Source organism: Campylobacter concisus, from assembly GCF_002913745.1.
Classification (GTDB): domain Bacteria; phylum Campylobacterota; class Campylobacteria; order Campylobacterales; family Campylobacteraceae; genus Campylobacter_A; species Campylobacter_A concisus_R.
This window is the reverse complement of record NZ_PPCG01000019.1, coordinates 1-57046: the sequence shown is the minus strand read 5'-3', so window position 1 is coordinate 57046 and position 57046 is coordinate 1. Positions and strand designations below refer to the sequence as shown.

Below are 57046 nucleotides of genomic sequence, written 5' to 3'. Positions count from 1 at the left end.
CTTAATAACGTTGATTTTCTTATCACCAGAATCAACAAGAACGATATTAAATTCTGTTTTTTCTTCAGCAGCAGCTGCACCACCACCAGCAACTGCACCACCAGCTACCATTACAGGAGCTGCGCTAACACCAAATTTCTCTTCAAACTCTTTTACAAGTTCGCTAAGTTCAAGTACAGAAAGATTAGATATGAACTCTAATACGTCTTCTTTTGTGATTGCCATTTTTAATCCTTATTATTTTTTAATTTAATTAAGCTGATTGTTCTTTTTTCTCTTTAAGCGCATTCAAACCAATTGTAAAATTTTGAATTGGCGCATTCCAAACTTGCAAAAGCATCGCAATAAGCTCATCACGGCTAGGCATTTTAGATAGAGCTTTAACTTTATTAACGCTTGCAACTTCGCCATCAATATAAGCTGTTTTAATTTTGAAAAGATCAGAATTTGACTCTTCAAATTTTGCGGCTACTTTAGTTACTGCTAATTGATCTTCACTCCAAAGATAGATATTCGTATCTTTGAGTTCCATTCCGACTTTATCAGAATTTTTAAGAGCAATATTTGCAAGAGTATTTTTAATAACTTGAACTTTTACATTTTGTTCTTTTGCAGAATTTCTTAAAACTTCAAGTTTTTTAACTGAAAGACCACGATAGTCACAAACTACAATAGCTTCAGCAGTTTTAAATTCACTCTCTAATTTTGCAACAACTTCAGTTTTTTCGTTACGTGTCACTTTTTCTCCTTTCCGACCGGTAATTTCAAGCAGAGCGGGTCGAATCAATTAAGCCCAATGGCCTCGGCTATCTCCAATCTAAGATATAAATTTGTCTAAATTCTTATTTTAAATCCATAACCTCTTGAGTATCAAGAGCTACAGAAGGGCTCATTGTTAAAGACAATGAAGCATTTTTTACATATCTACCTTTTGCAGTCGCAGGTTTATGTTTATTAATAGCTTTAATAAATGTTAAAATATTTTCATTTAATTGCTCTTTAGTAAAATTGACCTTACCAAGACCTGCATGTATATTTCCTTGCTTATCGACACGGAAATTTACCTGACCACTTTTTGCATTATTAACAGCTTGTGCAACATCCATTGTAACTGTTCCAGTTTTTGGATTTGGCATTAAACCTTTAGGTCCTAAAATTCTACCAACTTTACCTACAAGACCCATTAAATTTGGAGTAGCTATAAGAACATCAAAGTTCATTATACCCTTTTGGATATCCTCAACTAGATCATCAGTACCAACTATGTCAGCACCAGCAGCTTTTGCCTCATCAGCTTTAGCATCTTTTGCTATAACAGCAACTCTTACAACTTTACCTGTGCCAGCTGGTAAAACAACAGAACCACGAACCATTTGATCAGCATGTCTTGGATCAACGTTTAATTTTAACGCAATCTCAACTGTCTCATTAAATTTAGCAGAAGCTAGAGTTTTAACTGTATCGATAGCCTCGCTAAGGTTATAAATTTTATCTTGCTCTACTTTTTTGAGCAATTCTTGAAATCTCTTACTAGTTTTTCCCATAAATTTCTCCGCATATAAATTGCTTCCGTCTTTTGAAAATCAACCTGACGGTAAAGGTTTTAGTCTACTACTTCGACACCCATTGAACGAGCTGAACCAGCAATAATCTTAGCTGCTTGCTCTTTATCATTTGTATTTAAATCAACAAGTTTTTTCTCAACAATTTCTAAAACTTGAGCTTTTGTTAATTTACCTACTTTATTTTTTAAAGGATTATCTGTTCCTTTTGTTATACCTGCAGCCTTTTTAATAAGGTCTGTAGCAGGTGGTTGCTTTGTGATAAATGTAAAACTTTTATCAGCATAAACTGTTATAACGACCGGGATATTAAATCCAACCATATCTTTTGTTTTTTCATTAAAGGCTTTACAAAATTCCATAATATTAACGCCTTTTTGTCCTAATGCTGGACCAACTGGTGGGCTAGGATTTGCTTTTGTTGCGGCAATTTGTAATTTTATTTCACCTATAACTTTTTTAGCCATTTCTTGCTCCTTAAATTATCTTCTCAACTTGTGAATACAAAATATCAACAGGGGTACTTCTACCAAAAATAGAAACATTGAGTCTAAGCTTGCCATGTATCATATCGTATTCTTCAACGATACCTGTAAAGTTAGCAAAAGGACCTTCTGTTATGCGAACGCTTTCACCATCCTCAAAAAATATTTTAGGTTTTGGTGCCGCTCTTTTTTGAACTTTATCCAAGATAGTATTTATATCTTTTTCAGTCAATGGTGTAGGCTTTTTAGCCTCACCAATAAAACGTCCAACCTTTGGCAAAGACTGAATCTTATGCCAAAGAGCTGTATCAAGATCTAAACATGCAAAAGCATATCCAGGATAAAGAGTTCTTTCATTAATTTTTTGCTTACCGTTTTTTATCTCTATTACGTCTTCTGTAGGAACTATAACTTCTTTTAGTTGATCTTCGATACCGTGATCTCTAACTAAATTTTCAATTCCTCTTTTTACTGCCATTTCGCTACCAGCGTAAGTTTGTATAGCATACCATTTATGTGACATTATTTTTCCTTACTCTATATAACTTTAGAAAGAACAAAGGACATAATAACATCAACAAGAGCTAAAAAAAGTGAAACAACAGCGACCACGATAAAAACTGCAATAAAAGCATTTCTAATTTGTTCTTTAGTAGGAAAGATAACTTTCATTATTTCCAATTTAGATAGCTTTATATAATTTATAAATTTTTCCATAATCTTAACCTTAATTGTGGCAGGGCAAGAGGGATTCGAACCCCCAACCATTGGATTTGGAATCCAGCGCTCTACCGTTGGAGCTATTGCCCTAATAGCTACTTATTCTTAATTAGCTTTTTAACTTAACTTCTTTATGAACAGTATGTTTTTTTAATCTTGGGCAATATTTTTTGAGCTCAACCTTATCTGTAGTGGTTTTGCTGTTTTTTGTAGTAGTATAATTGATATCACCACATTCAGAGCATTTTAAACCGATTTTAATTCTCATATATATTCCTTATAGAAAGCCAAAGGGTTTCCCCTTTAGCATAATTTTATAAATTAACCAAGTATCTTTGAAACAACACCTGAACCAACAGTTCTACCACCTTCACGGATAGCAAAACGAGTACCTTCTTCAAGTGCAACTGGAGCTATAAGCTCAACAGAAATTCTTACGTTATCACCTGGCATAACCATCTCTGTGCCTTCTGGCAATGTAATAGAACCAGTAACGTCAGTTGTTCTTACATAGAATTGTGGTCTATAGTTGTTAAAGAAAGGAGTATGGCGACCACCCTCTTCTTTAGTTAGGATATAAACCTCACCCTCAAATTTTGTGTGAGGAGTAATTGATTTAGGTTTGCAAAGAACCATACCACGTTCAACGTCTTCTTTTTTAGTACCTCTTAAAAGAACACCAACGTTATCGCCAGCTTCACCTTGATCCATCTCTTTTCTAAACATCTCAACACCAGTAACTGTTGTTGTTTGTGTAGGTTTGATACCAACGATTTCTATTGTGTCACCAACTTTAACAACACCTTTCTCAATTCTACCTGTTACAACTGTACCACGACCTGAAATTGAGAAAACGTCTTCGATTGGCATAAGAAGATCTTTATCTGTAGCACGAACTGGAGTTGGGATATAGCTATCAACCGCATCCATTAGTTCCATAATTTTTGCTGACCATTCGCCATCTTGTCCAGCTTTTGCCTCTTCAAGAGCTTTAAGTGCTGAACCAGAAACTATCGGAGTATCATCGCCTGGGAAGTTATACTCGTTAAGTAGTTCGCGAATTTCCATTTCAACTAGTTCAAGTAACTCAGCGTCATCAACCATATCTGCTTTGTTCATGAAAACAACGATATAAGGAACACCAACTTGGCGAGATAGCAAGATGTGCTCTCTTGTTTGTGGCATTGGGCCGTCTGCTGCAGAAACAACTAGAATAGCGCCGTCCATTTGGGCAGCACCAGTAATCATGTTTTTTACATAGTCGGCGTGGCCTGGGCAGTCAACGTGAGCATAGTGACGTTTCTCTGTCTCATACTCAATGTGTGAAGTAGCAATTGTAATACCACGCTCTTTCTCTTCTGGAGCATTATCAATATTATCATAATCTTTTAGCTCAGCAAGACCTTTGCGTGAAAGAACAGCAGATATTGCAGCTGTTAAAGTAGTTTTACCATGGTCAACGTGACCGATAGTGCCTATGTTTACGTGTGGCTTGTTGCGTGAAAATTTTTCTTTAGCCATCTTTTCCTCCGTTATGATATGTGTCTTTATCTAATTCAAATTCGTATAGTAATATAAAATCATATAAACCAGTGGAGCTCATAGCGGGACTTGAACCCGCGACCTCTTCCTTACCAAGGAAGTGCTCTACCTCTGAGCCATATGAGCGAAAAACGCTTGGCTGAGATGATTTTAATCAACATACAAACAACTAAAAATTCATGAAAATAAAGATGGAATAACTGTGTTTAGTAAAATCTAGATACAGCTCCCAGTTTACTTTCCCAAATTTTGGAGCGGGAAACGGGGCTCGAACCCGCGACCCTCAGCTTGGAAGGCTGATGCTCTAGCCAACTGAGCTACTCCCGCATAACAATGGTGGTGAGACGTGGATTCGAACCACGGAAGACATAGTCAGCAGATTTACAGTCTGCCCTCGTTGGCCGCTTGAGTATCTCACCTTAAACATTAATAAGTTATTTTGGTATTTTCTGGTCAAACACTGTTACAAAAATGGAGCTGGTGAACGGACTTGAACCGCCGACCCACTGCTTACAAGGCAGTAGCTCTACCAACTGAGCTACACCAGCACCTGTTTTGTGAAGTCGCAATTATAGCCCAAAATAAAATAAAAGTCAAGGAGATTTTGAAAAATATTTTATCTAATTTTTTTGCAATAAAAAATCTATAGAATTTATAAAAATTTCAAAAACACCCGCTAGGCTAAGCTGCTTTTACCAAAAAACAAAGATAAATTTTACATATACAAAATTTCATATTTTCATAATTTTATTTTTTTTAAAAGCTAAAATTTCTATAATTACGAAAAATTACAAAGGATTTAATATGCAATTTTTACCTTGGGCGATAATTTTACTGCTAATTTACGTGATCTATTTCTTAATGATCCGCTATGAAAAAAAGATAGCGACGCTAAGCAAAATGATCGAGCAAAACAGCAATGGTATCAAAGAAAATAGAGACCTTATAGGTCAAAACAGATCACTAATCGAGAAAAATAAACACAACATTGAGAAAAATACTAAAGATATTACAACAAATGTTGAAAAAATAGACATCGACTTGGAAGATTAATTCTTCCAAAATTTCTCTTCTTTTTCCTTTTTTATCAAATTTTCGTAAGTTTGCATTCTTATATTTACTGGCTCTAAATTTATACCATCTTTTTTTATCTTAAAATATTTCCCGTCCATCAAGCAATACTCTGGCACGAGGTCATATCGCTTCGAAAGTGGCAAAACTCTAAAGCTTAAATTATCTAGTATCAAAGGCTCTTTGTGTAAATTTTCCCAAACAGCTAGCACCATATGATATTTTTTCGTATTTTTTTCCTGAACGACTAGAAGACATTTTTGATTATCTACACCAAGATCTTTTAGGCTATCACGCTTTGATATTGCATACTCTTCGCAGTCTCCGCCACCTCGCCTTAAAAACTCGCCTCTAGTGCTCCACACATCGACATTTGTATTGTAAAAATCATCATATCTTGGCATTAAGGAATTTAAGTATGAATTTATGAGCTCTAGCTTTCTTATAAAGCTTTCGTGTTCTATTTTTTTCATAAAATTTGCATAGTGATTTAGGATATTTTTGCAAATTTGATTTTTGCACTGAGATATATTTTTTGGAGAAATTTCAAAATTATTTGCAAAAAGTGAAGAGACAAAAAAGAAAAGAAGCAAAATTTTACGCATGCAGCTGCTTCATCAAAAGCACAAGACCTATTCTATCTTTCACATTTAGCTTGCTGTAAATCGACGTAGTGTGCGCCTTTACCGTCCTTAAAGTAATGCCTGTTTGCTCTGAAATTTCATTGTTTGTTAGACCTTGATATATTAAGTTTGCGATCTCTTTTTCACGTGAGCTAAGCTCGCTTAGATCAGACTTTTTCTCTAAAGTCTCACTTTCATTATTTATATATGAGCCAGTTAGCTCTCCGATCATCGCTTGGATAAATTCTGGATAAAGCCAAACTTTGCCATTTAAAATCGTCTCAAAGGCATCTTCAAAGTGTGTCTTTCTCATGTGCGAGTTTGCATATCCTTTGACACCAAGAGCCAGCAGATGTTTGCCTTCACTAAATTTTGGTTCGTTTGCAAGGATTAGACATTTTATATTTGGAAAAGTTTCATGAATGGTTTTAATATTTTCATCAAGGCTATCTTTAAAAGCGTTTGTATCGATACCGGCGATATCAACCTCGTCGTTTAAATTTACAAAAAAATCCTTTTTGTTGTGAGTAAATTTCACATCGTCATCTGAAAAATACCCTCGCCAAAGATTATTAAGCGAACCATTTTGAGTAAAAAAAACCACATTCATAACCATATTTCCTTATATCACATATAGGTTTGCTCGTAAATTTTTGACTCATTTACGAAAACGATCAAGTAGCGCTCCTTGCCACTATTTGCCTCAAATTTATAACTAAAAGTGGATAAAAATTTCTCAACCACTTCTTTGTCTTCTTTTAAAAAAATATTCATCTCAAAACAACCATTTGATATAGCGTATCTATATGGCACGCTAAGAGATAGTAAATTTAGATCAAAGTCCAAGCTATCACTGCTTTCATCGTAGCCGTTAATTGATATCTTGATGCTGCTTACTAGCTCATCTTCTATCTTTAGCCCAGCTAAGCTGATATGCTCTTCTTTTTTTAAATTTATCATCTCATCAAAGCTTTTTTCACAGTCTTTAAAGAGAAATTTGACGACCTCTCTTCCGATTAGATCGCATATTTTGCCATCATTTAAAATGACAAATTCCTCAGCTAGCTTTGCTCTTGAAATTTGATATTCGCTAAAATTTCGCTCAAAGCTAGCTGACTTTTGCATTATCGCTCCGTTAAAGCGTTTTGTTTTGCTTTTAAGATAGGCTTTAACAGATAGTCAAGTATCGTCTTTTTACCAGTGATGATATCAGCTGAAACTATCATACCAACCTTGATCCTAAGTGGCTTTTTTTCTGTTCCAAGATAGTTTTTCTCAGTTTCTATCCTGACTAGATAGTAGCTCTCGCCTGTTTTTTCATTTGTCTCAGTATCGGCACTAATCTGCGTTACTTTACCTTTTAAGCCGCCATAAATACTAAAATCATACGCCGTAAATTTAACCATTGTATCAAGTCCAGGTCTTAAGAACGCAACGTCAGCTGGCTTAACCTTTACCTCAGCGATGAGTTTATCTTCTAGTGGGACGATCTCTGCGATATTTTCACCTGGCTTGATAACGCCAGAAACTGTATGCACCATCATCTTACTAACGATACCATTTACAGGAGATCTCACATAAGTTCTTTCAACTCTATCACTTAGGCTGATTTGCGACTCGTTTATCCTTGCGATCTCAGCAGAGACTTCGTTTAGCTCTTTTTTTGCATTGTTTTTAAACGCCAGCTTTGCCTCTTCTATCTTATTTTTCGCCTCTTTTATGGTTGATTCGACCCTTGGTACAGCAAGCACAGATGCGTCAAGCTCGCCCTTTAGGTCATTTACACGTCTTTGAAGCTGGATATACTCGACCTCACTAACAAGACCTTTTTTAAAGATAGGCTCCATGATCGCTTTTTCTTTTAAAACAAGATTATAGCTATTTTGAGTTTGAGAAATTTTATTTTTAAGCTCATTTAGCTCACTTTGGCGCTGGTGAATTTGCTCTGTTAAAATTCCTATTTGCTCGTTTAGGTGATCGATGTTTGAGTTATGCAAACTTATCTCGTATCTTACAGCTTTACTATTGTTCGCATCTCTTGTTTCGTTGTAGTCAAATTCTTTATCATTTGCTTCAGCATCAAGCCTCATAAATTTAGCCTGAAGCTCATCAAGTCTTAGCTTTGACTCGCCGTAGCTACTTGTAAAATTTTTATTATCAAGCCTGATTAAAATTTGATCTTTTTTAACCTCATCGCCCTCTTTTACAAAAATTTGATCTACGATACCGCCCTCAAGGTTTTGTATCGCTTGGTTTTTACCTGATGGGATAATCTTGCCACTACCTCTTGTTATCTCGTCTATCTGTGCCCATGAAGCCCACAAAAGTAGCCAAAATACAGTTATACTAACTGCATAAAGTATCTTTTTTGAGGTTGATGGAGCCTTTGCCAAAACCGCTTCTGAGAGGCTTGACATAAATTTTAAGTCATAGGCATCGTAGTTTTTAGCTTGGATGTTTGACTTGATGCCATCTACGCTATTTAAAATTTGATCTCCAGCGCTCTCTTGCTCTTTTATGTCGCTTTTTTGAACCGGCTTTTCGTCTGGCTTTAAATTTTCATTTTGTTGATTTTTTATATCTTCTTGCATAATCACTTCCCACTAAGTCTAGCTAAAACTTCGTCTCTTGGACCATCTAGTAAAATTTTGCCGTTGTCCATCACTATGAGCCTATCAACAAGATCGAGCATCGATGTTCTGTGAGTTACTAAAATCATGGTTTTATTTACGGTATTTACCTTTAAATTTGCTTTTAGCTTGCTTTCAACTGTATTATCAAGCGAATTTGTAGGCTCGTCAAGCAAGATGATAGGACTATCAAGCAAAAATGCCCTAGCCACGGCTATACTTTGACGCTGACCGCCACTGATGCCATCGCCCCTTTCAAAGACAGGCATATCAAAACCAAGTGGGTGAGCATTGACATATTCATCAACGCCACTTACCTTAGCCGCCTTAATGATCTGCATATCATCGACATAAGGAGCTTTTTGAACGATATTTTCTCTAACCGTTCCCTTAAATAGCACAACATCTTGTGGCACGTAGCCGATATTTCTTCTAAGGTCAGCTGGGTCTATTTGATTTATATCGATACCATCAATTAGCACTGAGCCCTCAGTAGGTGCGTAAAGACCTAGGATTATCTTTTGCAAGGTTGTCTTACCAGAGCCATTTCTGCCGATGATGCCTACTTTCTCACCCGGCTGAATGACAAAATTTATCCTATCAAGTGAGCCTTTTGTGGTGTCTGGATAAGTAAAGCTAACGTTTTTAAACTCTATCTTGCCATCAAAAGAATTTCTTCTAACAAATTTCTTGCCCTCAGGTCTTTCAACTGGCATCTGCATGATCTTGCTAAGGCTTTGATAAGCTGTCTTTGTCTGCTCGAAATTTGCAGCTAGTGAGGCTACTTGACCCATAGGGGCAATCGCACGAGAACTAAGCATAACAGCAGCGATCAAACCACCCATAGTAAGGTGCGTATCTTGTATCATATAGACACCAAGAACGATGATAGCGATGGTGTTTAACTGCACCAAAAATGAAGTCACAGTTGTGATTGAAGTAGTGATTATTTTTGATTTGATGCTTCTGTTTGCTATCTCGCCAGTCGCCTCCTCCCAGTTCCACTGCACGTGACCGCTAGCACCAAGAGTTTTAATGGTCTCCAAGCTGCTAAGGCTCTCTATCAAAATTCCATTTTTCATAGCTGAAGCCTCAAATGTGCTCTTGATCGCATTTTGAAGTGGATCTTTTATAAAAAATGTATAGCACAAAATAGCTATCATGATAACGATAGGTACAAGCACAAGGTAGCTTCCTATAAAATAAGTAACTATCAAAAAGATTAACGCAAATGGTAGATCCACAATGGCAGCAAGCGAAGCAGATGAGAAGAAATTTCTAACTGTGTCAAATTCTTTTAAGTTGCTAGCAAATGAACCAACTGACTTTGGCTTATTGCTAAATTTCATATCCATTACTCGCTCAAACAAGATAGAGCTCATAATGATATCGCTCTTCTTGCCTGCAATCTCAAGAAAATATGAACGAACAAATTTTAAAAATAGATCGATGCCATAAACGACGCTCACACCAAGCGCTAGAACCCAAAGTGTCTCAACTGCGTTATTTGGCACAACGCGGTCATAGACGTTCATCGTAAAGAGTGGGCTTGCAAGGACAAATAAGTTTATGATAAAGCTTGCAACAACCACGTCTAAATAAATTTTCTTAGAGCGCTTTAAAGTGCCCCAAAACCAGTGGTCATTGCCAGCGTCGATGAGCTTTGTTGAGCTTGTATCTTCTGGGACAAATTCACGTTTTAGATAGTAAGCATAGCCTAGATACTCATCTTTTAGCTTGCTTGTTTCTATCGTACTGGTTCCAGTTGAAAGATCAGGCGTGATAATATTTGCCATCTTTTTGTCTTCGCTGAAAGATTGCAAGATGCACGCTTTTTTGCCTCTAAGTATCAAGATACAAGGCAAAACTAAAGGCGAAATTTGATCAAGGTCTTTTCTGACAAGCGTCGATGCAAAGCCAGCACGAGAAGCTGCACGAGAAAATAAAGACTTCGAGCTCTTTAGTGAAAAAAGCTCGATCTCTTCGCCATCTTTTACAGGCAAACCGATAGTTAAAGCATCGGCACTATAAGGGTTGTTATGAAGTTTGGTAAAGATCACCAAACATTGAAGCAGTTCGTCTTTTATCTTATCGCTATGCATCTATCATCCAATATTTTTGATTTCATCTATGTAAATTCCTTGCATATTTTTAATGCCAAGCTCAATTAGCTTACTCTTTTGCTCTTCACTCTCAACGCCGATCGCAATCAAAATGATATCTTTTGAGCTTAAAACAACATCTAGTGATTGTTTTGTATTTGCTCCTGATTTATCACTTAAAAAGTCGATTAAGACGCTTGACTGGATCTTTACGTAGTCTGGATTAAATTCTTTTAGCTTCTCAATGCCTTTTGCGCTGAGTTCAAAGTGGTCAAATCCAAAACCAAAGCCGAGTTCTTTTAATTTTTTAGTAAGTCTAACTATACTTTCGATACTAATATCATCTTTGTTTGGAATTTCTATATAGTTTTTAGATTTTGAAATTTGAGCGATTTTTTTAAGTGTAGCTTCAAATTTTGAGAAATTTTCATCCGAGCTTAGTATTTCTTTACCCAAATTTATCGCCAAGCTTCCTTGAGGCAAGATATTTTCAGGCAAAATTCTAGCGATTCTATTTAGGATATGAAGATCGAGCATCGCACCTAAATTTAGCTCATTTACCATTGGCATAAAGTATGATGCCATACGCCATTTGCCCTCGCTATCAACGAGTCTTAGATAAAGTTCGTACTGCTCGAAGTTTGAGTCAAAACCAACTACTTTTTGAGCTGCAAATTTAAATTTATCCTCTTTTATAGAGTCAAAGATAAGCTCTTTGTATTTCTCTTTGCCGATGACTAGGGTGTTTTGATTTACATTAAATTCTTTGCAAGTAAAGCAGCCAGCCAGTCTTGCACTAGCCAAAGTAACGTCAGCTGATGTAAGTAGCGTCCTCATATCAGTGCTTGGCGAATACTCGACAATAGCAGCATTGACTGGGCATTCGCTATCATTTATAGAGAAATTTGCATAGAGTTTTTTAAACTCAGCCATGATCTTATCGTTTAGAGCTGAGAAATTTGATGAGTTTTTACCGTAAGAAAGCAAGATAAAATCGTTGTCATTTAGCCTTGCAACGATCGCATTTTGGTCATTTTCGGTTGATTTTTCTTGTAAAATTTGGGCTATTTTTATGATGACACTTTGCCATTTTTCAAAGCCAAGAACGCCTTTTAGCCCTGCTAGATCTTTAAAGCTAACAAGCGAAGCAACACCGCTTGAATACTCTTCGCTTGCTAGATACTCACTAAATTTAGTTTGGAAAAATCTTCTATTGTAAGTGCCGCTCATAGAGTCTTTATATAAAAGCTCTTGATACTTGCTAAGTGTTGCGGCCTCTCTTTCAAATATGTCTTGAACCTTGCTAACCATCGAGTTCATGGCGAGCACCATCTTTTTAAGGTCGGTTGTGAATGGAATTCTCTTTTGGATGATAAATTTATTATCAAGTATCGCTTCAGCTTGATCTTGCACCTTAACAAGTGGTCTAAATATCGCCTTAAGAGCAAAAAACGCCACGACAAGAGCGATGATGATCATTAAAGCTAGAAAGTTAAAAATATTTTTTGAGTTTGAGTAAAGCTCGTTGTAGGCAAGTGCTGTGCTGCCTTGAACATAGAGAGTACCAAATTTAGCCCAGCCAGTCATGATCTCGCTAGTCGCAACAGGAGCTTCAAATTTAGCGATCTTGTAAAACCACTCAGGGATATCTTTAACGATAGTTTGTTGAGAATTTTCTATAAGCACCTTGCCATCGACATCTTCAAGTTTAATGAGCTTGTATCTGCCACTATCAAACATAGAATTTATCATCGTTTGTGCCAAAGACATATCCTCAGGATCAACAATCGGCTTTAAAGCAAGTCCAAGTGAGTTTGCTGTGTGTCTTGCGTTTTCACCGAGCTGGTCGTTGATGTATCCATTTAGGCTCTTAAAATTTAAGTAGCCAACAGCCATAAAAATCACGATGCCAAAAGCTATCACAGCGATCATAATCTGTTTAAATAGCGTCATAAATCCTCTTTTCCTATCCTATCTATTAGTTCCATCCACTTAGGATTTTGTTTTTTATTTCCACCTGGTATTGCCTGACCAAGACCTTCTTGTTTTGCCAAGTATAGCGAATCACCGTTGAAACTATAAACTGGCACAAGGTCTGTTCTTTGAGTTGCGATTTTTATTTTACCATTTATGTTGTCTAAAATTAATGGAATAGACTTTGGTGTATCATAATATGCCAAAACCATATGTGCTTGGTTATATCTTAAGGCTTTAACGTATGTGAAGTATAATTTTTGAGTTGGAATTCCAAGTTGCTTTAGGGTGAAATACTTTGCGATAACGTAGTCTTCGCAGTCACCAGCGCCTTTGCCTACAAATTCCATTCTGGTAGCCCAGTAATCTTTTTTGTGCCAAATTTGCATATCATCAACCCACCTAAAAGAGTTAAAAAAATCATTTACTTTTATTAATTTCTCTTGTTCGGTTGCATCTTGCAATGAAGTCATTAAAGAATTTAATGCCGATGCCCTTCTTCTTGCATCTTCTCCATAAATTTTAGCCACCTTTGCTATCGTTGTTTGTTTTATAAAATCCCCGACAGCATTTAATGCTAATAACGAAAAAAGGACGCTTAAAGTAAGCGTCCAGAATTTTGCTTTGACCCTCATGGTCATATCACTTTTTAAATTTTTATCTTAAGTCGTTTTGAATACTGCAAGCGCCTTGAATATATCTCTTAGCAAAGCCTGGCTCAAAACTATCTGAAACCATACCCATGTTATCTAGCAATCTATATTTTGCATAAGATAGTGCAGTCTCAGTTGTAGCAATCTCTTTTAAAGCTGTGTTGTACTCGTTTTCTGCATCAAGTAGATTGATAAGGTCGCGGCGACCGATTCTAAACTCATCTTGATATGCGTCGAGTGTAGCCTTAGAATACTCAACATGTTGGTTTAAATACCCCATTTTCTCTTGGCTAAGAACATAGTTTTGCCATGAGAATTCTAAAGACTCTTTAAGCTCTCTTACAAGGTTGTCCATGGTTTGTTGCTCTTGTTGGGCAGCAAGTTGGCTTTTCTCTTTGTCTAGTTTATCGTTACCTTTGTTGTAAAGGTTATAGTTTAGTCTTAAAAGAGCATCAAATGTTTGCTCTTCATAATCATCATATAAAACATTTGAGTGATCATAAGCACCTGATACAACAAGATCTAGTTTTGGCAAGAAAGGTGCATTTTTCTCTTTTACAACTGACTCAGCCATAGCGATATTTGATCTTTGAACTAGAAGCGTTGGATTACAAAGAAGAGCTTTGTCATAAACAGCCTCTTTAGTGCTTGGCAATGGCAGGTTAAACTCAGGCATTACTAGGTTTTTAGCAGCAACTTTTCTTCCATATAGTTTTTCAAATGTAGAAAGAGCGTCTTCGTAGTTGTTTTTAGCAGCTATGTAGTTTGATTGGGCCAAAGTATAGCGTGAGCCAGCTTGTCTCTCTTCAGAAGCTACGCCGTAACCTGATGCGGCTCTATCTTTGATTTGGTTATAAATTTCTTCATGGCTTTTTACATTTTCTTCTTCAATGTCAAGAATTCTCTTTGTTTGAAGAACTTGCAAGTAGGCGTTCGCAGCACTAAGCGATAGTCTATCTGCAGCTTGAGCCACTGTGTAAGCAGCTGAATCAAGCCTTGCACTTTGAGAGTTGATTCTATTTTTATCGGCACCACCATTATAAAGGTTCTCAACTAAAGTTAAAGATGCACCAGATACTCTACCATCACCTCTTCTCGTTGAAATTCCGTCATCAAGACGTTTTCTCTCATATCCCACTCTAGCAGCTGCATCAAGTGTTGGATAATAAGCATTTTTAGATATTTTTAGATCTTTACCAACTTGTAAGTAGTTAAATTCTGTAGCTTTTAAGCTTGGATTTTCATTTAAAATAGTTTTTACAACTTGTTCTAGAGTTAAAACATTATTATCAGATTGTGCTACTGGTTTAGACTCAGCCGATATAGTTTGTTCTATCTTTGATTTTTGATCTAATTGAACATTTGTTGCTGAAGTTTTCGCTACCATTACAGCATCTTTGTAATCTGGCTGATTTTTTAATGTCACTAGTAACTCATTGGCTCTATCTTCAGAGACTGGAACCGTATCAATATACAAAAATCTTCTTCCACCAACTTCATAAATACCTATAGTTAATTTTTTATCTATTTTTTTATTTTTTATATTTTCAATAGTACTATTAATTTTTGATTGACTGTCTTCTTTAGTAAAGGAAGTCAAAAAAATTCTATATGAATTATCCTGAGCAAACAATACTGTTGTAGCTAACGCACTAATTGCTAATACTTTTTTCATAAATAAATTTCCTTTTTACTTTAAATTAAAATTTTGTAATCAAGCTTAATGCTTAAACATTCTCTTACACTAATATATACTAAGAAATATTAAATGCGGCTTAAGCATATTGCAATAAAAATTATATTGTTTTAGAAAATCGCCTTAAATTTTCAGGAATTTTCTTAAGATACTCATCAAAGCACATTGCAATATTTCGTATTATCAGCGTTCCTGTCTCATTTACGCTGATTTTATCTGTCGTAACATCGACAAATTCACTTAAATTCTTTAGCTCTTCAAGCTCATTTTTGAAATGTTCAAAGAAATTTATATGAAATTCATCCTCAACTGCCTTGATATTAAGCCCAAAATTACTCATCAAACTCATGATTACGCTTTTTCTAAGCAAATCTTCATCGCTTAGATAAATTCCCTTTGCGTATGGCAACTTTCCACTATCGATCGCTTTTTCATACTCATCCATATCTTTATGATTTTGCGCGTAGTGTCTTTTGCACTCGCCGATACTTGTGATGCCTATGCCAATAAGATCAGCGCCACCTTTTGTCGTATATCCTTGAAAATTTCTATGCAAAGTGCCATTTGCCAAAGCACCAAAAAGCTCATCATTTGGCTTTGCAAAGTGATCCATTCCTATCATTTTGTAGCCATTTTTAGTCAAAAACTCGGCTGTAAATTTTAAAATTTCAAGCTTCACTTCTGGATTTGGCAAGGTTGTCTCATCAAATTTACGCATTGACTTTTTTATCCATGGCACGTGAGCGTAGTTAAATACTGCAAGCCTATCAGGATCAAGCGTAAGAGCAAGCTCAAGCGTCTTTTTAAAGCTCTCTAGGCTTTGATATGGCAGACCGTAAATTAGATCCATATTTATTGATTTTATGCCCTTTTGCCTAGCCATTTTTACGGCATTTTGAGTGATCTCATAGGGCTGAATTCTATGAATTTCTTTTTGCACTTTCTCATCAAAGTCCTGCACGCCGTAGCTTATGCGGTTAAAGCCGTGAGATATGAGCACATCAAGCTGCTCGTTTGTCAAAAATCTCGGGTCTATCTCGCAGCTTATCTCAGCCTCTTTTGAGAAATTTTTAAATTTAGCCTTGATAAGTTTGATGATCTCATCAAGCTGGGCAGCATTGTAAAATGTCGGGGTGCCGCCGCCAAAGTGCATCTGCAAGACCTCAGTGCTTGTGTCTAGATGGCGAGCTAAAATTTCAAGCTCTTTTTCTATATATCTTATATATCTCTCTTTGCGGTCCTCTTTGCTCGTGTAGATGACGTTACAGCCACAAAAATAGCAAGCACTCCTGCAAAATGGCAAGTGCAAATAAAGCGAAAGCGGCCTTTTTTTATCGCGGTTTTCAAGCTCTTTTACGTAAGCCTCATAGCTAAATTTGTCACTAAACTCCGGTGCTGTCGGATAGCTCGTATATCTTGGTCCTGGCCTTGAATACTTCACATACGCACTAAAATCAATCATCTGCCCTGCTCCTTGCCATTTGGATCATCTCTTTTATATCTACAAATAAATTTGGATGCTCTTTTTTGATATTTTTTACCAGCTTATCAAGGTCGATGTTAAACTGCCTGCTCTTTTTATCGTGAGCGATCTTTTTGATCTCATCCATCGCAACCACCCAAACATCGCTAAAATCAACTGGGATATTTTGCCAGATCGTCTTTTCAAGCCTTAGGTCAAAATTCTCTTTTTGCGACTCTTTTAAGGCCTCTATCAAAGCTGAGAGCGATTGTACAGAAATGACCGTGTGTAAATTTTGATTTTCATCAATGCCAAACCACGGCTCTTTCGAGTCCCAAGAGCCACTTTTTAAATTTAAAATGTGCTCGTTTGGATTTTTCGTTGAAACTATCTCAAAGACCGTTTTTTCAGGCTCGCTTAGCCCAAGGTTACTACCGATCTCATCTATCTCATCATATATATTTTTCTCTTCACTCATCTTCTTCTCTCGTCTAACCAGACCATCACGCCCTTTTGTGCATGAAGTCTATTTTCCGCCTCGCTAAAAATTTCATCCGCGTGCCTTTCAAAGACCGCCTCGCTCACCTCGTAGCCTCTGTAAGCTGGCAAGCAGTGCAAAAATATTGCGTCTTTTTTAGCTAAACTCATCAAATTTTCATCCACGCAGTATCCAGCAAAGTCTTTTAGCCTCTTTTCTTTCTCGGCCTCTTGACCCATCGATACCCAAGTGTCCGTAGTCACTACATCGGCACCATTTACGGCTTCTTTTATATCATTTGTGATAAAAATTTTCGCACCTGAAATTTTTGCGTTTTCATTGGCCATTTTTAAAATTTCAGCATCCACCTCGTAGCCTTTTGGCGTGGCCACTCTTAGCTCAAGGCCAAGCTTGCTTGCTAGCATGAGCCACGAGTGAGTCATATTGTTGCCATCCCCTACGTATGCGACCTTCTCGCCTGCGCTAAATTCAAGCATGGTAAGATAGTCCGCCATGAGCTGCACTGGGTGAAATTTATCACTTAGCCCATTTATCACTGGTACGCTTGAAAATTTAGCAAATTCTTCTAGCGTCTCGTGTTTATCGACCCTAAGCATAGCCATATCACACATCCTGCTTATAACTCTAGCGGTGTCACGGATCGGCTCGCCACGTCCTATTTGTATATCATTTTTACTTAAAAATAGCGCATATCCGCCAAGCTCATGCATGCCTACATCAAAGCTCACTCTCGTTCTAGTTGAGCTTTTTTCAAATATCATCGCAAGCTTTTGGTCTTTAAGATATGGCTTAAATTCTCTAGCCTTCGCCTCTTTTTTGATCTTGCGGGCTAAATTTATCATCTGCTCGATTTCGTCTTTACCAAAGTCATTTAGCGTCAAAAAGTGCCTCATCTTAGCCCCTTAAAATTTTAGCCGCTTCTTTTGCGTGATAGGTGATGATCAAATTTGCCCCTGCTCTTTTAAAGCCGATTAATGTCTCCATCATGACGCGCTCATAGTCGATGATACCAGCTTTTGCGCCAGCTTTTAGCAGTGCGTACTCGCCGCTTACGTTATAGACGCAAAGTGGCAGAAGTGTCAAATTTCTAAGCTCTCTAACGACGTCAAGATAGGCAAGTGCAGGCTTTACCATCAAGATATCAGCGCCTTGTGCCTCGTCTTGTAAACTCTCATTTATAGCTTCAAGGCGGTTTGCGCTGTCCATTTGGTAGCTCTTTCTATCGCCAAAGCTTGGTGCGCTTTGCGCTACATCACGAAATGGCCCGTAGTAGGCTGAGGCAAATTTAGTCGAGTACGCCATCACTGGTAAATTCTCAAAGCCATTGCTATCAAGCGTCTCTCTCAGCGTTGCGATGATGCCATCCATCATGCCACTTGGTGCGATCATGTCGGCGCCATTTTGAGCGTGTATCAAGGCTTGTTTGGCTGAAATTTCAAGTGTGGCATCGTTGTCGATGGTGTTGTGTACGTGATCGATTATGCCGCAGTGGCCGTGGTCTGTATATTCGCAAAAGCAAAGATCAGTGACGACTACTAAATTTGGAAATTTATCTTTTATGGCACGAAGCGCAGTTGCGATGATGCCGTCATTGCTTAGTGCGTCGCTGCCAACGCTATCTTTTAGGCTTGGTATGCCAAATAAAATGATCGATTTTATGCCTAAATTTACTATTTCTTCGCACTCTTTTAAAATTTCATCGATACTCATTTGATAGACGCCTGGCATCGAAGCGATCTCGTTTTTAACGCCTTTACCCTCGACTACAAAGAGTGGATAGATGAAGTCATTTACGCTAAGGCTAGTCTCTCTTACCATGTCTCTTAAAGATGGATTTATTCTTAATCTTCTAAAACGTTTAAACATATTTTTGCCTTTTCTTTGTTAAAATGCGTGATTTTTAGCTAGTTTAGCACAGTTGGAGTAAATTTAAAATGAAAATAGAAATTTCAAACGCCGCAAATCTACCCTCAAGATTTGGCACTTATAAGGTTCAAGCCTTCAAAGAAGGGGCAAAAGAGCACCTTGTGATCTACAAAGAGCCTTTAAGCGAAGTAGTAAATCTTAGAATTCACTCCGAATGCCTAACTGGCGATGCGATCGGGAGCCTAAAGTGCGACTGTCGCGACCAACTTGAAGCGAGCCTAAAATACATAGAAGAAAATGGTGGCATGGTCATCTACCTGCGTCAAGAGGGCAGAAATATCGGGCTTTTAAACAAGATAAACGCTTATAGCCTCCAAGACAAGGGCTTTGACACGATAGAAGCCAATCACCAGCTAGGTTTTAAGGCTGATGAGAGGACGTATGAAGTGGTTGATTTTATCCTAAATCACTACGGCATAAAAGAGGTAAATTTACTCACAAACAACCCTTTAAAACTTCACGGACTAAGCTCAGTAAAGATCGTAAAACGCGTGCCTATCGTCATCAAGCCTAATAAATTTAACGAAGGCTACTTAAAAGTAAAAAAAGAGCAAATGGGGCACATCTTGTGATGAAAAATGAGCTTTGCTTGCCAGCAGAATTTGACGAAAAAGTAAAGGCTTACGCTCAAATTTTTGCTAAATTTAACAAGGTTCATAGCTTAAGCAACTATAAAGACATAAGCGAGCAGGTGCTTGATAGCATAAAGCCGCTTGAGATTTTTGACCTAAGCGCCAAAACGGCGATCGATGTGGGCAGTGGAGCTGGCTTTCCAGCGATATTTTTAGCCCTTGCGATGCCGCGCACTAAGTGGCACCTTTTTGAGCCGATAGCCAAAAAGTCGTCATTTCTAAGCTACGCTAAGATCGAGCTTGGTTTGCAAAATTTAGAAGTTCATAGCCAAAAGATCGAGCTTGCAGATAAATTTACGGCTGATCTCATCACCTCAAGGGCGCTTAGCAAGACAAAAGAGCTTATAAAAATTTGCGAGGGGTTTTATGATGAGAGCACTAAATTTCTCATATACAAGGGCTCAAGCGTCATGGATGAAATTTCAGGCATAGACGCGCAAATTTACAATGAAAAAAATAGAAACTACATATATTTTAATCTCAAAAACCAAGAGGAGATACGTTGAAATACTTGCTTTTTGTAGCGATTTTGGTTGCGATTTACATCATATTTTTTAAAAATAGAAAAAAAAGCGATAAGATAAGCACCAGTAACTTCGCGGAGTGCAGCAAATGCGGTGTCTTTAGCGACATCGACCAAATGGTGCTAAGGGACGGAAAATACATCTGTAAAGAGTGCATAAAGGGTAAGAGATGAAAATTTTGGGTGATGAGCTGATCAAATTTGAGCCATTATATCTTTGCAAAAGCGAAGATGAAATTTCAAGCGATAGGCAAAATCTCTTTAAATTTGATAGAAATTTGATAAAAAGAGCGCTAGAAGCTGGAGCAAACTTTAGTATTATCGCAAATGACATAAACGAAGCTATCATCGCAAACGCCGCTGGAGCAAAATTTATTATTGCCGATATTACGCTAGCAAAAGATCTGGCAAAAATCGCGCAAAACTACCTATTTGACGCGCTTATCGCTGTTTTGATCCAGAGTGAAACAAGCCTTTGCGAGCTTGCGAAATTTGAGATCGACGCGGCGATCCTGCCAAATGCTATAAAAAAATAAGGACAAAAATGGAAATTTTCAAAACCGCTTTTTTAATGGTTGCTTTGATGCTAGTTTTTATCGCTGTTGGCGGCTACGTGGGCGGCGAACAAGGCATGATGATCGCCTTTTTGATGGCGGCTGGCATGAACCTATTTTCATACTTTTTCAGCGACAAGCTCGTGCTAAAAAGATATAACGCCATCCCAGTCGATGAGAGCAACGCTCACGGCCTTTACGAGATCGTCTCTCGCCTCACACAAAAGGCGAATTTGCCGATGCCAAAAATTTACATCATCCCAGAAGAGGTGCCAAATGCCTTTGCCACAGGCCGCAACCCAAGTCACGCAGCCGTTGCAGTAACCGAGGGGCTTTTAAAAATTTTAAATGAAAACGAGATCGAGGGCGTGTTAGCTCACGAGCTAAGTCACGTAAGACACTACGACATCCTAACTGGCTCAGTCGCTGCCATACTAGCTGGAGCTATCGCGATGGTCGCAAATTTCGCCAAGATAGGCACCGTAGCCGGGCAAAATCAAAACTCACAAAGAAACGCCAACCCAGTAATTATGCTAATCATCGCAGTTGTGATGCCTCTAGCTGCTACGATCATCCAAATGGCGATCTCAAGGGAGCGCGAGTACAAGGCGGACAAAGGCGCAGCCTATCTAACGGGACACCCAGAGTGGCTGGCCAGCGCGCTAAGAAAGCTTGAAAACTACTCAAATTCTTACGTTATGCAAAACGCAAGTGAGCAAAGCGCTCATATGTTTATCGTAAATCCATTTGGCTCGCTAACTAGCAAGCTTGGTGTGCTTTTTAGAACGCATCCAAGCACTAGCGACAGGATCGCCGAGCTACAAAAACTAGAACGAGAAATCACAAAAGAAGTGTAATTCATAGTATAGTAGTAACCTTGATAAAAAGTCTATATTTTTACAAATCATTAATTTCATAAACCCAAAGCACAAATTTATTATAAAAAGTTATACTAACTGTACACCTACAAATAAGTAATTTAGATTTTAAAAATTTGCCACCGTGATGCCCTTTGCTCCGCACTCTACTTGCAGTTTTGCAAAGTATGGCATCTTGTGCGTTTTGGTATGTGGTCTTAAGCTTACGTTAAATTTATCAGCATATTTTTGCATTTTGTCTAAGTTTTTTAGCACTATCTCCCTGTCTATGAGCAGTGCTGGAGTGTCTATTTCGGCTATTTTCATGAGCTATCCTTTCTTTTTCCTTAGATTTTAACCCTAATTATTTAAAAAAGGATAGCTTTTGGCACTTTAAATTTTCAAAGTGTTACTTTTAGGCCTTTCTTGCGCCGATCTTTGGTGCGTCAAACGCCCTGACACGTTTTGGCATGCCCTTAAATTTCTCGACCTCGACAAGGCTAGTGTGGGCGGTGTTGCTCTGGCTCATTTTGCTTGATGGCACGTCTTTTGTGAGCACGTTTAAATTTCCGTGCAAGCAAAGGCTCTTCTCACCTGGCACATCTGGGTCGTACCAAGCGCCCTCGCTTACGATGACGACGTTTTGTGGCACGTCCTCGGTAACAAACGCGCCGCACAAAATTTCACCCCTGTCGTTGTAAATTTTCACCACGTCACCCATTTTTATCCCTCTAGCCTCGGCTGTTTTTGGATTTATGAGCACTGGCTCGCGCTCTGCGATCTCGTTAAAATGGCGAAGCACAGAGTTATTTAGCTGCGAGTGAAGTCTAAATTTAGAGTGCGCGCCGCTGATGGCGATAGGGTATTTTTTATTTTTTGCGCCCAGCCACTCAAAGGGCTCAAGCCACGTCGCATGCGGTGGGCAGTCGTCGTAGCCAAAGCCAGCGACCGTTTCAGAGTAAATTTCTATCTTACCAGATGGCGTTTTTAGCGGATTTGCCACTGGGTCATCGCGGAATTTCTTGTAGTTTGTAAAGTAGCGTTTTTTCTCATCGACCTTGTCAAATCTAAAATATCCCTTCTGCCAAAACTCATCAAAGCTTGGCATGCTCTCATACCCAAGCCCAGCAGCCTTTTTAACGGCATCTTCGTAAATTTCTTTGACCCACTCTAGCTCGCTTTTGCCCTCGGTAAATGCCTCTTCTCTGCCCCACTCTTTTGCAATGAGCCTTGCGATCTCGAAGTCGCTCTTACTCTCGCCAAATGGCGCGACAAGCGGCTTAATGGCAAAGAGATACTCGTTAGTTGAGTTTGCCATCTCGATGTCCGTTCGCTCGCACTCTAGCGCAGCTGGCAGGACGATGTCACTAAATTTAGCCGTGCTCGTCCAAAATGGCTCGCAAGTGATGATCGCTTGCACTTTTTGCATAGCTTTTATCGCCCTGTTAGTCTCTGGATGTCTTGTAAATGTCGAGCCGTTGGCGTTAAACATCACTCTGATTTTTGGTAGCTTGTAGCTCTTGCCATTTCTAGTTATCTCTTTGCCAGGGCTTAAAAGCGCGTCTATGAGCCTTGAGTTTGGCAGCTCATAGCCCTTAGTCTTTGGCACAAGACCGCTATCAATGAATTTTTGTGGCACCTTTGTCTCAAAAGCCGATAGTTTTGGCGCTATGAAGCTCTCGTCAGCGTTTTTGTGCATGCCGTCGTTTGTGACAAAACCACAACCCTCTTTGCCGATGTGTCCAAGCATCGCATTTAGTGTCACAAGCGCCCAGTAGGCCATCTCGCCGTGATCTTGCCTTTGGATGGCGTAGCCACTAACTATGACTGAGTCGTTTTTAGCTAGATCCTCACTAAATTTCGCCAGCTCCTGCTCACTCACGCCACAAATTTTGCTTGCCCAAGCTAGGTTTTTATTGACCCCGTCTTTTGTGCCGAGCATATACTCTTTAAATTTATCAAAGCCAACGGTGTATTTTTCTATAAATTCTTTGCTATAAAGCCCCTTTTCAAAAAGGTAGTTACGCATACCTATCATCATCGCCGTATCGGTGCAAGGCACAACTTCAAGGTACTTTGCGCCAAAATATCTTGCGCTTTCGTTGTGATAAACATCGACGCTATAAATTTTCATCTCGCCGCTCTCGCCCTTTTTTCTGATCTCATCGTAGTATTTATATGAGTTGTGAAGCGGCACGCCAATGGCGATCTTGTTTGAAACGACTGGGTTTGTGCCCCAAAATACGATCGTTTTGGCATTTTTTAAGATAGCCTCCCACTTTGTTGGCGCGAGCGTTGGATCAATCGAGCCTGTGATGTGAGGCATGATGACAGTCGCTGCGCCGTATGAGTAGCCACCAAGCTCATTTACATATCCGCCAAGCACGTTAAGTAGCCTCTTTGCGGTCTTTTGGCTGTGGCCAACTTTGCCAAGGCTACCCCACTGATAAACCTGTCCGTATATCGCTTCAGCGCCGTATTTATCAAAATTTTCTTTTAAAATTTTCGCACTTAGCTTTATCGCCTCATCCCAGCTCACGCGCACAAACTCCTCTTTGCCACGAAGCTCTGGCTTTGGGTTGTTTGGGTCAGCCAAAAAGCTCTTTCTAACAAATGGATATTTTACACGGCTTTCATTTTGGATATGATCAAGAAGTGCGTTGTTTAGCTCATTTGGGCACGCATCGCCCTCAAATGGCTCAGTATCTACAACGCGGCCTGCGATAGTTTTTACATAAAATGGGCCAAATTTGTTTGCGCTTAGCCCGCTTTGCTTGTCAAAGAGCGCCTGAGCTGCTCCGTCAAGCTCTTTTGCTTGAAGGCTTGCTGCACTTAAGGCACCAAGCTTTAAAAAGTCTCGTCTTTTCATTTTTTCTCCGATTTTGGTTAAATTTACTGTTTTTGGTTGGTTTTATGAGTTATAAATTTAGTATTTTGTATCATCTTGTCATGAAAAGGCCTTGTAATGTGATACGCAAACTTGCGTCTAAATTGCGTTATTTTAGCCAAAAAAATATTAAAGGATAAGAAATGGTAGGATTTTATGTAAATGTAAAGTTAAAAGCTGGATGTGAGGCGAAATTTGAAGAAATTTTAAAAGAGATCGTGCCAGCTTCAAGAAAAGACAAAGGCTGCATAAGCTACGAGTGTGGCGTAGTTGCGGGCACTAAAAGCGAATACTGCTTTATGGAGAGCTGGGAAAATTTAGAGAGCCAAAAAGAGCATATGAAGAGCGCTCACATGGTGAAAAATGCGGCTGCACTGGAGGCTTGCAAAGAGAGTCAAGAGGTGAAAATAATAAATTTTGTAAGCGTAAAGGAATAATATTTGCTTAAAAAAGGGCAAAATTTAAAAAAAATGAGCGAAGAAAAGATGCTTGAGATGATAAACGCGACTGCCGATATTATGTTTATGGCTATACTTAGAGGACGTGTGAGCCTTGAAGCCTGCAAAAAAGATAAGGAGTTCATCGACGCTTTAAGAGAAGAGCTACTTAGCAAAAACCCAAACAAGCTCAAAGTCGCGCAAGACTCGCACCAGATGATCGCCATTTTCGAAAAATACCGCAATAAAAAATAATCCCATTTAAAATTTAAATCCATTTGCCGATATAGTGTTAAAGGATTTGACATGATAAACGCACTAAATGGACTTAATCAAAGCTTTAACTATCAAGACGCTTTTAATAAGCAGCCAACAACTATTGAAAATTTAGACAGAGTAAAAATTTCTCCCAATGCCCTAGACTTCAAGCATCTATCACTTTCTGGCTACTCGTCAAATGATAAAATTTCTATCTGGGGCAAGATGAACGGGCTTGATAGCTCTATGGGTAAAGATGAAGTTGCTAGTCTTAAAAATTTCGTTGATAGCACGAAGCTTTGGAGGTTAAATTCCATCATCACTAGCGAGAAAAACGGATTTAGCGTAGATGAGTTTAACAAAACTTACAAAATATCTGCTAGCACCGACAACCTGAACATTCTAATCAATCACGCCAATGGCACACTTTATCTAAACCGTGAGGCTACAAATTTACTAGACTCTGATCTAAGTATCGATAAATTTAAAGACAAATGGCTGGAATTTACCGCCGAAAGGATACTTGGCGAGCATGCAAATGTGAAAATTTCTTTTAAGGATGGCGCTCTCTCTTATGAGCAAACATCGGCTAAAAAACGCATAGAAGTCCTAGGTCAAGCGATGCCGCATCGTGTAAGCTACGCTGATAAAAATAGCAAAGATGAGTTTTTGAAATTTCTAAAAACAAGCTATGAAAAGGGCGAAAATATCGCTGATGTGCTGCAAAATATCGCTCTTGTGCCAGTTAGAGAAGATGGCGATGAGGATATAGAAGAAGAGAAATTTAAGCCTATGCAAGTTACCAAAAAGAGCGTGACCTATACCAATAAGGATATAAAACGCGAATTTTTTGAGGAATTTATAAGGCGCGAGGTCGAAAATGGCGCGAGCTTTGACGATCTGGTGCAAAAGCTAAACAAGCTAAAGCCAAAGGATATAATAGCTTAGCTTTATGGTTTAAATTTTAGGGCTGGCTTAGCGCGCTAAATTTTATTCAGGCTTAGATTTAAAGAGCTAGCTTAGCTCCAAAATTTCTACTCAGGTTTAAAATTTAAAGAGCCAGCTACCCCCCCCCAAAAAAAAATTTCTACTTTGGATTATTTATACTTATCACCATATTTTTCTCATCTAGATATAGTCTAGCAGCCTCTTTGATATCGTCATTTGTGAGCGCTTTAACCGCATCTATATACTCATCAGCCGTGTAAAGTGGCGTGTTAAAAATTTTATTTGAGATGATGAGACTTTGCCAAAACTCAGGCTTTTCGTAGTCTTTCTTTATAGAAATTTCACTTTGCGCCTTAAAATCCTCCAAATGTTTTGGCAAAAGTGCGCCATCACGCTTGATGCTAGCTATTATCTCTTTTATCTCGGCGATGATCTTATCCGTGTTTGCAGGGTCGCAAGTAAAGCCGATCACCGCCTTTGAGTGCTCATACGGATAGCGAGCGAGCCTAGTATTTAAGCTAAAGCCGTATGTTTGACCTTTGTCTTCTCTTATCTTTTCTCGAAGCGCCGTTTTTAAGACTGAGCTTAGCGCTCTTAGCTTGACCACCTCTTTGAAGCTGTATTTTGTATCTAAATTTACGATATCCATGCTCACATCGCTTCTTTTTGTGCTTTGATACTCCCTTTTAAAGATGTGCTGCCCTTTGATGCTTCGCACGCCGTCATCTTTAAAAGTTTCGGCCTCGCCAAGCTTTGGCAAGGTGGCGATATACTTTTTAACAAGTGGCAAAAGCCTCTGCTCATCGGTGTCGCCGATGATTACGAATGTGTATGAGGCTGCGTTTGTAAATTTATCTTTGATAATCTCTTTTAACTCATTTAGCTTTAGCGCGTCGATCTGCGCCATCTCAATGGGCGCTCCACGCCTATTGTTTTCGTAAAAAAACTTGCTAAATTCGGTGCTAAATTTATATTCAGGTAAATTTTGCTCTTTAGCTAGCTCATCTTTTGCTCTTTGCTTTATCCTCTCAAGCACGTTTGCATCGGCTCTTGGCGAGCTAAACTCTAAATTTATAACAGCTAGCAGCGAGCTAAGATCGCCACTGCTTGAAGAGCCGTAAATGCCCTGTGTAAGCGCCTCTATGCTCTTTTCGTAGCTTACTATCTTGTCGTTTAGCACCTTTGAAAGCTCGTAGTTGTTAAATTTGCCAACGCCACTTTCATTTGTAAGCGCAACCGCAAAGCCGCCAAGCTTAGGATCGGCAAGATCTGAAGTACCGCCCTTGCTAATGGCTGCAAACAAGATGCTATCTTTTTTGGTGGCTAGTGGCTTAAAGATGACTTGCGAGCCATTTGGCAGCTTATAAGTGTAGATGCCATGCTTTTGATCAAATTCTTTAGAAACGATATCTTTTGGCTCTAAATTTTCATTGCCAAGGCTCTTATTTAGGCTCTGGCTAGCTAAATTTGTATCATAAGGTTTTGCCTCATCTTTTAGCTTTAAAAAGGTATCTTTGCTAAGCTTAAAGCCATCTTTGCTAAAGACTCTCACGCGCTCATCAGGTATGGCTAAAATTTGCCTAAATCTAGCATTAACATCCTCTAGCGTGATCTCGTTTAAGAGCTTTAGGCTAAGGTTTTTGCTATCTTCATCGCTTAGCACAAAGCCGCCATTTTCGATCATATTTAAAATTTCACTTGCATAAACGCTTGATTTTTTAGTTTTTGAGCGTTTAAATTTAGCCTCTACATTTGCCACAAATGCCTTTTTCACATCGCTAAAATCGCCTTTATTAAAGCCAAATTTCTCAATGCCCTTTAAAACGCTTAACATATCTTTAAGGCTAGCGTTAAAATCATCTCCGATCACATTTGCCTCAAAGCTATAAATTTTTTGCTTTGCTTGAAGCGTTTGCGCCATAAAATCAACACTTAAATTTGATGAATTGTTTGCATTTTTTTGCTCATAAAGCATATTTATAAGGCTAGCTATTAGCGCATCTTTTAAATTTCGCTTCACATCAGCCTCGTTTGAAACCGGCTTAAATTTATCAAAAAAGCTAAGTCTTACAAACTGAGCTGCCGTCTCGTTTGCGTCGTAGTTAAAGACATTTAGCCCATCTTTAAAAGCGATGCTTTTGTCTGGATGAACGTATGAGTTGCTGTTTTTTGCTGCGCTAAAGTTTTTTTCTATCAGGGCTTTTATCTCGTTTTTATCAAAGTCGCCAACAGCCACAAAGCTCATAAATCTTGGCTGATAAAGCCTCTCGTAAAACTCTTGCATGTGCTTAGCATCCACGCTTTTTATCACGTTCATGTCGCCTATTGGCACTCTTTTTTGATAGATGCTACCTGCAAAGATGTCCTTGCTCTGGGCAAGATAGAGCCTATATGCTGGCGTATTTCGCTGGCGCTCCTCCTCCATTATGACGCCTCGCTCCTTATCAAGCTCACCTGAGTCGATCTTTACGCCATCGATCCAGTTTGAAAAGACCTTGAAAACATCCTTTAAATTTTTCTCATTTACATTTATGCTTAGCGTGTAACTCGTCTGATCGTAGCTTGTTTGCGCGTTTAGATCAGCGCCAAATTTAACCCCAAGGCTCTCGAGCTGTTTAATGAGCTCATTTTTGCTAAAGTCACGGCTACCATTAAACGCCATGTGCTCCAAAAAGTGCGCAAGCCCCTGCTCGCCCTCTCTCTCATCAGTCGAGCCTGAGTTTACGACTAGGTAAAAGATGGCTGTATTTTGCGGGAATTTATTCTCTTTTATATAATATTTAAGCCCGTTTTTTAGCTCGCCACTTAGCATATCCTTGTCATTTTGCAAGGCAAAGAGACTAAGTGCTAGGCACAAAAGTAGCAGAATTTTTCTCATAATCCGTCCTTTAAATTTCTATCTAAAAGCGGATTTTAGTATAAATTTTAAAATGCAAGATAAAGCTAGCCTGCTAAATTTGCAGGCTAGTTGGGAGGTGCTATTTTAGTTCGTATTTTTTAAGCAGTGCGTCGTAGCTGCCGTCTTTTTTCATTTCATCTAAAATTTGATTTATCTTAGCGATAAGCTCGCTCTCTTTGTTTTTGTCAAAAGCGATTGAAAAGCCCTCGCTACCATCAACCTCTTTGAAAAATGCCTCTACTTCAGGGTTTTTCTTGATAAAGCCATAGCCTATCGAGCTATCAAGGATAACTGCGTCAAATTTGCCAACTTTTAGCCCCATGATGAGTGGCACAGTATCTTCTGAAGGCACTACTTTTGCGCCATTTATCGCATTTGCAGCTAGCTCTTGGATGGTGCCTTGTTGCACGCCTACTTTTTTGCCAGCTAGCTCCTCTTTAGCTTTTAAAGCGTCGTTGCCTTTTTTCTTTAGGTAGATGTTTTCAGTTAGGTAGTATGGCTTTGTAAAGTCAATCGACTTTAGTCTATCAGGAGTCGCGCTCATCGCACTTATGATGCCATTTATCTTACTAGCTTTAAGCGCTGGGATGAGGCCATCAAAGCTCATATTTATGATCTTGTATGAAAAGCCAGCACGCTTTGAAATTTCGTCTATCAAGTCGATGTCAAAGCCTGTTATTTTGTTGTTTTCATCGATATATTCAAATGGTGGGTAGTTTGCCGCTGTGCCAAATTTTAGCTCATTTGCACAAAGAGCAACAAAAGCTGTCAGTAAAAGAGCAAAGATCTTTTTCATAATAGTGTCCTTTAAGGTGATTTAGTAGCTTAATTATCAGTATTTATCTATTAAAAATTGTTTAAATTTACAATAAAAGAAAAATGCTATAAATAATCGTATAGCAAAGTAGCATATAAATTTTATGGATAAGTTCTATCCCCTAATTATTTTAAGGGATAGAATAATAGGAGCTCTAAGGGTAAGTTAAAGATTAAAATTTATTCTTTCTTACTTCACTTACTATTGTCTTTGCCATATTATCAACATCGCTTGTTACTTCATTTGCTTTATTAGCAATTACAACATTTTCTTTTGTTAGATTATCTATTTGGGCAACTGATTGATTTATCATATTTATGCCTTCACTTTGCTCTTTTATAGACTCACTCATCTCATTTATTGATTGAGCTAATACATTTGCATTAGCCTCTATCTCACTTAAAGATTTTTGAGTTCTCTCAGCTAGCTTTCTAACTTCATCAGCAACAACTGCAAATCCTCTACCATGCTCTCCAGCTCTGGCTGCTTCTATTGCAGCATTAAGAGCTAGTAAATTTGTTTGATCTGCTATATCTCTTATTATTACGATGATATTTTTTATCTCTTCAGATTGTCTTGTTACATCTTCTGCTTTTTGACTTATTGCATTCATTGAGCTACTCATTTGCTCTACTGCTGCTGCGCTTTCTTGTAAGCTATTTGCTTGGATACTAGCTGAGTTAGCTACTTTAGATACTGATTCAGCTAGAAGTTTAGCTTTTTCTTCAAGTAGCTGTGCTTGGCTTAAATTTGAGTTTAGCATAGAGCAAACTACATCGCCCATGTTTGATACTCCAAGTATCATAGCCTTTAGGTCAGCCTCTAGCTCTTCATTTATCTCAACCTTTGCTGTAAAGTCATTTTTAGTATATGAGCTAAGAACATTTGTTATGCCCTTTAAATTTGCTGAGATAGATGTAAAGAATTTGTTTAGTAGCTCTTTTAGTTCATTTAGCGATGGGTTGTTTGGAGTTGAGCCTATCTTTGCTCCAAGGTTTCCTTTGATCATTAAATTTGCTACCTTATTTAGCTCATCTATCATAGTGCTATCTTTTTTGATGCCAGCTATGACTTTATCGATGTTTTCATTTATCGCTTTACTCATCTCGCCAAATTCATCATTTGATCTCACCTCTAGCTTGCTTGGTGCTTTTGCTTCGTAAGTTACAAATTTAAATAGATCATCAAGCTTAGACTGGATGGTTTTTATAGGGTTAAGAGACTTTTTAAGTAAGAAATAGACAAATGCTGAGAGGATAACGATAAATAGCACTGCTAGGATTAGCTGGATCTTTAGGAGGGGCATAGTCTGGCTCGTGAAAGTATCGGCATTTATCGCAGCAACTGCGAGCCAGCCGTCGTCATTTATAGGTAAAATTTTAGCAGTTACATTTTCGCCTTTTTCGTTTGTATAGGATATGAGACCATTCTCATCAAAATCTTTATTTGCATATTTTTGAGCTAAAAGTTTTGTGGATTTTACAGCTTTGCCAAGTAGGTCTAATGTATCATGAACTAAAACTACGCCATCTTTGTTCATAAAATATATATAACCAAACTCAGTCTTTCCCATGTCAAGCAGTTTTTCAGCAATGCTTTGACTATCAACATCTATACCACTTACACCAACTGCTTTACCATTTTTATAAAGTGCAGTGGAGAATGTGATGACTAACCTATTTGTTGTTGCATCTACATAAGGTTCTGAAAAGACTGTTTTGCCACTATCTTTAGCTTCCTTATACCAGTCTCTTGTCCTAGCGTCATAATCATCTTTTTCCTTAGTTAGTATTTCACCGGTGCTTACATATAGTTTAGGCTCGCTTTCTATGCCATAATAGATATCGCCAACGATATCATTAGAGTTTTCTTTTTCTGCTTTTAGTTTAGATATAAATTCATCATCGCTATTTAAATTTGTCAAATTTTTAGTAAGTCTCTTTGAAGCATCGCTATAATCAGCAATAAAACTTTGTGCTACTGATTTTGCATCTTTTAAAATTTGATCTTGATTTTGACTAACTAACTCAATAGTCTTGTTCTGAGCGGTGTAGTAACTAGCAGCTGACATAGCCACAAACGATATACATAGAGCAACTATTAACATTAGTGCTATTTTATTGGTGATTGACTTCACACGAATTCTTTTACATATGATTTTATGTTGTCTATATCGGCTAGTTTAAAAAGAGCTATATAGCTTTTGAGATATTTTTAGCGGAAAAAATGTAATTTTTTGTCTAAATTTAAGGTCTATCTTTTATTAAATTTAAAAGATTTTCTCTGATATTTTCGTTAGTTAAATTTGAAATTTCGCTGTAGAAATTCCCATCTTTATCTAGCAGGTAGATAGCAGAGCTGTGAGCGACAGAGTAGCCCATAGCAGAGTTTTTAAGATGCATTTTTTGGTATTTTACGCCGTAGTTTTTAGCAACTTTTGGCAGGTTGTTCATCTTTAGCCCGTCTGCATCTTTGTAGAAATTTTTTGCCATTAGGGTTAAATTTTCAGGCGTGTCACGCTCAGGATCAAGAGTGATGAAAAGTAGCTCAAAGTCGTCTCTTTTTAGTTTATTTAGCTCATCGCCCACAAGAGAGAGCGTAGTAGGGCAGACATCGGGGCAGTAAAGATAACCAAAATATATCGCTTTATACTTGCCGTTATAATTTTTAAGGCTCACTTCGCCATGCTCTGAAAGCGCCTTAAAATCATACTTGTTTGGCTTTATAAAAAGCATCGCAAGACCAGCACATATTAAGATTATTATTAAGCCCCAAAGTGTCTTTTTCATCATTTGCCCTTACATTTTTAGATCAAGATCGACAAAAAATCCAGTATCCTTTTCGCCATCAAGCAGCTTAAATCTATACCTCATAAGATCGACCACGCAAGCACTTAGTACGACTTGGGCTATTAGATTATCGCCTCTTTGATCAAGTCTGGCTTTTATCAAGCCCATGTTCATGTTTATGCCATCGATTACAAGATTTGGATCTTTTAGCCCTAAATCTTTGCCATTAATGATCTTAAAGCTAAACGGCCTCATCGCAAAGATCGGTCTTGGCGAGATGTCTATCTTTAGCTTAACGCCATTAAATTTCACCTCGCAAGCATCTTTGTTTAGATCGCATTTTAGAGGATCAAGCGATGTATTTACATCGGCAAATTCAGGCGGATCCTCTTTGCTGACCATAAATTTATGACCCATCCAAAAAGCGCCTGCCACGATAAAAATGAGTGAAAAAAGGATTAGAATTTTTTTCATTATTTAAAGTTTTTGGTTACTCCGATATTATCAAGCTTGATGCTCTCGCCGTTGCTAAATTTAAGCTCCAGATCAACCTTGTCACCATCTTTTATAGGTCTATTTAGATCCATAAGCATGATATGAAGACCGCCAGGCGCTAGCTTTGTCTCGCTATTTTTTGGGATCACGGCGTCTTTAACCTGAACCATAGCCATCATGCCATTTTCCATCTTGTGAGTGTGAATTTCAGTGCTTTTGCAAACACTTGAATGAACGCCAACTAGCTTTACATCGGCATTTGAAGCGTTTTTGATATTCATGAAAATAGCGCTATTGTTTGTGCCAGGCTTTGTGTCTCTTGCTCTGACATTTTCTAGGCTTATATCTGCCGCCATAAGAGTAGAAGCTGCTAGCATAGCACCAAAAACAAGTTTTTTCATATTTTTTCCTTTATGGTAAATTAATAATGGTTTTCAGATTATACATATAAAGAAACTAAAATTCCCTTTAAAATTTAAAAATTGAAATTTTTTAGGTTATAATTACGCACTAAATTTTACTTTTTGGGACACTTCACTTGAAAAAGATACTATTTTTCTTCATCGCGTTAGCGCCTTGTCTTTTTGCCCAAAATTACGAAGAAATTTACTTAAAAAATGGCCCATCTGCCGTCATAGAAGCCATTGAAAAGAACATTTTAAGTAAGGACTACTGGCTAAAAAAGCTTAAAGACAAGGACGTTAGATACGGATATTACGACAACGAGATACTTCTAAGCGTGGTTGATAAGACTGACAAAGAGCTTGAGGTCATCTCTTATAAAGACGGAGTTACAAAAAAACTCTTTAGCTCAAGCGTCATCGTTGGCAAAAATGGCGACAAACTGCTTGAAGGCGACCTAAAAACGCCAGTTGGCGTCTATCAGCTCACACGTAGATTTACACCAAACGACAGATATTTAGGGCCTCTTGCTTTTTCTCTCTCATATCCAAATTTACTTGATAAACTCGCAAAACGTAATGGCAGCGGCATCTGGATACATGGCTATCCGCTCGATGGTCAAAGGACGGATGAGCTAAAGACAAAAGGCTGCGTAGCTATGCAAAATGACATTTTGATGAAATTTGACGAAGTTATAGACCACAAAAAAACGCTCGCTTTTATCTACGAGGACAAGCGCCCAGAAGCAAGCGTGAACGACATAGCGGTGATCATCTCTGGAATTCTTAACTGGAAAAAGACTTGGAGTGAGAGCGACATTAATAGCTATTTGAAATTTTATGATAAAGATTTTGAGCGATATGACGGCATGAGCTTAGAAAATTTTAAAAATATGAAACGAGCGATCTTTTCTAAAAAAGAGAAAAAACATATCGCTTTTTCAAATTTTCTCATCACGCCTTATCCAAACCTTAAAAACGACAAGCTCTTTCGCGTGAGTTTTTATGAGGATTATGCTGCTGATACGCATAAATTTGCAGGTCAAAAGACCCTTTACGTCAAGCTTTATGGCGATGAGATGAAAATTTTTATAGAGGAGTAGAAGTGGAAAAATCTCAAGAAGTAAAAGAGAAGATAGAGAAAATTTTAGAGGCGAGGTCTGCATTTTTTGCTGAGCTAGACCGCCAAGTACCAAAGAAAAATGGCACTGACGCCTTTGACTTTAGCAAGGTCAAAGAGGCTGATCTAAAAGAAATTTACGCTAAATTTTACGCATTTGACTACAACGTAAGAAAGCTCTTGCCTGACGTTTATAAAGCTTATGATGTGAATTTCAATGTCTGAGATACGCTTAAACAAAGCAGCTTATATCCACAATCTAACTAAAATTTGTGACAAAGCTGGCGGAAAAGAAAAAGTGATCGTCGTGCTAAAAGATAACGCTTATGGGCACGGCGCAAGGCTCATAGCTAGCGAGGCTAAGAAATTTGGCATAAAAAACTGCGCTGTAAAGAGCGAATTTGAAGCAAATGAGATCGCTGATATCTTTGAAAATATCTTGATCCTTTCGCACATCCCAACAGGCGATGAGAGCGCTAAATTTACCTACGCCATAAACGACATAGACGCACTTTTAAAGATAAAAGAAAATACAAAAATCAACCTCGCCATCGACACTGGCATGCATAGAAATGGGCTTGATATAAGCGAGCTTGATTATGCATTTGAAATTTTAGCTAGAAGAAATTTAGAGCTTCTTGGCGCTTATACTCACTTTCGCGCAAGCGATGAGCTAAATGCTGATTATTTCGTGCAAAGAGAAAACTTTAACGCTGCAAAAGCGAAAATTTTAGCTCTTTGCGATGAGTTTGGCTTTAAAAAGCCGATTTTTCACTCGCACAACTCAGCCGCCCTTGAGCGAACGCAAAAGCTAGACGACGAGATGGTGCGTGTTGGCATCGCTCAGTATGGATATGCTCAGTTTAATGGCTCTTTAAATTTAAAGCCAGTGCTTTCACTTTGGGCAAAGCGCGTTAGCAGGCGGGTTTTAAAAAGTGGTCAAAGCGTGGGATATGGGGCTAAATTTATAGCAAAAGATGATATAAACGTCGCTACTTACGACCTTGGATATGGCGACGGACTGCTAAGATACAATGGAGATGGCGAGCTAAGACTTGCAAATGGCGAGATGGTACTTGGCAAAATTTCGATGGATAGTTTTAGCTGCAAAGATAGTGGCGAGTGGGTCTGTGTCTTTGAGGACGCAAATGTCTGGGCTAACTTTTTTGGCACGATAAACTACGACATCTTGGTCAAACTCTCGCCAAATATCACTAGAAAATTTATATAAAGGTAATATGTGAAAAAGTTTGTTTTATTAGCTCTTGCAAGCCTTGCTTTTGGTGTGCAAGAGAGTGAGTTTAAAGTCTATGAGCAGATACTAAACCAGCTTGATACAAAGCAGATCCCAGCCTTTGTCGTCCAAACTGCAAAGCCAAATTTACCAAGCAGGGTAGATGAGATGATCACGCTAAAAGATGTAAGCAGCGATGGGCTAAACATTCATGGCGAGTTTGTCTTAAACGAGACCAAGACAAAGAAGCTAAAAGGCTACAACAAGGCTCAAATTTCGGCTTTAAAGGATGAGTTTTATCAAAATGGAAAAGAGGCACTTTGCAACTCAGGCATGGCAAGAGCTGCGCTAAATCGCGGCATCACGCTAAGTGGTAGCTACGGCTTTGAGGGCAGACATCTTTTTGATTTGAAGCTGGATAAAAGTAGTTGCGAGTAGCCATTTTTGCACTATTTTTTTGCTCGCTAGCTCTGGCTCTGACGCCAGATATGGCAGCGAAAAATCACGCAACATACTACAAAAAAAAGCTCCCATTTATCTGCACGCCTACACTAACGCTTAACGATATCTTAAACGTGGGCGATACGCTCATCTACAGATACGCCGTCAAACACGCAAGAAAGCAAGAGATCAAAAGGCTTGAAGAAAAAGAACTTTTGGAATTTATCGAGGCTATAAAAAAAGAGAATTTAAGAACCGCCTGCAAGGATAAAGAAATTTTAAATATGCTAAGCATCGGCGTTAGCTTGGATGAAATTTTCTACTCAGAAAACGGCGAACTAATATTTGAATACACTATAGAAGATCGTGACTGTAAGATATTGCAGTGATATATAATTTCAAATATTTCTAATAATGTATAATTATAATAGCAAGCGTTAAAAATCTTATAATCTGCGCTCGTATCAAATTTTCAAACACATTTTAAACCAAATTTCACTCTTATAAACGCCGTCTAAATTTTAAGTGTTATAATTACGGCAAAATAACGATTTTAAGGAGAGTGTATGTCTTCACGCATTATCACTGGCGTTTTGATGTTTGTTGCTATTTTGGTAGTTTTTTTTATAGATAATTATATTTTAAATTTTATTTTGCTTGGTGCTGTGCTTTACTTTGCCTTTAACGAGTCGCTCAAGCTTTATGGCATCGATCACAAACAGCTAGTTTATGCAGCACTCGCATTTTACGTGCTTACATATTTTACAAATCCAATCTTCATAGCGATCCTTGCGATCATGCTGATAGCATCTATCCTTGCGCACATAAAAAGCGAAAATTTAAAGCTAGTTGCCCCTTTTGTCTATCCGACAACTCCTATATTTATGATGTGGATGCTCTACTCAGAGTATGGCATGGGCTATCTTGCGTGGCTTATCTTAAGCGTCGTTGCAAGCGATAGTGGCGCATTTTTCGTTGGCAAAGCCTTTGGCAAACACCCATTTAGCCCAAGCTCACCAAACAAAACCATCGAAGGCGCAGCAGGTGGCGTGGTAGTAGGCACCATAGTTGGCTGCGTCGTTGGAAATTTCGTAACAGATGGATTTTTTCAAATTTTATTTTCAAGCTTTTTAGTCTGCGTCTTTGCGGTCTGGGGAGATCTCTTTGAGAGCTATCTAAAAAGACTTTGCGGTGTCAAAGACAGCGGCACGCTTTTCCCAGGTCACGGTGGCATGCTTGATAGGATAGATGGCTATTTATTTGGCGTTGTTGCGCTACTTTGGTCGCTATCGTGGTAATACTTGGCTCAACTGGTTCGATCGGCAAAAATACTCTAGCGCTCTGCAAGAAATTTAATGTAGAGGTTGAGGCGCTAAGCTGCGCTAAAAATGTTGATCTTTTAAACGAGCAAATTTTAAAATTTAAGCCAAAATTTGTCTGCGTGGGCGATGAAAAACTAGCTAAAAATGTAAAAAACATTGAGCATAAAAAGATCTTTTTTGGAGAGGCTGGACTGCTAGAAATGCTTGAAATTTCAAGCTCAAAAAAGGTGATAAACGCCCTTGTTGGCTTTGCTGGACTTGCTCCTAGTCTAAAGACACAAGCGCTTGGTAAAAGGCTGGCACTTGCAAACAAAGAGAGCCTTGTGGTTGGCGGTAAATTTTTAAAAACAAGAGAAATTTTGCCCATTGATAGCGAGCATTTTGGGCTTAAATTTCTACTAGAAAATAAAACAACTCCAAGCAAGCTCATCATCACTGCAAGCGGCGGGGCATTTTATAAAAAACCGATCAAATTTCTAAAAGATGCTACGCCAAGCGACGCTCTAAAACATCCAAACTGGGATATGGGCGCAAAGATAACGATTGATAGCGCGACGATGACAAACAAGCTTTTTGAGGTAATGGAGGCCTACTGGCTTTACGGCATCAAAGATATCGAGGCCGTGATAGAGCCAACCTCAGCCATCCACGCCGTAGTCGAGTTCGTAGACGGCTCAAGTACGATGCATCTCTCGCGTCCTGATATGAAGCTAGCTATCGCGCACGCTATGCTTGAAAAAGTGAGCGAAAATATCGTCTCTCACGCAAATTTGCTCGATCTAAAAAATATCAAATTTCAGAGGATCAGCCTTAAAAAATACCCAGTCTTTTCACTAAAAGATGAAGTCTTAGCTAGTCCTGATCTAGGTGTCGTTATAAACGCTGCAAACGAGGTTGGAGTATTTAGCTTTTTAGAGAAAAAGTGCTCATTTTTAGATATCTCAAGGCTTATTTTAGGTTCAGCTAAGAAATTTAAGAGTCTTAAAATTTCAAGCGTAGATGAAATTTATGAAGTTGATAAAGAGGTTAGAGAATACGCAAAAAGGATGCTAAATGCAAAGGTATGAGGGGTATAAATTTGATCTTAGGCAAAGTCTCATCGGTGTGCAGTTTTTATTTGTCGCCTTTGGCGCGCTCGTGCTCGTGCCTATCCTTACGGGGCTTGATGCAAACGTCGCGCTCTTTACGGCTGGTCTTGGCACGCTACTTTTTCAGCTAATAACTAGAAAAAACGTCCCACCTATCTTTCTAGCAAGCTCGTTTGCCTTCATCGCTCCGCTTCAGTACGGCATCGAAAAATGGGGCATACCAGTGACTATGGGTGGCGTTATATTTGCTGGATTTTTCTACGTTGCGCTAAGTCTTGTGGTTCGCTTTGGCGGCGAGAAAATTTTGCATAAAATTTTGCCTCCAGTTGTAGTTGGTCCTGTCATCATGACCATAGGTCTGATACTAGCTCCAAATGCCGTTAAGATGGCTACTTCAGCTACTGAGATCTACACTCAAAACGTAGCGATGATAGTTGCAGCGACCTCGCTTATCGCTACTATCGTTGTTATGATGCTAGGACGGGGGATGTTTAGGCTCATACCGATCCTGCTTGGCATCATCGCTGGCTACATCGTGGCTTACTGCTTTGGCATGGTTGATTTTAGCGCCATCGCAAGCGCCCCTTGGTTTAGAGTGCCAAGCTTTAGCGCACCAAAATTTGAACTTGAATCGATCATCTATATGATACCTATCGCCATCGCCCCAGCGATCGAGCACATCGGCGATATGCTCGCTATCTCAAATGTCACAAAAGAGGATTTTTTGAAAAATCCAGGTCTTAAAAACACCCTTTTAGGCGACGGTCTAGCCACTTCGCTAGCAGCTTTTTTTGGTGGTCCGCCAAACACCACCTACTCAGAGGTCACAGGCGCAGTTAGCCTTACAAAAGCGTATAATCCAGCGATCATGACCTTTGCGGCGATCACTGCTATCGTGCTAGCCTTCGTTGGCAAGCTTGGCGCGGTGCTCTCAACCATCCCAGCTCCAGTCATCGGCGGTATCATGCTGCTACTTTTTGGCATCATCGCAAGCGTTGGCATGGAGACACTTATAAAAAACAGAGTCGATCTTGCTGATCCTAGAAATATGATAATCGTAGCCCTCATCTTCATCTTTGCCATCGGCGGCATGGTGCTTGACCTTGGTGCGGTTAAATTTTCAGGTATCGGACTTGGCGCGGTTACTGGTATAGTTTTAAATTTGCTTTTGCCAAAGACAAAGCATTACGAAGGATATTAATGCGTAAATTTAGACTTTTTCTAGCAGCTCTTGCGGCTGTAAGCCTTGCAAATGCAAGCGCACTGGACTATGCACTTATCAAAAAAGGTGAGCCAAGTAGCAATACTATGCTCTTAATCGGTGGCATACAAGGCGACGAGCCAGGCGGCTTTTTGGCGGCTTCTATCGTGGCGACTGACTACAACATCACAAAAGGCTCGCTTTGGGTCGTGCCAAATTTAAATTTCCCAAGCATCATCGAGCGAAGTCGCGGCACAAAGGGCGATATGAATAGAAAATTCGCTCACGTCGAAAAGGACGATCCAGACTACAACTCAGTGATGAAGATAAAAGACGTCATCACCGACAAAAACGTCACTCTCATCTTAAATTTACACGATGGTAGCGGATATTATAGAGATAAATTTATAAGCAAGGACGAAAATCCAGACAAATGGGGCAACACTTGCATAATCGACCAAAGCACGCTGCCAGGCTCAAAGTACCCAGAGCTTGAAAGCATCGCATCAAGCGTAAAAGACGTGCTAAATAAGCATCTCATAGATCCAAAACATCAATATCACGTCAAAAACACGCACACGGCGATGGGCGACAAAGAGATGCTAAAAAGCCTCACCTACTACGCTATCACGCAAAACAAGTCTGCCTTTGCAAACGAAGCTAGCAAAAATTTAAACGCCGAGCAAAGGACATATTATCACCTAGTAGCGATCGAAGAGTATATGAAAAAGGCTGGCATTAGCTTTACTAGGCCCTTTGAGCTTGATGTCAAAAGCGTGAAAAAGGCGATCGAAAAAGAGATCAGACTTGAGCTGTTTGACAGCTACGCTCTTAGCCTTAAAAATTTAAAACCAGTGATAAGCTTCGTGCCATTTAAAAAGGGCGAGCTAAGCTACCACTCACCAAATCCACTAATCGCCGTTATAAAAGATAAAGATACTTACAAAGTGCAGTATGGCAACCGCTCTGTCACAAGGCTAAAACCGCAATACTTCGAGTTTGCAAAGCCACTTGATAAAATTTCTCTCTTGAGCGATGGCAACGAGCTTGTGCTAAAAAGTGGCGATAAATTTAGCGTTAAAAAGAGCTTTAAAGTAAAAGCTCTCAAAAACGTGCGCGTAAATGTCATAGGATACGGCACTAAAAGTGTTGATGAGAGCGAGCAAGAGATCGATAAAAACAGCCTAAACAAAAGCTATAGCATAGATAAAGATGGCAAAATTTACCGAGTTGAGTTTTACAAAAGCGAAAATGGCAAAGAGAAATTTGCTGGCATGATACTAGCGGAGTTTAGATGATACTTGGCATAGAAAGCAGCTGCGATGACAGCTCTGTCGCGCTCATAGATGAAGGCACGCTGGAGCAAATTTATTATAAAAAGATCTCGCAAGAAGAGGAGCACGCTATATTTGGTGGCGTGGTCCCAGAGCTTGCGGCAAGGCTTCATACAAAGGCGCTGCCAGCACTTTTAAATGATATCTTGCCAAATTTAAAAGATATAAACGCCATCGCTGTGACAAACGAGCCGGGGCTAAGCGTGAGCCTGATAGGCGGCGTCAGCATGGCAAAATCGCTAAGTATCGCCTTAAACATCCCGCTAATTGCCGTAAATCACCTAGTTGGCCACATCTACTCGCTATTTTTAGACCATGAAGCCACCTTCCCACTTGGCGTTTTGCTAGTAAGTGGCGGACATACGATGATACTTGAGATTGACGAAAATGGCGAAATCACAGAGCTTGCAAGCACTAGCGATGATAGCTTTGGCGAGAGCTTTGATAAAGTGGCAAAGATGCTTGATCTTGGCTATCCAGGAGGCGCTGTGGTGCAGCAAAATGCACTTTTGTGTGAGGATAAAGATAGGTTTAAATTTACCGTCCCACTTCTTCACGATAAACGTCTTGAATACAGCTTTTCAGGGCTTAAAAACCAAGTCAGAGTTGAAATTTCAAAGCTTGAAACTATCACACGAAAAGATATCGCAGATATTTGTTACGCCTTTGAAAACACAGCCTGCGAGCACGTTTTAAATAAGCTTGAAAAGGTTTTTAAGCTAAGAAATTTCAAGCGTTTTGGCGTGGTTGGTGGAGCAAGTGCAAATTTAAATTTACGTAAAAGGCTTGAAGTGCTTTGTCAAAAAAACGAGTGCGAGCTTTTGCTAGCTCCACTTGCGTTTTGCTCTGATAATGCGCTGATGATAGCAAGGGCTGGTCGTGAAAAATATCTAAAAAGAGAATTTATAAGCCACAGCGAACTAGCGATACATCCAAGGGTTAGCTTTAAGAAATTTGAAATTTAAAATTTCATTAGAAAAAACATAAAGTTTTTGTGCTTAAATTTTTGATAACTTCATAAGTAAAAATTTAATAAAATCCTAAAATATCAACAAAAAGAGTCTTTATGGATGAGTTTTTAAAACAGGCTTGGCGTGCAAATAAAATTTATACAAATGCTGCTGCTAGCGTGCCATTTTACCCAGATCTGCTAGCTCTTCTTTTGGTTTGTGACGAGAGAAATTTAGATCAGTTTATGGCGCTTGATGAGTTTAGAGCGGTGCTAAAAAGGCTTAAGGTTGAGCTAGATATATTTAGCATACAAAGTGCGCAGCTTGCGACTCTTAAAGCACTAAATGAGGCTAAAATTTCAAGTGATGAGATAGTAAAATACCTAGAAATATTGCGTGATGAAAAGATCATAGATGATGAGAAATTCGGCTTTTTAGAAAAGATCATAAGCAAAAACAAAAGCGCTAATGAGACTAAAATTTCTCATACCAAGCCAAAAGATCACTTCCATAAAAACCTAGACTTTTTAAATGAGATAAACGAAAAAGCAAGCTTACTTGATAGCGATAAAACATTTTTAGAGGCACTTGCGGCAGCCAAAAAAAGATCAAACGAAACGCTTTTTAACATAGCTGCAAGTGGCGTCATAAACTCTGGCAAATCAACCCTTCTAAACGCCCTTTTAAACAAATCCGTCCTTGGCGCTTCAAACGTGCCAGAAACGATAAATTTAACCATTTTAAAATACTCCAAAGATAGCTTTGCAAGGGTAAATTTTTATAGCATTGATGAGCTTTTAGCACTTGGCGTACCAAGCGAAAATTTACCAAGCAAAAGCGTAGATATCGGCATAGACGAGATAAAAAGCTACACCTCTTCAAGCTCAAAAACAGCAAATCTCGTAAAAAGCGTCGAGCTTTATGACGACTTAGAGCTTTTAAAAGACAACGTCTGCATCATAGACACGCCAGGCATCGATGATGCGGTGGTTTTAAGGGAGCAGATCACTACAAATTTTATGAGAGAGTGCGACCTTTTAACCCACCTCATGAACGCCTCGCAAAGTGCCACGCAAAAAGACGCGCTCTTTTTAAAAAAATGCCTTGAAAACTCGCACATCGTAAGGCTTGCTGTGGTGCTAACTCACGCTGATGAGCTAAGCGCTAAAGAGCTAAACGAGACGCTAAACTACACTAAAAAAGCGATCGGCGAGCAGATAAATGGCGTTGAGATTGATTATTTTGCGCTTAGTGCAAAAAGCTTTTTAGAAGGCGCCGCAAATAGCGGTGTAGAGGAGTTTAAGGACTATCTTTACGAGGTGCTTTTTGGCAAAAACTCTAAAAAATCAGCCCTTATCTTAAGCTCGTATCAAAAGGAGCTAAAAAATATCCTAAATAGCAAGCTTGAAGCCACTAAGGCTGAAATTTTGTCGCTCAAAGCTTATGAAGTGGAGCTTAAAAAGCTTCAAAATGAGCAGGCAAGTGTCAAAAACGCACTTAGTGAAAATTTCTCTAAACTTGAAAGCCTAACCAAAAACGAGCTTGCAAAGCTTGAAAGCAGCAACACCAAAAATATCTATAAAATGGGGCTTGAGACGCTTTTACAAAACCTAAACGACAAGGTAAAAAGCGAGATAGCCTACTGCAAAAGCAAAAAGCAAAGCTTAAATTTTGAGCGCCTAGAGCAAATCGCAAAAACGACACTTCGAGACGGTGTGATGGCACTTATGAGGGAGGCTAGAAACGAAACTTTGGTGCAAACAAGATCATGTGAGCAAAATATCGCTTTAAATTTTGATGATTATGTGATGAGTAAAGACGAGGTTTTTAACATAAATGACTTTTTAGAGCAAATGGGCGTAAAGCTTGAATTTAAGGAGCTTTTAGCTGCATTTAGAGCGAAAATTTCAAGTGACGCAAGTGAAGCACTTTTAGGCTTAAAAGAGGGCTTGCTAAAAGATAAAAATATCTCTCAATTTTGTGAAATTTTAACTGACCACGAAAAAAATCGCCTTTTAAACCTCATAAAAACCTATGAAAGCGCTCAAAAAGCCACACTTGATAAGAGGCTAAAAGAGCTAGATCGTGAGCTAGAAAAGCTTAGCTCGCAAAATCAAAACTCACTTTTAAAACTAAAAGAGCAAAATGCCTTGCAAGATGAAATTTACTCGCTTTTAGGGGAGCTAGAAAATGTTTAATGAGTTCATCAATGCCTATAAGGCGAGATATTTTAAGGTTTTTACAAGCGACTTTAAAGGCGAGCTAGCAAGGCTAGTAAATGAGCTAAATGATCCAAGCCTGCACGCAAGCGATGAGATAAAAGAGAGCCTAAATTTACTAGTTGATACGCTAAATGAGCCGCCTCTCATCGCTGTTATAGGGCAGTTTTCAAGTGGCAAATCAACATTTTTAAACGCTCTACTTGGACAAAACATCTTGCCATCAGGTCTAACACCTGTCACGGCAAAGGCTGTGCGGCTAAAATTTGCAAAGATGCCACTTCTTAGCGTGAAATTTACAAATGGCAGCGAGAGCTTGCTAGCTAGCAGCGAGCTTACAGAGCTAAACGCCATGAGCGAGCAGATAAAGAGCATGACACTTTATGCGCCAAGTGAAATTTTAAAAGAGGTAAATTTCATCGACACGCCAGGGCTAAACTCACTACGAGATGCCGATACGAAAGAGACCAAAAACACGCTAAAAAAGGTCTGCGGCGCGATCTGGCTAAGCCTTGCAAATAACGCAGCAAAGGCTAGTGAGCTTGAAAGCGTAGAAGAAATTTTAAGGACAAACGATCTAAAGGCTCTTTGCTTCATCAACCAAAAGGACAAGCTAAGTCTTGACGAGCTTGAAAGCTTGCTAAAGCACGCTAGGCAAACTTATGGCGAGCTTTTTGAAGATATCATCGCCATCTCGTCAAAGCAAGCACTCCATGGCATCGCAAATGAAAACAAGAGCGAGCTAGAAAGCTCAAATTTCGCTAAAGCACTAAGTGCGGTAAAAGAGGCATTTTTAAATGCGAGCTTTAAAGAAAATTTCATAAAAGCAAGGGCGAAAAAGATAGTAAATTTTTTGATTAGCGAGCAAAAAAACCGCCTAAAAGTTTATAGCGCAGCTGATGAAATTTTGGATAAATTTAATGCCACGCTTGAAGAAAAACTAGAAGCGATAAAAGAGGAGTTTAAGCCTAAAATCGCCCTGCGATACAGCGATATGAGCGAGGCTATCAAGCTTGCAAGCGACGAAGTTTTTAAGCTGCTTAAGCCATTTTCTAGGACAAAATTTAACCCAGCAAAGACGCTTTTAAACAAAGAAATTTATAAGCGTGAAAATTTTGAAATGATAAGCCTTGATACGGACGAGGTCTTTTCAAAGCTCATCTACGAAGACGTCGTTTTTTCTAAATTTTTTAAACGCTATAAAAGAGATCTAAAAGAGCTTGAAAATGAGATCATATCGGCTTTTGATGGGCTTTATAAAAGCTTAGAAGATGAGCTTTTCGTTTATAAATCTCGCTATGAGAGCTTTAATCCATTTGATGAGTTTGCCTCAAACTACGAGACAAAATCGATAAACACCTACGCCGGCAGGACCTATGAGAATTTCTTAAGAGAGTATGAAAATACCAAATTTAAGGCGACGCAAAAGATATCTCTCTTTTTTGAAAAGCTTGACGTAAAGGTTGCTTCAAACTACGAAAATGCGCTTAAACTTGCGGTTTATTTTCTAAAGCAAAAGATCGAAAACTCGCTAAATTCGCACCTGCAAATGGGCACGCCACTCTACATCCCAAGCGCAAAAGAGGTTTATGAGCGCATGCTAAATGCCTTTAGCCTTTATGAATTTGACGATCTTATGTGCTCAAATAACTCTTTTTTAAATAAAACTTTGCTTGATATAAAGACCGAATTTGATGAAATTTACGCCCAAAAAATAGCGATGCTTGAGCACCTAAAAGCAAAACCAAAAGAGCAAATTTTAAAGCTAGAAAAACTGCAAGAGAGTTCGGTGATATTAAAGTAGGTTTAAAACTTTGAAATAGCGCTTTTAAATTTTTAAGTTCGCTAACATTTTTAAAAATTATTTTCCTCAAAAAAGTCGGTGTCGATCTTGCAAATTTCATATATCTGGCCTATTTGAACGCCTACTTTATACTTTATCATTAGCTCAGCCAGTCTGTCGCCATCTATCAAGACTACGCTAAAGTTTTGGCTATCTTTGGCAAACGTTTGGGCCTCTTTTGTAAATTTTGCCGTTGTAATAAAGACGCCTTTTTTGGTATTTTTATTTGAGATGGCGCCAATGAACTGCTGTATCTCTTGCCTGCCTATATTGCTACCATCCTTATATCTCTTTGCTTGGATGTAAATTTTAGAAAGTCCTAGCTCATCTTCGTCTATTATGCCATCTATCCCGCCATCTGGTCCTTTGTTTGTAAGACTTCCAGTTCCATAGTCCATCCTCTCTAAAAGCTCTGTTACTAGATGCTCGAAAAATCTCGGCTCTTTTTCTAAAATGCTAGATAAAATTTCACTTTTTAGCTCTTCTTTTATCCTTTCGTATGCATCTTTTAGGCTGTCGTCTGGTGTATTTTCTACTGCTTCTTTCTTTTCTTGTTTGATCTCTTGCTTATAAATTTCATCATACCAAGATATAAATTTCTCTTTTGCATTTTTGCTGCTTATCAGCTCTTTACCAAAATTTGTTATAGAAAACAGACTTTTCCCAACCTTCTCAAGAGGCTTCATCTTTGGCTTTGCCTTTACCTGCGCAGTGGTTGCCAGATACGTTAGAGCCCAGTCGGCACGGTTTATATAAGTAGGTGTCCCTCTTTTTATCCTTTGCAAAAGATCTTCATCGTTTAGCTTAAACTGGTTTATTATAAATTTGTAAATTTCACTTCTGTTTGTATTGTTATTTTGTGCAACAAATTCTAAAATGGGTAGCATCATCTCTTTATAGCTTGGTATCATTTTATGTCCTAAAAAATGAAGTTGTTTGATGCCAAATTATATAAATTTTTTACCAAAAAATTTCTTGTTTTTACATTTTTATGGATATAATCACCACATGAAATATGTAAGCCTAACAGAGTTTTTCTCTGATAATATCAATTTATTTATGAACGTGATTGCTTCGTTGTTTGCGATATTTTTTTACTTTAGTACTGGAGTTGATCTTTTATTTTTTATTACCTTGCCACTTGGCTATATAATGGGCTTAGTCTTGTCGTTTCCGCTTTTAATATTTATATTTTTCTTATTTGCAGCGTTAGATATTTGTATCTGTATCTTGGTCTCTGTTTGCAGAGTATTTAAATAAATTTGGGGCTTTTTACAGCCCCTTTGCTACTTTATAGCAGCCATTTTTCTACGCATATAAGCTATGCGGCTTTGAAGTGGTAGGTGTTTTGGGCAGTTGTCTTCGCATCCAAGCAAAGTCATACAACCAAATACACCATCATCATCGCCGATTAACTCGTAAAAGTCCTCGTCAGTTCTCTTATCAAGCGCGTCTATCTTAAATCTAGCAACCCTGTTTAGACCAACAGCGCCGATGAAATCAGGTCTCATGATAGCTGTTCCGCAAGATGCGACGCAAATTCCGCACTCTATACAGCGATCAAGCTCGAAAACTTCTTGAGCGACTTCTGGCTCAACTTTCTCTTCAAGCTTAGAGATATCTGTCTCGTGATCTGTGTGTATCCAGCTCTCGACACGCTTGCTCATAGCGTTCATCCAGTTGCCAGTATCTACGCTTAGATCTTTTAGTAGTTTAAAGACTGGCAAAGGCATAAGCTCAATTACACCGCTTTCAAAGTCTTTTGTTAGAGTTCTGCAAGCTAGGCTTGGTTTGCCATTTACTAGCATGCCACAACTTCCGCAAATTCCCGCACGACAAACAAAGTCAAAGCTAAGATCTGGATCAAATTTCTCACGAATTTGATTTAACGCGATAAATAGCGTCATACCATCAGTCTCTTCAAGCTCATAAGTCGCAAAATGAGGCTTTGAAACTTTGCTTAAAGGATTGTATTTAAAAGCTTTTATGGTTATTTTTCTACTCATTTCCTATACCTGCTCTTTCATTTGGTGCTTTATATTTTGGTTGAAGGTCATAGTGCATCAAAGCCTCTTGAATTTCTTGTCTGCTCTTGCCTTCTGCTTGCATTTTCTCGCGAATTTCATCGACCTCTTTTTGGCGGATAGCGCTGTTTGGATGTTCGATGATATTTCCTTTTGCACCATAACCTCTAAATGCTGGCGGCATCTCCATCTTCATGATATCAAGTGGCTCATAAGTAATAGTTGGCATAGTGTCGCCTTCTTTCCAGCTTGTAAGCGTTCTGTTTAGCCAGTTAAGGTCATCTCTCTTTGGATAGTCTTCACGGCAGTGAGCGCCACGGCTCTCTGTTCTATCAAGCGCACCTTTTGCGATACAAAGTGCTAGTTTTAGCATCTTTGGCACGCGGTAAGCCTCTTCAAGCTCTGGGTTGCCAAATAGTGCTTTGTTGCTTACTTTTACATCAAGTGACTCTTTGTAGAGTGCTTCAAGCTCTTTAACAGCAAGCTCTAGGCCTTTGCCTGTTCTAAATATCGCAACGTGCTCCCACATTACCTCTTTCATCTTGTTTTTGATATCAAAGACGTTAAATTTACCCTCTTTTGTGACAAGGCTATTTAGATAGTCTTCTTGTTTTTTAACAAATTTCTCTATATCAGCTGTGTTTATCTCGATCTCGTGGCTAGCGCAATAATCTGCAAAATAATCACCAACGATCATACCTGCAACGACTGTCTCAGAAACTGAGTTACCACCAAGGCGGTTAAAGCCGTGCATATCCCAGCAAGCAGCCTCGCCAGCGCTAAATAGACCAGCTAAAGTTGGGCTCTCGCCAGTTGGTTTTGTCTTGATGCCGCCCATTGAGTAGTGCTGCATAGGTAGGATCGGCGCCCAGCCTTTGCCACGCTGATGTCCTGTCTCGTCAGTATATACTTCAGTGTCAGCAGGATCGATGCCGTTAAAAATTTCGCAAATTTCTTGAACGTCACGTAAATTTTTCTCGATGTGCTCGCGTCCGAGGATAGAGATGTCAAGCCAAACGTGATAGCCATAAGGGCTAGGTACGCCTTTGCCTGCACGGATGTGTTCCATGATACGGCGGCTAACGACGTCACGGCTAGCTAGCTCTTTTTTCTCTGGTTCATAATCAGGCATAAAGCGGTATCCATCAACGTCACGTAAAATTCCGCCATCACCGCGGCAACCTTCTGTTAAAAGAATGCCAGATGGGACGATCGGAGTTGGGTGAAACTGAACAGCTTCCATATTACCAAGCTGAGCTACACCAGTCTCAAGTGCGATCGCAGCGCCGATACCTTCGCAAACAACAGCGTTTGTAGTGTGTTTATAAACTCTACCATAACCGCCAGTTGCTATAAGTGTGCCTTTTGAAACATAAGCTGTGATCTCGCCATTAACTAGGTCACGAACGATCGCGCCGTAACAGCGGTTATTTTGGTGTATCAAAGCGATCGCCTCTTTGCGGTCGTGAATTTCTACATTGTGCTTAAGCGCTTCGTTTGCAACAGCAAAAAGCATGGTGTGACCAGTTGCGTCAGCTGTGTAGCAAGTTCTCCACTTTTTTGTACCACCAAAGTCACGTGAGTGGATAAGACCATGAACCTCTTCTTTTTCAACAATAGTTGTCTTTTGAGCGTTGATGATAGCGCTTCTTTCGCCTTTTGTGATCCTGGTCCAAGGCACACCCCAAGCTGCAAGCTCACGAATCGCTTTTGGAGCAGTTTGACAAAACATACGTGCAACTTGTTGATCGCAACCCCAGTCGCTACCTTTTACTGTGTCAGCAAAGTGTACATCTTCGTTATCGCCTTCACTCATTTTAGAGTTACCAAGGCTTGCTTGCATGCCGCCTTGTGCAGCAGCAGAGTGAGAGCGTTTTACAGGGATGAGGCTCAAAACTACGGTGCTTAAGCCCTTTTCTCCAGCAGCCACAGCAGCTCTAAGACCAGCTAGACCGCCACCAATTACCAATGCGTCATAATATTTTACATTCATCTTCTAGCTCCTTTTTAATGGCTGATCCACACGAAATCAGCGATCAAAGCGATCACAGCAAGTATGCCATAAATGACAAATACAACTGTCTTTGCCTTATTTCTTTTAGCAAACATTTCGTGTTTATTTACGCCATCAATGCTTACCCATTTGACATATAAGCGGTACATGCCAACGCTAGCGTGAACGACCATGAAAACAAGTAGTGCGAAGTAGAAAATTTCTAGTTTGTGAAAAGCAGCAGCTGATTTGTCAGCAGTGATGTGTCCACCAAAGATAATATCTATAAGGTGGGCGCTTGCTGCAAAAAATAGAGCAAAGCCTGTTAAAAACTGGAACCACCAAAGTGTGGTATCAAGGTGCTTCATGCGGTCTTTGTGGCCTCTAAACATTAGATATTGTCTGTAATTTGCAGGAAATTTTCTCATTGCCAAGAAGGCGTGAGTTACAAAAACTACAAAAATAACAGCAGCTATAACATTTGTGATCCACCAAGTAGCCTCGCCAAATAAAAATTTAGCCTCTGCAAATCCTACGACAGCGTTAAATGCGTCTTTGCCAAGTAGTATAGTAGAAGTAAAAACCATATGGCACAATATGAAACAGGCTAGAATAAATCCTGTAATACTTTGCCATCTATCCCAAGCGGCTGGAGTGCGGCTTTTTTTGCCGTCCGACCGTTTCCCCAAAAAACCTTCTATAAGCCCGGTCATGAGCCCTCCTAAGAAATTTGAAATAAGTTATCATTTCTTAATACTAATTTAAATATTAGCATTAATTGATAAAGCTAATGTTATCAGAACTTTACTTTAATAAATTTTAAATATTGACATTAAATTTTCGTAAATCTCTTATAGAGTTTAATATAGACAAAAATTCCGAACCCGCACATAATAAGTGATAAAATTTGCCCCATTGATAGACCAAAGATAATAAATCCAAGTCCAGAATCAGGCTCTCTGTAAAATTCACAAATAAATCTTGCAAATGTGTATAAAATGGCGTAAAGTGCTATGAGCTCGCCATTAAATTTCTTATATTTTCTATATAAAAATAAAATGACAAAAATAACTAAACCTTCTAAGAATGCCTCATAAAGCTGGCTTGGATGTCTTGGCTGACCAAAGACATTTATCGCCCAAGGCACGTTTGTAACCCTGCCAAAAAGCTCTTGATTTAAGAAATTTCCGATCCTGCCAAATGTATAGCCAAAAGGTATGCAAACGGCACAAAGATCAAGTAGCTGCCATAAATTTTGTTTATACCTTTTGCAAAATAGATATGTCGCAAGCAAAAAGCCAACTACTGCTCCGTGGTAGCTCATGCCACGAATTCCTATAAACTCGCCGTTATGAAATGGATTAAAAATTTGCCAAGGTTGCGTCAAGTAGTAGCTTACTTCGCCTGAATAGACTAAAACCCAGCCAAGCCTAGCGCCTAAAATAACGCTTATTTCAACCCAAAAAAAGTAGTTATCTAAAAGCTGATTTGAGATTGGGATTTTATCTTTTTTAACGAGATACTTTGCCATGACAAGCGCCAAAACAAGGGCTAAAATATACATAAGCCCATACCAGTGCACGCTAAAGCCAAAAACGCTAAAGGCGACTGGGTTAAAGTGGTTATAAATGTCGTTCCAAATTTCCATTTTTACTTTCTTTTTAAAAATTTTTGCGATTTTACAATGATTTAGCTTTGATGAGCGAATAAACTCTTGCCACTAAGTGCAAGGGCTAAAAATTTAAACTCACTTGCTTCAAATTCTTTGCAAAATTTAAATAGCTCGGCAAACTCAGCCTTATTTAAATTTACGCTCCAGATCGCTCCAGAGTCATTAAATTCTCTTTCAAACTCGCTTAAATTTTTAGTGGCAAAATAGTGCTCAAAGCGGCTCATCAGTGAAAATGGCGTAAAAAATTTGATCTCATCTTTTATCTCAAATTTCATCACGCCACCATCTTTTATGGCCTCATTTATCACCTCATTTACAGCCCCTGAGTAGGCTCTTACAAGCCCTCCGGTGCCAAGCTTTATCCCACCAAAGTAGCGAACTATCAAGACACCAACATTTATAAGCTCAGCACCCCTTAGCACATTTAGGCTTGGCTGACCGCTAGTGCCCTTTGGCTCGCCGTCATCACTTTGATTTTCAACGATTTGTCCGTATTTGTTTAGCTCTCTTGTCGCCCAAACTACATGAACGGCCTTAAAATGCTCTTCTTTTAGGCGTTCATGCAAACTTTTAAATTCGCTTATCGGGCACAAAAATGCCAAAAAATTTGACTTTTTTATATCAAGCTGGGCTTTGAAAATCCTATCAATCGTCTGCAAATTTGCTCTTTTTTAAAAATTTTAAAAATCTTATCAATTTGCTAATTAAAGCCTTGTAAATTCAGACAAATTTATATTATTAAGGAAAAGATAGTAGAATTTTGCAATTTTTCATGAAGGACTAAAATGATACAAACTTGCCTATTTCCAGCGGCTGGATACGGAACAAGGTTTTTACCAGCTACAAAATCGCTCCCAAAAGAGATGTTGCCGATCCTTACAAAACCGCTCATTCACTACGGCGTTGATGAGGCGCTTGAGGCTGGCATGGATAATATGGCCTTTGTCACAGGACGCGGAAAAAGGGCGCTTGAGGACTATTTTGATATAAGCTACGAGCTGGAAAAAGAGATCGCTGGTAGCTCAAAAGAGTCACTGCTAAGCGAAGTTAGAAATTTGATGAGTTCATGCACATTTTCATTTACTAGGCAAAATGCTATGAAAGGGCTTGGACATGCTATTTATACAGGTAAAACGCTAGTTCGAGATGAGGCTTTTGGGGTCATTTTGGCAGATGATCTATGTATAAATGAAAATGGTGAGGGCGTACTTTCGCAAATGGTTAAATTTTATGAAAAATACCGCTGCAGCGTAGTTGCTGTGATGGAGGTGCCAAAAGAGCAGGCCAAGTCTTATGGCGTCGTAAGCGGTAGGTTTATAGAAGATGATCTCATAATGGTCGATGATATGGTTGAAAAGCCTGATCCTGCCGAGGCTCCGACAAATTTAGCGATAATCGGGCGCTACATCCTAACGCCAGATATTTTTAATATTTTAGAGCGAACAAAGCCAGGTAAAAACGGCGAAATTCAGATCACAGACGCACTAAAAACGCAGGCAAAAGATGGCATGGTGCTAGCTTATAAATTTAAGGGCAAGAGATTTGACTGTGGCAGTATCGACGGCTTTGTCGAGGCTACAAATTTCTTTTACGAGCGCAGTAAATGATAGAGACTTCATTTAAATTTAACTTTGCAAGCAGCGAGGTCATCGACTCCTACGCCAAACGCATAAACGACGAATACGAAAGCGGCGAGATAGGCTACTACCACCTGCCAGTGCTCGGGCAAAATTTGCTTGGCGAGATCGAGGAGTATGAAAAAGGGCTAGCTCATATCAAAAATGTAGTACTTGTTGGCATTGGCGGTAGCAGTCTTGGCGTAAAGGCGCTAAAATCGATGCTTGAAGGCACAAAGGGGATAAAAAGAGAGCTTTTGTTTTTAGATAACGTTGATCCTTGCAGCTACAAAAGCACGCTTGATGGGCTAAATTTTGACGAAACGCTTTTTGTAATAAGCTCAAAATCAGGCAACACGATCGAGACAATCACTATTTTTAAGTGTTTGCTTGATGACTTTAAACCTCAAAATTTAGGCAAAAATTTCCTCATCATAACTGATCCAGGCACAAATTTAGAAAATTTCGCTAAAGAAAATGGCATTAAATTTTTTAATATCCCAAAAAATGTTGGCGGGAGATTTAGCGTGCTAAGTGCGATCGGTCTTGTGCCTCTTGGTATCTGCGGCTACGATATAAAGGCACTTTTGGAGGGTGCGCTTGCTTGTAAAAAGCAATACATCGAGCAAAAAGATAGCTCAATAGTCGCTAAAGCCTACCACTACGCCACTAGCAGAAGTGCCAGCATAAATGTCATTTTTAGCTATTGCGATAGATTTTTTGAATTTAACGACTGGTATGTGCAGCTTTGGGCGGAGAGCCTTGGTAAAAAAAGAGGCTATAAAAGGGTCGGACTTACGCCAGTTGGACTTGTCGGCAGCCGCGATCAGCACAGCTTTTTGCAGCTTATCATGGACGGCGTAAAAGATAAGAGTGTGACATTTATAAAGATAAAAGATCACGCAAGCGACAAGACTATCCAAAGCTTTAGCCTAAAAGGGCTTGAAGAGTGCGATTTTGTGGCGGGTCTAAGCCTAAATGAGCTTATAAATTTGCAGTGCGACGCGACGGCTATGGCGCTGGTGCAAGAGGGCATAAGTGTCGATACGATCACGCTTGAGAGGCTTGATGAGTTTCATGCTGGCTGGCTCATTTTTTACTACGAGCTACTAACCTCGGCAACTGGTATCATGCTAGGCATCAACACCTACGATCAGCCAGGCGTTGAGATAGGAAAACGTATCTTAAAAACCATGCTTTTAAAGTAGAAAATGAAGAAATTTCTACTTTTAGCTCTTTTTGCCACGCAAATTTTTGCCTTTTCGGCGAGTAAATTTGTAAATGACGCTAGGTCGTAGATTGGCGTGACGCTAAGTTACGATCCAAGCTATGAAAAGCTCGCCTATCCTATGGGCGACATGGATATCAAAAAAGCGTTTGTACTGGCGCCTTGGTAAGGGCGCTACGTCATCAGGATATGGATCTGCAAAGGCTCATTTTTGAAGATATGAGTAAAAATTTTTCAGTTTATCCTAAAAAATGGGGCCTTAAAAAGGCTGATAAAAACATCGATCACAGGCGTGTTTTAAACATCGCTACCTTTCTAAAAAGAAAAGGTTTTGAGGTGAGTGATGATAAATTTCTGCCAGGCGATATCGTCACATGGATGCTACCAAGAAATCTACCTCACATCGGCGTGATCTCAGATAAATTTGAAGGACAAACGCCGCTTGTCGTCCACAATATCGGCTCTGGCGTGCAGGAAGAAAAAATACTTTATAGCTACAAGATCACGGGGCATTTTAGGCTAAAGTAGCAAAATGGCTTTTTAATCAAATTTAAGGCAAAATCGCAAAAAACAAATTCAAGGAAAAATAATGTTAGAAGTTAGGGGACTTACTCAAAGATTTGCAAGCAGCTTGCTATTTGAGGATGTAAATTTAAAGCTAAATCGCCACAATAGATACGGACTAATCGGTGCAAATGGCGCTGGTAAATCGACATTTTTAAAAATTTTAAGCGGAGCCATCGAGCCAACTAACGGCGAGATCATCATAGAAAATGGACTAAAAGTTGGCGTGCTTGGGCAAGATCAGTTTGCGTTTGAAAATTTCACGCTAAAAGATGCGGTGCTTTATGGTAACAAGCGCCTATATGACGCTGTCAAAGAGAAAGAGAAGCTCTATATGAGCGAGGAATTTACTGATGAGATAAATGAGCGCTTAAGCGAGCTTGAGATGATAAGTGCTGAAGAAGACCCAAGCTACGAGTACGAGACTAGGATAGAAAAAATCCTAAGCTCGCTAGGACTAAATGAATTTGATAAGCTTATGAGCGAGGTTGAAAACTCAGATAAAGTTAAGGTTTTGCTGGCTCAAGTGCTCTTTCCAAAGCCAGACATCTTGTTCTTAGACGAGCCAACAAACAACCTTGACATAGACGCGATCGCATGGCTAGAAAACGAGCTAAACCGCCACGAGGGCACACTTGTCGTTATCAGCCACGACAGGCACTTTTTAAATAGAGTTTGCACAAACATTTTGGATGTGGATTTTAAGAAAATTCGCGAGTTTTCAGGCAACTACGACGACTGGTATATGGCTGCAAATTTGATCGCAAAGCAGCATGAGATGGAGCGTGATAAGAAGCTAAAAGAGAAAGAGGAGCTGGAGAAATTTATCGCGAGATTTTCAGCAAATGCGAGCAAGGCAAAGCAGGCGACCTCACGTGCAAAGCAGCTTGAAAAATTAGATATCGCAGAGATCGCAGTCTCAAGCAGGCGTGATCCTAGCATTCTATTTCGTGCAAACCGCGAGATAGGCAATGAGCTAATTGAGCTAAAGAACATTAGTAAGAAATTTGATGATAAAGTGATATTTGAAAACTTTAACTTTAAGCTCGAAAAGGGCGACAAACTAGCCATCATCGGTCATAACGGCGTTGGTAAAAGCACACTTTGTAAGATCATAATGGGCGAGATAAAGCCTGACGCGGGCGAGGTGCATATAGGCGCGACCATCGAGCTAGGATATTTTGCGCAAGATACTGTAAATAAGATAGATGGCGAGCTAAAGCTTTATGAGTACTTGCAAGATGCCAAAAACAAGGATATCGACGAGATCAGAAAGTGCCTTGGCAGGATGCTCTTTAGCGGTGCCGAGCAAGAAAAGGCAGTTGGGGCGCTAAGCGGTGGTGAAAAACACCGAGTAAGGCTAGCTCAGCTCATGCTTCACAGGCCAAATTTACTTGTCATGGACGAGCCAAACAACCACCTCGATCTTGAGGCTATCATCGCACTTGGCGAGGCGTTTTATAACTTTAATGGCTCAGTCATCTGCGTAAGTCACGACAGGGAGCTGATAGATGCCTTTGCAAATAGGATTTTACACCTAAAAGGTAGTGGCGAAGTCGTTGATTTTAAAGGCACATACGAAGAGTATATAGCAAATTTAGGCCTTGAAGGCTAAATGCTACTTTGCCTCTAGGAAATTTCTAGGGGCAGCTTAAATTTATCCCTTCAAATTTACTACTCAAAATGAGCCTATAAATTTAGGTAAAACTACAAATTTTAAATTTCATCATATAGATGTGTCAGGAAGTAATATTA

Annotated in this window: 59 protein-coding genes, 5 tRNA genes and 1 pseudogene (1 of these 65 cut by a window edge); 25 read left to right on the top strand and 40 right to left on the bottom strand. The window is 39.1% G+C overall.

Annotation, left to right across the window (positions count from 1 at the left end):
- From rplL to CYO90_RS01795, 13 genes are all read right to left on the bottom strand, one after another.
- Nucleotides 1–225: the 5' portion of a 50S ribosomal protein L7/L12 gene (gene rplL, locus CYO90_RS01855; RefSeq protein ID WP_103578233.1), read on the bottom strand. 153 nt of this gene lie to the left of the window's left edge; only the first 225 of its 378 coding nucleotides appear in the window; it begins with the start codon at nucleotides 223–225; its stop codon lies off the left edge, out of view.
- 28 nt (nucleotides 226–253) lie between these two features.
- A complete protein-coding gene (gene rplJ / locus CYO90_RS01850; RefSeq protein WP_103578232.1) occupies nucleotides 254–739 on the bottom strand; it encodes a 50S ribosomal protein L10 in 486 nt (161 codons plus the stop codon).
- Between the two features lie 103 nt (nucleotides 740–842).
- Nucleotides 843–1544, bottom strand: a complete 702-nt coding sequence (gene rplA, locus CYO90_RS01845) for a 50S ribosomal protein L1 (RefSeq protein ID WP_103578231.1) — start codon at nucleotides 1542–1544, stop codon at nucleotides 843–845.
- Nucleotides 1545–1603: 59 nt separating this feature from the next.
- Nucleotides 1604–2029, bottom strand: a complete 426-nt coding sequence (gene rplK, locus CYO90_RS01840) for a 50S ribosomal protein L11 (RefSeq protein ID WP_002941145.1) — start codon at nucleotides 2027–2029, stop codon at nucleotides 1604–1606.
- A gap of 10 nt (nucleotides 2030–2039) precedes the next feature.
- Nucleotides 2040–2573 carry a transcription termination/antitermination protein NusG gene (nusG, locus tag CYO90_RS01835; protein ID WP_181000200.1) on the bottom strand — a complete coding sequence of 178 codons (534 nt, stop codon included), beginning with the start codon at nucleotides 2571–2573 and terminating at the stop codon, nucleotides 2040–2042.
- An 11-nt stretch (nucleotides 2574–2584) separates the two neighbouring features.
- A complete protein-coding gene (gene secE / locus CYO90_RS01830) occupies nucleotides 2585–2764 on the bottom strand; it encodes a preprotein translocase subunit SecE (RefSeq protein WP_002941070.1) in 180 nt (59 codons plus the stop codon).
- 17 nt (nucleotides 2765–2781) lie between these two features.
- A tRNA-Trp gene (locus tag CYO90_RS01825) sits at nucleotides 2782–2857 on the bottom strand.
- A gap of 19 nt (nucleotides 2858–2876) precedes the next feature.
- A complete protein-coding gene (rpmG, locus tag CYO90_RS01820) occupies nucleotides 2877–3035 on the bottom strand; it encodes a 50S ribosomal protein L33 (protein ID WP_002941157.1) in 159 nt (52 codons plus the stop codon).
- A 53-nt stretch (nucleotides 3036–3088) separates the two neighbouring features.
- The gene (tuf, locus tag CYO90_RS01815) at nucleotides 3089–4288 is read right to left on the bottom strand and encodes an elongation factor Tu (RefSeq protein ID WP_002941132.1); all 1200 of its coding nucleotides are present in this window, start codon (nucleotides 4286–4288) and stop codon (nucleotides 3089–3091) included.
- Nucleotides 4289–4360: 72 nt separating this feature from the next.
- Nucleotides 4361–4435: transfer RNA gene (locus CYO90_RS01810), tRNA-Thr, on the bottom strand.
- A 124-nt stretch (nucleotides 4436–4559) separates the two neighbouring features.
- Nucleotides 4560–4636: transfer RNA gene (locus tag CYO90_RS01805), tRNA-Gly, on the bottom strand.
- A 7-nt stretch (nucleotides 4637–4643) separates the two neighbouring features.
- Nucleotides 4644–4728: transfer RNA gene (locus CYO90_RS01800), tRNA-Tyr, on the bottom strand.
- 53 nt (nucleotides 4729–4781) lie between these two features.
- Nucleotides 4782–4857, bottom strand: a tRNA-Thr gene (locus CYO90_RS01795).
- 256 nt (nucleotides 4858–5113) lie between these two features.
- Between CYO90_RS01795 and CYO90_RS01790 the strand changes: the two genes are divergently transcribed.
- Nucleotides 5114–5362 carry a flagellar biosynthesis protein gene (locus tag CYO90_RS01790; protein WP_103578229.1) on the top strand — a complete coding sequence of 83 codons (249 nt, stop codon included), beginning with the start codon at nucleotides 5114–5116 and terminating at the stop codon, nucleotides 5360–5362.
- Here the strand turns inward: CYO90_RS01790 and CYO90_RS01785 are convergent.
- The 12 genes from CYO90_RS01785 to hemB all read right to left on the bottom strand — a co-directional run bounded on the left by CYO90_RS01785 (nucleotide 5359) and on the right by hemB (nucleotide 18885).
- Entirely contained in the window at nucleotides 5359–5985 is a 627-nt protein-coding gene (locus tag CYO90_RS01785; protein ID WP_021092975.1) for a transglutaminase-like cysteine peptidase, read from the bottom strand. The two genes, CYO90_RS01790 and CYO90_RS01785, sit on opposite strands and share 4 nt — an antisense overlap.
- Complete coding sequence (locus CYO90_RS01780; protein ID WP_103578228.1) at nucleotides 5978–6613, bottom strand: response regulator transcription factor; 636 nt, start codon at nucleotides 6611–6613, stop codon at nucleotides 5978–5980. Before CYO90_RS01780 ends, CYO90_RS01785 begins: the two co-directional genes overlap by 8 nt.
- Before the next feature lie 17 nt (nucleotides 6614–6630).
- Nucleotides 6631–7128 (bottom strand): DUF5416 family protein, encoded by a 498-nt coding sequence (locus tag CYO90_RS01775; protein ID WP_103578227.1) that lies wholly within the window; start codon nucleotides 7126–7128, stop codon nucleotides 6631–6633.
- The gene (locus CYO90_RS01770; protein ID WP_103578226.1) at nucleotides 7128–8594 is read right to left on the bottom strand and encodes an HlyD family type I secretion periplasmic adaptor subunit; all 1467 of its coding nucleotides are present in this window, start codon (nucleotides 8592–8594) and stop codon (nucleotides 7128–7130) included. The genes CYO90_RS01775 and CYO90_RS01770 overlap by 1 nt, the downstream gene beginning before the upstream one ends.
- 2 nt (nucleotides 8595–8596) lie before the next feature.
- The gene (locus CYO90_RS01765) at nucleotides 8597–10735 is read right to left on the bottom strand and encodes a type I secretion system permease/ATPase (RefSeq protein ID WP_103578225.1); all 2139 of its coding nucleotides are present in this window, start codon (nucleotides 10733–10735) and stop codon (nucleotides 8597–8599) included.
- A 3-nt stretch (nucleotides 10736–10738) separates the two neighbouring features.
- Nucleotides 10739–12688, bottom strand: a complete 1950-nt coding sequence (locus CYO90_RS01760; RefSeq protein ID WP_103578224.1) for a bifunctional diguanylate cyclase/phosphodiesterase — start codon at nucleotides 12686–12688, stop codon at nucleotides 10739–10741.
- The gene (locus CYO90_RS01755) at nucleotides 12685–13344 is read right to left on the bottom strand and encodes a transglutaminase-like cysteine peptidase (protein WP_002941104.1); all 660 of its coding nucleotides are present in this window, start codon (nucleotides 13342–13344) and stop codon (nucleotides 12685–12687) included. The genes CYO90_RS01760 and CYO90_RS01755 overlap by 4 nt, the downstream gene beginning before the upstream one ends.
- Before the next feature lie 22 nt (nucleotides 13345–13366).
- Nucleotides 13367–15037, bottom strand: coding sequence for a TolC family outer membrane protein (locus tag CYO90_RS01750; protein ID WP_103578223.1), 1671 nt, complete (start codon nucleotides 15035–15037; stop codon nucleotides 13367–13369).
- A 121-nt stretch (nucleotides 15038–15158) separates the two neighbouring features.
- Nucleotides 15159–16520, bottom strand: coding sequence for an oxygen-independent coproporphyrinogen III oxidase (gene hemN, locus CYO90_RS01745; protein WP_087583685.1), 1362 nt, complete (start codon nucleotides 16518–16520; stop codon nucleotides 15159–15161).
- Entirely contained in the window at nucleotides 16513–16998 is a 486-nt protein-coding gene (locus tag CYO90_RS01740; RefSeq protein ID WP_103578222.1) for a DUF2603 domain-containing protein, read from the bottom strand. The genes hemN and CYO90_RS01740 overlap by 8 nt, the downstream gene beginning before the upstream one ends.
- Nucleotides 16995–17912 carry an ornithine carbamoyltransferase gene (gene argF, locus CYO90_RS01735; RefSeq protein ID WP_103578221.1) on the bottom strand — a complete coding sequence of 306 codons (918 nt, stop codon included), beginning with the start codon at nucleotides 17910–17912 and terminating at the stop codon, nucleotides 16995–16997. The genes CYO90_RS01740 and argF overlap by 4 nt, the downstream gene beginning before the upstream one ends.
- A 1-nt stretch (nucleotide 17913) precedes the next feature.
- On the bottom strand, nucleotides 17914–18885 hold the full coding sequence (hemB, locus tag CYO90_RS01730) for a porphobilinogen synthase (protein ID WP_103578220.1): 972 nt from the start codon (nucleotides 18883–18885) through the stop codon (nucleotides 17914–17916).
- 68 nt (nucleotides 18886–18953) lie between these two features.
- Between hemB and ribA the strand changes: the two genes are divergently transcribed.
- The 5 genes from ribA to htpX are packed head-to-tail and all read left to right on the top strand — an operon-like array spanning nucleotide 18954 to nucleotide 21511.
- On the top strand, nucleotides 18954–19517 hold the full coding sequence (ribA, locus tag CYO90_RS01725; RefSeq protein WP_012001491.1) for a GTP cyclohydrolase II: 564 nt from the start codon (nucleotides 18954–18956) through the stop codon (nucleotides 19515–19517).
- Nucleotides 19517–20083, top strand: coding sequence for a 16S rRNA (guanine(527)-N(7))-methyltransferase RsmG (rsmG, locus tag CYO90_RS01720; protein ID WP_103578219.1), 567 nt, complete (start codon nucleotides 19517–19519; stop codon nucleotides 20081–20083). The genes ribA and rsmG overlap by 1 nt, the downstream gene beginning before the upstream one ends.
- Nucleotides 20080–20274, top strand: a complete 195-nt coding sequence (locus CYO90_RS01715) for a hypothetical protein (protein ID WP_103578218.1) — start codon at nucleotides 20080–20082, stop codon at nucleotides 20272–20274. The genes rsmG and CYO90_RS01715 overlap by 4 nt, the downstream gene beginning before the upstream one ends.
- Nucleotides 20271–20636, top strand: coding sequence for a hypothetical protein (locus CYO90_RS01710; protein WP_103578217.1), 366 nt, complete (start codon nucleotides 20271–20273; stop codon nucleotides 20634–20636). The genes CYO90_RS01715 and CYO90_RS01710 overlap by 4 nt, the downstream gene beginning before the upstream one ends.
- An 8-nt stretch (nucleotides 20637–20644) precedes the next feature.
- Nucleotides 20645–21511: a zinc metalloprotease HtpX gene (htpX, locus tag CYO90_RS01705; RefSeq protein WP_103578216.1), complete on the top strand. Its 867-nt coding sequence runs from the start codon at nucleotides 20645–20647 to the stop codon at nucleotides 21509–21511.
- A 129-nt stretch (nucleotides 21512–21640) separates the two neighbouring features.
- Here htpX and CYO90_RS01700 read toward each other — a convergent pair whose 3' ends face one another.
- Nucleotides 21641–21838 (bottom strand): threonine aldolase, encoded by a 198-nt coding sequence (locus tag CYO90_RS01700; protein ID WP_103578215.1) that lies wholly within the window; start codon nucleotides 21836–21838, stop codon nucleotides 21641–21643.
- Between the two features lie 88 nt (nucleotides 21839–21926).
- Nucleotides 21927–24380 carry a molybdopterin-dependent oxidoreductase gene (locus CYO90_RS01695; protein WP_103578214.1) on the bottom strand — a complete coding sequence of 818 codons (2454 nt, stop codon included), beginning with the start codon at nucleotides 24378–24380 and terminating at the stop codon, nucleotides 21927–21929.
- A 161-nt stretch (nucleotides 24381–24541) separates the two neighbouring features.
- Here CYO90_RS01695 and CYO90_RS01690 point away from each other — a divergent pair, with 161 nt between their 5' ends.
- Genes CYO90_RS01690 through CYO90_RS01680 form a run of 3 tightly spaced genes read left to right on the top strand, consistent with a single transcriptional unit; the run spans nucleotide 24542 to nucleotide 26041 of the window.
- Entirely contained in the window at nucleotides 24542–24835 is a 294-nt protein-coding gene (locus CYO90_RS01690; RefSeq protein ID WP_012140151.1) for a putative quinol monooxygenase, read from the top strand.
- Nucleotides 24836–24838: 3 nt separating this feature from the next.
- Complete coding sequence (locus CYO90_RS01685; protein ID WP_258030622.1) at nucleotides 24839–25090, top strand: nicotinate phosphoribosyltransferase; 252 nt, start codon at nucleotides 24839–24841, stop codon at nucleotides 25088–25090.
- A 51-nt stretch (nucleotides 25091–25141) separates the two neighbouring features.
- On the top strand, nucleotides 25142–26041 hold the full coding sequence (locus CYO90_RS01680; protein WP_103578213.1) for a hypothetical protein: 900 nt from the start codon (nucleotides 25142–25144) through the stop codon (nucleotides 26039–26041).
- A gap of 139 nt (nucleotides 26042–26180) precedes the next feature.
- On the opposite strand, the gene CYO90_RS01675 is transcribed toward CYO90_RS01680, so the two are convergent.
- The 7 genes and pseudogenes from CYO90_RS01675 to CYO90_RS01650 all read right to left on the bottom strand — a co-directional run bounded on the left by CYO90_RS01675 (nucleotide 26181) and on the right by CYO90_RS01650 (nucleotide 33442).
- Nucleotides 26181–28919 (bottom strand): M16 family metallopeptidase, encoded by a 2739-nt coding sequence (locus CYO90_RS01675; protein ID WP_103578212.1) that lies wholly within the window; start codon nucleotides 28917–28919, stop codon nucleotides 26181–26183.
- A 100-nt stretch (nucleotides 28920–29019) separates the two neighbouring features.
- Nucleotides 29020–29736 carry a basic amino acid ABC transporter substrate-binding protein gene (locus tag CYO90_RS01670; RefSeq protein ID WP_103578211.1) on the bottom strand — a complete coding sequence of 239 codons (717 nt, stop codon included), beginning with the start codon at nucleotides 29734–29736 and terminating at the stop codon, nucleotides 29020–29022.
- Nucleotides 29737–29929: 193 nt separating this feature from the next.
- Nucleotides 29930–30370 (bottom strand): methyl-accepting chemotaxis protein, encoded by a 441-nt coding sequence (locus CYO90_RS10745; protein ID WP_429827811.1) that lies wholly within the window; start codon nucleotides 30368–30370, stop codon nucleotides 29930–29932.
- Between the two features lie 792 nt (nucleotides 30371–31162).
- A pseudogene (locus CYO90_RS10740) lies at nucleotides 31163–31828 on the bottom strand (PDC sensor domain-containing protein); the annotation flags it as partial.
- 175 nt (nucleotides 31829–32003) lie between these two features.
- On the bottom strand, nucleotides 32004–32546 hold the full coding sequence (locus tag CYO90_RS01660) for an SCO family protein (RefSeq protein ID WP_103578209.1): 543 nt from the start codon (nucleotides 32544–32546) through the stop codon (nucleotides 32004–32006).
- Between the two features lie 9 nt (nucleotides 32547–32555).
- Nucleotides 32556–33020 carry a hypothetical protein gene (locus CYO90_RS01655; protein WP_103578208.1) on the bottom strand — a complete coding sequence of 155 codons (465 nt, stop codon included), beginning with the start codon at nucleotides 33018–33020 and terminating at the stop codon, nucleotides 32556–32558.
- Nucleotides 33020–33442: a copper chaperone PCu(A)C gene (locus CYO90_RS01650; protein WP_103578207.1), complete on the bottom strand. Its 423-nt coding sequence runs from the start codon at nucleotides 33440–33442 to the stop codon at nucleotides 33020–33022. Before CYO90_RS01650 ends, CYO90_RS01655 begins: the two co-directional genes overlap by 1 nt.
- 137 nt (nucleotides 33443–33579) lie before the next feature.
- On the opposite strand from CYO90_RS01650, the gene CYO90_RS01645 reads away from it, so the two are divergent.
- The 12 genes from CYO90_RS01645 (at nucleotide 33580) to CYO90_RS01590 (ending at nucleotide 46155) form a co-directional block, all read left to right on the top strand.
- Complete coding sequence (locus CYO90_RS01645; RefSeq protein ID WP_103578206.1) at nucleotides 33580–34545, top strand: L,D-transpeptidase family protein; 966 nt, start codon at nucleotides 33580–33582, stop codon at nucleotides 34543–34545.
- Nucleotides 34546–34547: 2 nt separating this feature from the next.
- On the top strand, nucleotides 34548–34787 hold the full coding sequence (gene cmeU / locus CYO90_RS01640; protein ID WP_103578205.1) for a CmeU family protein: 240 nt from the start codon (nucleotides 34548–34550) through the stop codon (nucleotides 34785–34787).
- Entirely contained in the window at nucleotides 34780–35793 is a 1014-nt protein-coding gene (locus CYO90_RS01635; RefSeq protein ID WP_103578204.1) for an alanine racemase, read from the top strand. Before cmeU ends, CYO90_RS01635 begins: the two co-directional genes overlap by 8 nt.
- Nucleotides 35794–35802: 9 nt before the next feature.
- Entirely contained in the window at nucleotides 35803–36234 is a 432-nt protein-coding gene (locus CYO90_RS01630) for a peptide deformylase (protein WP_103578203.1), read from the top strand.
- Nucleotides 36225–36626 (top strand): hypothetical protein, encoded by a 402-nt coding sequence (locus CYO90_RS01625; RefSeq protein ID WP_009294261.1) that lies wholly within the window; start codon nucleotides 36225–36227, stop codon nucleotides 36624–36626. Before CYO90_RS01630 ends, CYO90_RS01625 begins: the two co-directional genes overlap by 10 nt.
- A 177-nt stretch (nucleotides 36627–36803) precedes the next feature.
- Nucleotides 36804–37535 carry a phosphatidate cytidylyltransferase gene (locus CYO90_RS01620; protein WP_103578202.1) on the top strand — a complete coding sequence of 244 codons (732 nt, stop codon included), beginning with the start codon at nucleotides 36804–36806 and terminating at the stop codon, nucleotides 37533–37535.
- Entirely contained in the window at nucleotides 37517–38626 is a 1110-nt protein-coding gene (gene dxr / locus CYO90_RS01615) for a 1-deoxy-D-xylulose-5-phosphate reductoisomerase (RefSeq protein WP_103578201.1), read from the top strand. Before CYO90_RS01620 ends, dxr begins: the two co-directional genes overlap by 19 nt.
- Nucleotides 38613–39848 carry a uracil-xanthine permease family protein gene (locus CYO90_RS01610; protein ID WP_103578200.1) on the top strand — a complete coding sequence of 412 codons (1236 nt, stop codon included), beginning with the start codon at nucleotides 38613–38615 and terminating at the stop codon, nucleotides 39846–39848. The genes dxr and CYO90_RS01610 overlap by 14 nt, the downstream gene beginning before the upstream one ends.
- Nucleotides 39848–41146, top strand: a complete 1299-nt coding sequence (locus CYO90_RS01605) for a M99 family carboxypeptidase catalytic domain-containing protein (protein WP_103578199.1) — start codon at nucleotides 39848–39850, stop codon at nucleotides 41144–41146. The genes CYO90_RS01610 and CYO90_RS01605 overlap by 1 nt, the downstream gene beginning before the upstream one ends.
- Complete coding sequence (tsaD, locus tag CYO90_RS01600) at nucleotides 41143–42147, top strand: tRNA (adenosine(37)-N6)-threonylcarbamoyltransferase complex transferase subunit TsaD (protein WP_103578198.1); 1005 nt, start codon at nucleotides 41143–41145, stop codon at nucleotides 42145–42147. Before CYO90_RS01605 ends, tsaD begins: the two co-directional genes overlap by 4 nt.
- Nucleotides 42148–42248: 101 nt before the next feature.
- Nucleotides 42249–44330 (top strand): dynamin family protein, encoded by a 2082-nt coding sequence (locus CYO90_RS01595; protein ID WP_103578197.1) that lies wholly within the window; start codon nucleotides 42249–42251, stop codon nucleotides 44328–44330.
- On the top strand, nucleotides 44323–46155 hold the full coding sequence (locus CYO90_RS01590; protein ID WP_103578196.1) for a dynamin family protein: 1833 nt from the start codon (nucleotides 44323–44325) through the stop codon (nucleotides 46153–46155). The genes CYO90_RS01595 and CYO90_RS01590 overlap by 8 nt, the downstream gene beginning before the upstream one ends.
- A gap of 50 nt (nucleotides 46156–46205) precedes the next feature.
- Here CYO90_RS01590 and CYO90_RS01585 read toward each other — a convergent pair whose 3' ends face one another.
- The 6 genes from CYO90_RS01585 to CYO90_RS01560 all read right to left on the bottom strand — a co-directional run bounded on the left by CYO90_RS01585 (nucleotide 46206) and on the right by CYO90_RS01560 (nucleotide 52542).
- Nucleotides 46206–47105 carry a restriction endonuclease gene (locus CYO90_RS01585; protein ID WP_103578195.1) on the bottom strand — a complete coding sequence of 300 codons (900 nt, stop codon included), beginning with the start codon at nucleotides 47103–47105 and terminating at the stop codon, nucleotides 46206–46208.
- Between the two features lie 375 nt (nucleotides 47106–47480).
- Nucleotides 47481–48200, bottom strand: coding sequence for a fumarate reductase iron-sulfur subunit (locus tag CYO90_RS01580; protein WP_004317555.1), 720 nt, complete (start codon nucleotides 48198–48200; stop codon nucleotides 47481–47483).
- Nucleotides 48193–50211: a fumarate reductase flavoprotein subunit gene (locus CYO90_RS01575; RefSeq protein WP_004317497.1), complete on the bottom strand. Its 2019-nt coding sequence runs from the start codon at nucleotides 50209–50211 to the stop codon at nucleotides 48193–48195. The genes CYO90_RS01580 and CYO90_RS01575 overlap by 8 nt, the downstream gene beginning before the upstream one ends.
- 14 nt (nucleotides 50212–50225) lie before the next feature.
- The gene (locus CYO90_RS01570) at nucleotides 50226–50924 is read right to left on the bottom strand and encodes a fumarate reductase cytochrome b subunit (protein ID WP_035160410.1); all 699 of its coding nucleotides are present in this window, start codon (nucleotides 50922–50924) and stop codon (nucleotides 50226–50228) included.
- Between the two features lie 119 nt (nucleotides 50925–51043).
- Nucleotides 51044–51859: a prolipoprotein diacylglyceryl transferase gene (lgt, locus tag CYO90_RS01565; RefSeq protein WP_103578194.1), complete on the bottom strand. Its 816-nt coding sequence runs from the start codon at nucleotides 51857–51859 to the stop codon at nucleotides 51044–51046.
- Between the two features lie 41 nt (nucleotides 51860–51900).
- Complete coding sequence (locus CYO90_RS01560; RefSeq protein ID WP_103578193.1) at nucleotides 51901–52542, bottom strand: IMPACT family protein; 642 nt, start codon at nucleotides 52540–52542, stop codon at nucleotides 51901–51903.
- Nucleotides 52543–52668: 126 nt separating this feature from the next.
- Between CYO90_RS01560 and galU the strand changes: the two genes are divergently transcribed.
- The 4 genes from galU (at nucleotide 52669) to CYO90_RS01540 (ending at nucleotide 56906) form a co-directional block, all read left to right on the top strand.
- Complete coding sequence (gene galU, locus CYO90_RS01555; protein ID WP_103578192.1) at nucleotides 52669–53490, top strand: UTP--glucose-1-phosphate uridylyltransferase GalU; 822 nt, start codon at nucleotides 52669–52671, stop codon at nucleotides 53488–53490.
- Complete coding sequence (locus CYO90_RS01550; protein WP_103578191.1) at nucleotides 53487–54707, top strand: glucose-6-phosphate isomerase; 1221 nt, start codon at nucleotides 53487–53489, stop codon at nucleotides 54705–54707. Before galU ends, CYO90_RS01550 begins: the two co-directional genes overlap by 4 nt.
- 209 nt (nucleotides 54708–54916) lie before the next feature.
- Nucleotides 54917–55255 carry a DUF1287 domain-containing protein gene (locus CYO90_RS10420; protein WP_258030620.1) on the top strand — a complete coding sequence of 113 codons (339 nt, stop codon included), beginning with the start codon at nucleotides 54917–54919 and terminating at the stop codon, nucleotides 55253–55255.
- A 61-nt stretch (nucleotides 55256–55316) separates the two neighbouring features.
- A complete protein-coding gene (locus CYO90_RS01540; protein WP_103578190.1) occupies nucleotides 55317–56906 on the top strand; it encodes an ABC-F family ATP-binding cassette domain-containing protein in 1590 nt (529 codons plus the stop codon).
- The last annotated feature ends 140 nt before the right edge of the window (nucleotides 56907–57046 follow it).

Coding starts and splice junctions, on each gene's coding strand:
- rplA (WP_103578231.1), bottom strand. CDS start 1,544: ATGGGAAAAACTAGTAAGAGATTTCAAGAATTGCTCAAAAAAGTAGAG.
- rplK (WP_002941145.1), bottom strand. CDS start 2,029: ATGGCTAAAAAAGTTATAGGTGAAATAAAATTACAAATTGCCGCAACA.
- secE (WP_002941070.1), bottom strand. CDS start 2,764: ATGGAAAAATTTATAAATTATATAAAGCTATCTAAATTGGAAATAATG.
- rpmG (WP_002941157.1), bottom strand. CDS start 3,035: ATGAGAATTAAAATCGGTTTAAAATGCTCTGAATGTGGTGATATCAAT.
- tuf (WP_002941132.1), bottom strand. CDS start 4,288: ATGGCTAAAGAAAAATTTTCACGCAACAAGCCACACGTAAACATAGGC.
- CYO90_RS01790 (WP_103578229.1), top strand. CDS start 5,114: ATGCAATTTTTACCTTGGGCGATAATTTTACTGCTAATTTACGTGATC.
- CYO90_RS01785 (WP_021092975.1), bottom strand. CDS start 5,985: ATGCGTAAAATTTTGCTTCTTTTCTTTTTTGTCTCTTCACTTTTTGCA.
- CYO90_RS01780 (WP_103578228.1), bottom strand. CDS start 6,613: ATGAATGTGGTTTTTTTTACTCAAAATGGTTCGCTTAATAATCTTTGG.
- CYO90_RS01775 (WP_103578227.1), bottom strand. CDS start 7,128: ATGCAAAAGTCAGCTAGCTTTGAGCGAAATTTTAGCGAATATCAAATT.
- CYO90_RS01770 (WP_103578226.1), bottom strand. CDS start 8,594: ATGCAAGAAGATATAAAAAATCAACAAAATGAAAATTTAAAGCCAGAC.
- CYO90_RS01765 (WP_103578225.1), bottom strand. CDS start 10,735: ATGCATAGCGATAAGATAAAAGACGAACTGCTTCAATGTTTGGTGATC.
- CYO90_RS01760 (WP_103578224.1), bottom strand. CDS start 12,688: ATGACGCTATTTAAACAGATTATGATCGCTGTGATAGCTTTTGGCATC.
- CYO90_RS01755 (WP_002941104.1), bottom strand. CDS start 13,344: ATGAGGGTCAAAGCAAAATTCTGGACGCTTACTTTAAGCGTCCTTTTT.
- CYO90_RS01750 (WP_103578223.1), bottom strand. CDS start 15,037: ATGAAAAAAGTATTAGCAATTAGTGCGTTAGCTACAACAGTATTGTTT.
- hemN (WP_087583685.1), bottom strand. CDS start 16,520: ATGATTGATTTTAGTGCGTATGTGAAGTATTCAAGGCCAGGACCAAGA.
- CYO90_RS01740 (WP_103578222.1), bottom strand. CDS start 16,998: ATGAGTGAAGAGAAAAATATATATGATGAGATAGATGAGATCGGTAGT.
- argF (WP_103578221.1), bottom strand. CDS start 17,912: ATGAGGCACTTTTTGACGCTAAATGACTTTGGTAAAGACGAAATCGAG.
- hemB (WP_103578220.1), bottom strand. CDS start 18,885: ATGTTTAAACGTTTTAGAAGATTAAGAATAAATCCATCTTTAAGAGAC.
- ribA (WP_012001491.1), top strand. CDS start 18,954: ATGAAAATAGAAATTTCAAACGCCGCAAATCTACCCTCAAGATTTGGC.
- rsmG (WP_103578219.1), top strand. CDS start 19,517: ATGAAAAATGAGCTTTGCTTGCCAGCAGAATTTGACGAAAAAGTAAAG.
- CYO90_RS01710 (WP_103578217.1), top strand. CDS start 20,271: ATGAAAATTTTGGGTGATGAGCTGATCAAATTTGAGCCATTATATCTT.
- htpX (WP_103578216.1), top strand. CDS start 20,645: ATGGAAATTTTCAAAACCGCTTTTTTAATGGTTGCTTTGATGCTAGTT.
- CYO90_RS01700 (WP_103578215.1), bottom strand. CDS start 21,838: ATGAAAATAGCCGAAATAGACACTCCAGCACTGCTCATAGACAGGGAG.
- CYO90_RS01695 (WP_103578214.1), bottom strand. CDS start 24,380: ATGAAAAGACGAGACTTTTTAAAGCTTGGTGCCTTAAGTGCAGCAAGC.
- CYO90_RS01690 (WP_012140151.1), top strand. CDS start 24,542: ATGGTAGGATTTTATGTAAATGTAAAGTTAAAAGCTGGATGTGAGGCG.
- CYO90_RS01680 (WP_103578213.1), top strand. CDS start 25,142: ATGATAAACGCACTAAATGGACTTAATCAAAGCTTTAACTATCAAGAC.
- CYO90_RS01675 (WP_103578212.1), bottom strand. CDS start 28,919: ATGAGAAAAATTCTGCTACTTTTGTGCCTAGCACTTAGTCTCTTTGCC.
- CYO90_RS01670 (WP_103578211.1), bottom strand. CDS start 29,736: ATGAAAAAGATCTTTGCTCTTTTACTGACAGCTTTTGTTGCTCTTTGT.
- CYO90_RS10745 (WP_429827811.1), bottom strand. CDS start 30,370: ATGAATGCAATAAGTCAAAAAGCAGAAGATGTAACAAGACAATCTGAA.
- CYO90_RS01660 (WP_103578209.1), bottom strand. CDS start 32,546: ATGAAAAAGACACTTTGGGGCTTAATAATAATCTTAATATGTGCTGGT.
- CYO90_RS01655 (WP_103578208.1), bottom strand. CDS start 33,020: ATGAAAAAAATTCTAATCCTTTTTTCACTCATTTTTATCGTGGCAGGC.
- CYO90_RS01650 (WP_103578207.1), bottom strand. CDS start 33,442: ATGAAAAAACTTGTTTTTGGTGCTATGCTAGCAGCTTCTACTCTTATG.
- CYO90_RS01635 (WP_103578204.1), top strand. CDS start 34,780: ATGTCTGAGATACGCTTAAACAAAGCAGCTTATATCCACAATCTAACT.
- CYO90_RS01620 (WP_103578202.1), top strand. CDS start 36,804: ATGTCTTCACGCATTATCACTGGCGTTTTGATGTTTGTTGCTATTTTG.
- CYO90_RS01610 (WP_103578200.1), top strand. CDS start 38,613: ATGCAAAGGTATGAGGGGTATAAATTTGATCTTAGGCAAAGTCTCATC.
- CYO90_RS01605 (WP_103578199.1), top strand. CDS start 39,848: ATGCGTAAATTTAGACTTTTTCTAGCAGCTCTTGCGGCTGTAAGCCTT.
- tsaD (WP_103578198.1), top strand. CDS start 41,143: ATGATACTTGGCATAGAAAGCAGCTGCGATGACAGCTCTGTCGCGCTC.
- CYO90_RS01595 (WP_103578197.1), top strand. CDS start 42,249: ATGGATGAGTTTTTAAAACAGGCTTGGCGTGCAAATAAAATTTATACA.
- CYO90_RS01590 (WP_103578196.1), top strand. CDS start 44,323: ATGTTTAATGAGTTCATCAATGCCTATAAGGCGAGATATTTTAAGGTT.
- CYO90_RS01585 (WP_103578195.1), bottom strand. CDS start 47,105: ATGATACCAAGCTATAAAGAGATGATGCTACCCATTTTAGAATTTGTT.
- CYO90_RS01580 (WP_004317555.1), bottom strand. CDS start 48,200: ATGAGTAGAAAAATAACCATAAAAGCTTTTAAATACAATCCTTTAAGC.
- CYO90_RS01575 (WP_004317497.1), bottom strand. CDS start 50,211: ATGAATGTAAAATATTATGACGCATTGGTAATTGGTGGCGGTCTAGCT.
- CYO90_RS01570 (WP_035160410.1), bottom strand. CDS start 50,924: ATGACCGGGCTTATAGAAGGTTTTTTGGGGAAACGGTCGGACGGCAAA.
- lgt (WP_103578194.1), bottom strand. CDS start 51,859: ATGGAAATTTGGAACGACATTTATAACCACTTTAACCCAGTCGCCTTT.
- galU (WP_103578192.1), top strand. CDS start 52,669: ATGATACAAACTTGCCTATTTCCAGCGGCTGGATACGGAACAAGGTTT.
- CYO90_RS01550 (WP_103578191.1), top strand. CDS start 53,487: ATGATAGAGACTTCATTTAAATTTAACTTTGCAAGCAGCGAGGTCATC.
- CYO90_RS10420 (WP_258030620.1), top strand. CDS start 54,917: ATGGATCTGCAAAGGCTCATTTTTGAAGATATGAGTAAAAATTTTTCA.
- CYO90_RS01540 (WP_103578190.1), top strand. CDS start 55,317: ATGTTAGAAGTTAGGGGACTTACTCAAAGATTTGCAAGCAGCTTGCTA.